Below are 57250 nucleotides of genomic sequence, written 5' to 3'. Positions count from 1 at the left end.
GCGCCGAATCGCGAGATCGGCTGTGCGGCCTGGCGGCGCCTGCTCGCGCGCGTCACCGGCGATGACGACGCATCCGGCAACCCATCGCTCGCATTGACCTTGCCGCACAGCTTGCGCGAAGGCGCGACCATCGCGGCGATTTCGAATCGCACGGACAGTACGTCGCCGCGTGCTTCGGCGGCGACCGAACAGCCGTTGGCCTGAGCCGTTGCATGAGCCGCGCTGTCGCCGTGAGTGGCGCGAGCCGCAGGCATCGCACCCACGCCTCACCTACGCGGCTTCGCAACAAGCCAGAAGCCCCAACACCCCAACACCCGTTTTGATCGGCCCAACCTCGAACCACCCGCTCTCGTCCTCTCCAGGAGACCCGCAGTGATCCGCTCACCCTCACGCTTCGCTTCGTCGCTCAACCCGCTGTGGCGCCGTCTCGCGCGCGTCATGATCGCCACCGGCGCGGCGCTCGCCGCCGTCGCCCCGCAAGCGGCCCATGCCGACGAAACCGCGATCTGCTACAACTGCCCGCCGGAATGGGCCGACTGGGCGAGCCAGATCAAGGCGATCCAGCAAAAGACCGGCATCCGGGTGCCGTTCGACAACAAGAACTCCGGCCAGTCGATCGCGCAACTGATGGCCGAGCAGAAAAGCCCGGTCGCCGACGTGGTGTACCTCGGCGTATCGTCGGCGTTCCAGGCGAAGGACAAGGGCGTGATCCAGCCGTACAAACCGGCGCACTGGAACGATATCCCCGCCAACCTGAAAGACCCGCAAGGCTACTGGTTCGCGATCCACTCGGGCACGCTCGGCTTTTTCGTCAACAAGGACGCGCTCGAAGGCAAGCCGGTGCCGCGCTCGTGGGCTGATCTGCTGAAGCCCGAATACAAAGGCATGATCGGCTACCTCGATCCGTCGAGCGCGTTCGTCGGCTATGCGGGCGCAGTCGCGGTGAACCAGGCGCTCGGCGGCACGCTCGATAACTTCGAGCCGGGCCTCGACTGGTTCCGCAAGCTGAAGGCCAACGCGCCGATCGTGCCGAAGCAGACCGCGTACGCGCGCGTGATGTCCGGTGAAATCCCGATCCTGCTCGACTATGATTTCGACGCCTATCGCGCGAAATACAAGGATCATGCGAACGTCGAGTTTGTGATTCCGAAAGAAGGCACGATCTCGGTGCCTTACGTGATGAGCCTCGTGAAAGGCGCGCCGCACGACGCCAACGGTCGCAAGGTGCTCGACTTCGTGCTTTCGGACGAAGGCCAGAAACTGTGGGCCGATGCCTATCTGCGCCCGGTCCGTGCAAACGCGATGAGCCCGGAAAGCGCCGCGAAATTCCTGCCCGCGAGCGACTATGCCCGCGCCAAAGCGGTCGACTTCGGCAAGATGGCCGAGAAGCAGGCGAGCTTCGGCGAACGTTATCTGCAGGTGATGCATTGAACGACATCACGTTCCCGCTGCGCTGGCGCATCGCGTTGATTGCGCCGGCGCTGGCGGTGTTCCTCGCGTTCTGGCTGCTGCCGATGGCCGCGCTTGCGCAGTTGAGCGGCGACGGCCACGCGTTCGCCACCTATCGCGCGATGCTGACGAATCCGCGCTACATGTCGAGCCTCGGCGCGACCGTCGTGCTGTCGGCGGCGGTCACGGCGGCGACGCTGGTGTTATCGGTGATCGCCGGGCTGCTGCTCGCGCGCCGCGAGTTCGCGTTCAAGCGCACGCTGCTCGCGCTGCTGACGTTCCCGCTCGCGTTTCCCGGCGTGGTGGTCGGCTTCATGGTCATCATGCTGGCGGGACGCCAGGGGCTGATCGGCGCGCTGTCGCTGAAACTCACCGGCGAGCGCTGGGTGTTCGCGTATTCGATGAGCGGCCTCTTTCTCGGCTACCTCTACTTCTCGATTCCGCGCGTGATCGTCACGGTGATGGCCTCGGCGACCAAGCTCGACGCCTCGCTCGAAGAAGCGGCGCGCTCGCTCGGCGCGTCGCCCTGGCGCATCACGCGCGACATCGTGCTGCCGGCACTGTCGCCGGGACTGGTCGCGGCGGGCGCTGTGTGCTTCGCCACCGCGATGGGCGCGTTCGGCACGGCCTTCACGCTCGCCACCGACATCGACGTGCTGCCGATGACCATCTACACCGAGTTCACCCTCAACGCGAACATGGTGACGGCCGCGGGTCTGTCCATCGTGCTCGGCATCGTCACGTGGGCCGTGCTGGCGTTCGCGCGCAGCGTGAGCGGCGCGGCGGTGGCGGCGAGCGCATGAGTAGCATGTCCCGACCCGGCGCTTCCCAACCCGACGACGACACGCCGATGAATTCCATCACTGCTTCAGCACGATCCGTGACCCAGCCAGGCACTGGCGCACGCTCACGGCTGCGCGCACCCAGCGCGCGGACATGGCTCGCCGCCGGTCAATGGCTCGTCACCCTGCTGCTGTGCGCGTTTCTGATCGTGCCGGTCATCATGTCGATCATGGCCGGGCTCACGGTCAATTACTTCAAAGGCGTCTCCAGCGGACTCACACTGCGCTGGCTCGTCGAAGTGTGGACGCAGTATCACGGCTCGGTGTGGCTGTCGCTCGAAGTCGCGGCGGCGACGCTCCTCATCACGTTGCTGACCGGCGTGCCCGCGGGCTACGTGCTCGCGCGCAGCAGGACGCGGCTCTCGCGCATCATCGAAGAATTTCTCGTGCTGCCGATCGCACTGCCCGGTCTCGCGTCCGCGCTCGCGCTGCTGGTCATCTACGGCGGCTTCACGCGCTTGCGCATGAGTGCCGCGTTCATCGTGATCGGGCACGTGGTGTTCACGCTGCCGTTCATGGTGCGAGCGGTCGCCGCGGTGTGCGCGAGCAGCGATCTGCGCACGCTCGAGGAAGGCGCGGCGAGCCTCGGCGCGAGCTTCTTCACACGCTTCGTGACGATCGTGCTGCCGAACGCGCGGCCGGGCATCGTCGCCGGCGCACTGGCGGTGCTGACGCTGTCGATCGGCGAATTCAACCTCACGTGGATGCTGCACACGCCCGAGACGAAGACGCTGCCTGTCGGCCTCGCCGACACCTATGCGTCGTTGCGCATCGAGATCGGCAGCGCGTACACCATTCTGTTCTTCATCATGACGATGCCCCTGCTCGTCGCGATGCAATGGCTCGGCGTCGATGCGACCGGTCAGCGCGGCGCGGCGGCGAAACGCGGCAACGCTTCTACTGCGAAGCGGGTTGCGAATGACGTCAAGACCGATGTGGCCATAAACGCTGCGAATCCCGCCACGAACACTTCCGCCAGGCCCTCTTCGAATTCCATCGACACGCCATGAACCCTGCCTCCGCGACTGTATCCATTCCGATCACGCTCACGCAATGCGCGAAAACCTTTCGCGGCACGCGCGTGCTCGAACCGCTCGATCTACGGATCGACGCAGGTGAAACGCTGGTTCTGCTTGGGCCCTCCGGCTGCGGCAAGACCACGACTCTGCGCATGATCGCGGGACTCGAAACACCGGACGCCGGTGGGCGCATCGCGTTCGGCGACGACGACGTCACCGCGTTGCCGATCGAAAAGCGCCAGGTCGGCATGGTGTTCCAGAGCTATGCGCTGTTTCCCAACCTGAGCGTGCGCGGCAACATCGGCTATGGCCTGAAGATCAGGCGCATGCCGGCCGCGGCCGCGCGGCAGCGCGTCGACGAACTGCTCGGCATGATGCGTCTCACCGCGCACGCCGACAAACCGATCGACCAGCTTTCGGGCGGTCAGCGTCAACGCGTGGCGCTGGCGCGCGCACTTGCGGTGCAGCCGCGCGTGCTGCTGCTCGACGAGCCGCTCACCGCGCTCGACGCGCGCCTGCGCGACACCTTGCGCAGCGAGATGAATACACTGCTGCGCGAGCTGGGCATCACGACCGTCTACGTGACGCACGACCAGGCGGAGGCGATGGAGCTGGGCGACCGCATCGTCGTGATGAGCGCGGGGCGCATCGAACAGATCGGCTCGCCGCGTGACATCTACTATCGGCCCGCGAACCGGAGCGTCGCGCAATTCGTCGGCACGATCAACCGGCTCGCAGGCGAAGCGCGCGACGGCATGCTGACGACGAGCGGCGGCGCGGTGCCGCTGCCGTCGATGCCCCCCCACACGAGCCTGCAACCGCATCAGCCGCACGAGATCTTCTTCCGCCCCGAAGACGCGTGGCTGGCCGACCCGGCAACCGCGCATCTGCGCGGTTGCATCGAAAGCAGCGCGTTTCTCGGCGAGCGCACGCGTCTGACGATCGGCGGCGCCGCACCGGACCCGCTGCTGATCGACGTTGCCGGGCGGGTCGAGCTGGCGCGCGGCACGCCGGTCGGCATCTCGATCTCGCAGGACGCGCTGATTGCGCTATCGTGATAACGCCGCGCCGTGCCCCGGCGCGCAATGACAAGGACTCCCCATGCTGCTGGCTCAAATCAGCGACCTGCATATCAAACGCCCCGGCGCGCTCGCTTACCGCCGGGTCGACACCGCAGCGTACCTCGCGCGCTGCGTCGCGGCGCTCAATGCGCTCGAACCGCGCCCCAACGCCGTCATCATGACCGGCGATCTCGTCGATCAGGGTGATCCGGAACAATACGAACACCTGAAGACCTTGCTCGCGCCGCTGGCCGTTCCCTACTTCCTGCTGGTCGGCAATCACGATGCGCGCACCGCGTTGCGCGCGGCGTTTCCCGAGCGCGCGGAATTGCGCAGCGGCGGCGAGTTCGTGCAATACGCGGTGGACGTCGGGCCGCTGCGCCTGATCGCACTCGATTCGATGGTGCCCGGCCAAAGCGCCGGCACGCTGTGCGACGCGCGGCTCGCATGGCTCGCGGCGCAACTCGATGCGGCCGGAAACAAGCCGACGGTGGTGGCCTTGCATCATCCGCCGTTCGCCTGCGGCATCAGCCATATGGACTCGCTGCGGCTCGACCCCGCCGCCGCCGACAAGCTCGCGGCGTTGATCGCGCGTCATCCGAACGTGGAGCGGGTGATCTGCGGGCACGTGCATCGGCCGATGTTCGTGCGCTTTGGCGGCACGATCGCGTCCGCGGTGCCGGCGCCAGGCCATCAGGTCGGGCTCGACCTGCGCGACGATGCGCCATCGGCGTTCGTGATGGAACCGCCCGCGTATGCGTTGCATCGCTACGATCCGGCCACTGGCATCGTCACGCATCACGCCTATGTGGAGCGCGCCGACGGGCCGTATCCGTTTTACGAGCCTGAAGGCGCGTTGATCGACTGAGCGTCGCCGCTCGCGCCGGGACCACCTGACATGCGGTGTCCCGAGCGCGGCGGCCTGCACGAAGGCGTCCGCGGGCATCGCGATCTCAGCGCCGATCGCGTGAGCCATGTCATCGCCGAACAGGCGGGCGCCGGTACGCATCTCGATAATCGCGAACGGCCACGTTTGCACATGTCGCGGAAAACACGCCGCTTGACGCGACACCAGCAGCGCGCACCATCCGGCAAATCGGCGGCCGGGGCTGCAAACGGCTCTTCGCCGACGCCTTTTCGCACACTTCGCCGCCGTCAGCGCAAAGCGCCCCGCTCCGGTATGATCGGCACGCTTAAGGACCGTGCATGGGCCGGTCCGCCGATCCGCCTCTCTCAATGTCCACTTCCGACGCTTCCACTCCCGCTTCCGCCGACCGGTCGTTGCGCGGCCTACTGTTTCTGCTCGCCACCATCGCCGGCGTCTCGGTCGCGAACATCTACTACAACCAGCCGCTGCTCGATAATTTCCGCCAGTCGTTTCCGGGCAGCGCGTCGTGGGTCGGCACGGTGCCGGCCGTCACGCAGCTCGGCTACGCGGCCGGCATGCTGCTGCTCGCCCCGCTCGGCGATCGCTTCGACCGCCGCCGCCTGATCCTGCTGCAGATCGCCGGCATGTGCGCCGCGCTGGTCGTGGCGGCGGCTGCGCCGACGCTCGCGGTGTTGATCGTCGCGAGTCTGGCGATCGGCGTGCTCGCCACCATCGCGCAGCAGGCGGTGCCGTTCGCGGCCGAACTCGCGCCGCCGTCCGAACGCGGCCACGCGGTCGGCACGGTGATGAGCGGTTTGCTGCTGGGCATCCTGCTGGCGCGGACCGCCTCGGGTGTGATCGCCCAGTATTTCGGCTGGCGCGCGGTGTTCGGCGCATCGGTCGTCGCCTTGCTGGCGCTGGCGGCCGTGATCATCCTGCGCTTGCCAAAGAGCCAGCCGACCTCGACGCTGCCTTACGGCAAGCTGCTGGTGTCGATGTGGCATCTGCTGGTCGAACATCGCGCGCTGCGTGAAGCGTCGCTGACCGGCGCGGCGCTGTTCGCGGCATTCAGCATTTTCTGGTCGGTGCTGGCATTGCTGCTGGCAGGCGCGCCGTTTCATCTCGGGCCGCAGGCGGCGGGGCTGTTCGGGATCGTCGGCGCGGCGGGGGCCATGGCCGCCCCGCTCGCCGGCAAGTTCGCCGACCGGCGTGGACCGCGCGCGATCATCACCGTGTCGATTGCGCTGGTGGCGCTCGCGTTCGTCGTGTTCGGCGCTTCGGCCAAGAGTATCGCCGGGTTGGTGGTGGGCGTGATCGTGCTCGACATCGGCGTGCAGGCCGCGCAGATTTCCAATCAATCGCGCATTTACGCGCTGAAGCCCGATGCGCGCAGCCGCGTGAATACGGTGTACATGGTTGCGTATTTCATCGGCGGAGCGCTCGGCTCGGGCGTCGGTGCAGTGGTCTGGCCGGTCTTGGGGTGGCTCGGCGTCAGCGTGGCGGGGCTCGTGTTTGCGGGTCTGGCGGCATGGAATCATTTGCGGCTGCCGTCGCGCGGTACATTAGGCTGAGTGGTCGGCGGGCAGGCGGAGGGGGCATTGGGTCGCGCTTGACCCGTGTTCCTCTCAGACTGATTGGCGCTTGTCTTGTGCGCGGCCCGCGCTTGCCTCACGCGCCTGCCTCACAGCACCTGCTTCACACCACTTGTCTCGCATCTGTTCACGCTGCTCGCACGCTCAGCGCCGGTTCGCATTTGCTTCGCGTCGGCGCATCCGATTAGTCCGCGCCGACTCGTCTCCCACGCAGCACGCTCACCCGCCGCTTCGCGCCGACGCATACTCGTGCAGCGCATCGATGACGCGATCGAACTCGAACGACTTGTCGTAGAAGTGGCGCACGCCGTACTGCTCGCAGCGCTCCCGATACGCGGGCAACGCGTGATTGGTCAATACGGCCGCGAACATCGAGTCAATCAACCCTTCGCGCTGCAAATAGGCGAGCACGGGCGCGCCCGAACCCTCGCGCAACTGCAGGTCGACGATCACTGCATCGAAGGCTTCGTCGCTCAGGAGCGCGATCGCCTGATCGGCGGAATCGGCATACGCGGCCACCTGCAGCGAACCCGAGGCGTCGATCGCTTCCACGAGGCTGCGGCGGATCAGCGGCGAATCCTCGATCAGCAGCACGCGCAGCGGCGCGTGACGGGCTTGCTCGGCAACTCGGTTCGATTCGCTGTTCATCGGGGTATCTCGATCGTCCATTATTCGATCAAGCCGTTCTTGATCGCGTAATAAGTCAGATCGGCATTGTTCGCCAACCGCATCTTCTCCAGCACGCGCGCGCGGTACGTGCTCACCGTCTTCACGGACAGATGCAGTTCCTCCGCGATGCCGGTGGGAATCTGCCCGGCCGCGAGCTTGCAGAAAATCTGGAACTCACGCTCGGACAGTGCTTCATGCGGCCGCCCCGCAGCCGGCTTGTCGAGATTGTCGGCGAGCGTGTCGGCCACCGCCTCCGACAGATAACGATGCCCGCGCGCCACCGCGCGAATCGCCCGCACGATTTCCTCGGGCTCGCAGTCCTTGTTCAGATAACCGTTCGCGCCCGCGCGCAGCAGGTTGATCGCATATTGACTCTCGGGGTAGCCGGACAGGATCAGCACGCCCTGTTCGGGACGCACCTGCCTGATCACGCGCAGCGTGTCGATGCCGTTCTTGTCCGGCATCGCGATGTCGAGCAGGACCACGTCGAACGCCTGCTCGCGCACGAGGCTGATGGTTTCGTCGCCGGTGGCGGCTTCGGCTGCGACGCACATATCCGGTTCGTCGGCGACGAACTGTCTGAAGCCGCCCCGGACGATCGCATGGTCGTCGGCTATCAACACTCGAATCATCGGTTTGGTGCCCCTGCGCTGGAATCGCTCCACAGCAGACATTGTAATGACCTCCAGAACGGGCTCACGCCCAGGCTCAGCCGGAAGTCCACAGAGCGGATGACGTCTGCGACGCGGCACACCTTCGGCCCCACCCGCGCGCCCCGCCGTCCGCACGTCTGCGTGAATCTTCGTGCGCTTCCTTATTCCCGGCCCGCGAGCAGGTCCGCCATATCGTCGGCATGCTCTTCTTCGACGGCGAGAATCTCTTCGAAGAGACGCCGCGTCGTCACGTCCTTCTCGCCGAGATAGCGGATCATCTCGCGGTACGTGTCGATCGCAATACGTTCGGCGATCAGATTCTCCTTGATCATGTCCGTGAGATTCTCGCCTTCCTTGTACTCGGAGTGCGCGCGCGTCTTCAAACCGTCCGGCGCGAAGTCCGGCTCGCCGCCCAGTTGCACGATGCGCTCGGCGATGCTGTCCGCGTGGCCCTGCTCTTCGGCCGCATGTGCGGCGAATTCCGCCGCCACGGCTTCCGAATTGATGCCCTTAGCCATGAAGTGGTGTCGCTTATAGCGCAGCACACAGACGATTTCGGTGGCCAGCGCGTCGTTGAGCAGCTTCAGCACCGTCTTCAGATCCGCGCCATAGGTCTGCGTGACCGCGCCATCCGACATATGCCTGCGCGCATCCTCGCGGATCTTCTTGACGTCCATCACAAAGGTGTCGCCAGATTGGTTCGCCATCGAAATTCTCCTTTCTGCGGTATTGAGGGGAAACTGCGCATCCCGCACGAATCGCGCCTGATGCGCCGGTAGAGATCATGACTACGCGCTGGTGCGCGCAGGTCTATGTCCGGAATACACCGAGCAGCAACGTGACCACGAACACGACCAGAAAAATATAGAACAGAATTTTCGCAATTTCGGCCGCGCCTGCCGCGATGCCGGTAAAACCGAACACGGCGGCAATGATCGCAATGACGAAAAAGACGACGGCATAGTGAAGCATGGCGACTCTCCTTTTCTGTGGGTATCGACGGATATCGACTGACATCGGTCTGACGCGAACCGCGCTCCCCTATCAGAGACGGTGCGCAACCGGCTCGCCGAGCGGCGCTAATCGACGATTTTCTTCGTCACCACGAAGCCCAGCACGAGGAACACCACGCACAGAATGACGAACACGACGAACAGGAACTTTGCGATCGCCGCCGCGCCGGCCGCCACGCCGGTAAAGCCTAGAAGCCCCGCGATCACCGCGATGACGGCGAAGAACAACGCCCACTTCAACATGATGGCTTCCTCCCGAAACAGTGAATGAACGATCAGGTCCATCCTATCGATCGGCGGCAGCGCGCGCATTCCGGCGCACGCCGGTTTTCGTGTGAGAATCCGCTTACATTGGATTACGGCGGCGTTACGCGGGGGATGCGCTGTGCAGGGATTAGCCGTTCGCGCCGTAATGGTGCTGCAATACGCGAGGGGCGACGAAGGAATCACGTGACAACGCCAACGCGCCGATCATGCAAAACGCGGCAGCAGTCCGTGAGCGCGAACCCTGCCGCCATCGTCGCCGGACGCCATGGACGTTACACTGATGGCCCATCCGAGGAGCCGAATGTGCCAGATGTTCAGAACATGTCGAGCGCGCCAAAGTTAGCTGACCAAAGCGCAGCAGCGCGCCTCGCCGGCTGGATGCGCACCCGCAGCTGGGCGATTGCGATGACGGTCGCGATCGTCATCACGGTGGGCGGGCTCGTGATTCTCGAAACGGCGCGCCAACGCATTACCGCCGAATACGAAACCGCGCTCGAAGCGCGCGATGTCACCGTGCAACTGAGCACGCTCGCGAGTCAGCTATCGCGTCTCTCAGCCGAGCAGAACCATTTTCTTCTGACGAAGGACGAGGCCTCCGCCCACGCTTTCTGTTCGACCGCGGCGCGTATTCGTCAGAGCACGCAGCAACTGGACCGCTTCTACCGCAGCGGCCGCGCGGACAGCGCCGAACTCGCCAGCTTCACGCAGATTCTCGCGCTGATCGAAGCACGCATCGGTGCGGGCGGCGCCGCGTTGCAGCACGCGGCGCCGCATCCACTCGATCTAGGCGCATGCGGCAACGCGAGCGACGTCAATCCCGCCGACGCCTCGCTGATCGACAGCACCCTCACGCTGTTGCGCGACAACGAGGAGCGCCGCGCGCAGCACGCGCTCGCCGCGAGCCGCGCCGATCAGCGGATCTCGACGCTGTGCGCGGCGGGCCTGTCGGCGCTGAACATCGTGCTGTTCATTCTGCTGTTCCGCAATCTCGGCATTCAGATCGACCGGCAGGCGCGCGTACAGCGCCAGCTGATCACACAACAGGAGGGGCTCGACCAGCTCGTAGCTGAACGCACGCGTCAGCTCGAAGCGCTCGGCTGGCACTTGCAGGCGGTCAGCGAAAACGAAAAGACCCAGCTCGCGCGCGAACTGCACGACGAACTCGGCGCGATCCTGACGGCGAGCAAGATGGACGTCGCGTGGGCCAACCGCAAGCTGAAGGACAGCGCGCCCGATATCTCCGACAAGCTCACGCGCGCGCTCGCCAATCTCGACCAGGGTATCGCGCTCAAGCGGCGCATCATCGAGGATATGCGGCCCACGGTGCTGGCGAACTTCGGGCTCGTCACCGCGCTGCGCACGCTCGCCGACGAAGCCGCGCAGCGCAACAACTGGACGCTCGAACTGCACCTGCCCGCCGACGACATCCAGCTCGACGAACAGACCGAGATCGCGCTCTTTCGCGTCGCGCAGGAATCGCTGACAAACGCCGCGAAGTACGCGCGGGCCTCGAAGGTATCGATCGCGTTGCAGGTCGGCGACGGCCAGGTGGCGCTGCATATCGCCGACAACGGCGTCGGCATCCAACCGGCCGATCTGAAGCGCACGCATACGCATGGGCTGCTCGGCATGCGCCAGCGAGTCGCCGCGCGTGGCGGACGCTTCGAGATCCGGCGCGGCGTGCCGAACGGCACTGACATCGACGTGGCGATGCCGAGCGTCAGCACCGCGACGCCGTCAGTCGATCTGCCGCCGGCGACGCCCTCGCGAACGGCCGTCTAGCGAGGCCGCGCGGCAGCCGCCGAGCCGCGTTGTAGGAGTACGCCGACGCAAACACCGGAGCACGCCTACAACAAAATCGCAGCGTAACTGACAGCGCCGCCCCCGCCCTTTTTTTACCATGCAATCAGACCGGATCGACTGGCGTAAGGCCCGGTCGGACGATAACTAGCGCGTGCCATGCAACCCCGGCACGTCAACCGACGCATTCTCGACAAGGAGAACTTCCATGGCTCGACTGATCGCTTTGTTTCTCATTGCTGGCTCGGTGGCCGCGCTCTCCGGCTGCAACACGGTGGCCGGCGCGGGCGAGGACATTTCGAAGGGCGGCAACGCCATCTCGAACTCGGCGGAAAAGGCCAAGTAAACCGGCTATGTGTTCGAGTAACTGAAGGGCCGGCGCTTTCGCGGCGCCGGGTCACGCAGAGATTCGACAGCCCGTCACGCGGAACCGTGGCGGGCTTTTTTTGTGGGTGTCCTGGCGGCGCTTTGGTTGGGTTCTTGCCCCGCTCTCTTGCCCGGGTTCTTGCGTGAGCCTGATGCGTGTTCTTGCGTGAAGCGCGTGTCTCGGTCCCAGGCGCGCTTTCCGGGAAGGTGCCTGCCGGCAGCAAATACGGAGTCGTCCATATCGACATGCACAAACAAAACGGCGACCCACTCGCGTGGATCGCCGCTCCGTCCTCCCCAGGACGTGTCGTCTATGGCCTTCGCCTGTCGCGTCGGGTTAGCTCACCTGCTTATTCACCCGTCAGCGTATTCGACAACTCGATGCTCGGCGTGCTGGTGTTGCCGTTCTGCGCGATCAGCAAATGGATCTGCCCCGGCACCAGCTGGCTCAGCGCGCCGCCGATCGGCACCGACGTCACCAGCCAGTCGGCGTTGTTCGACAGCGTGAACGATGGCGACTGGAAGATCGGCGTCTTGCTGCCCGCCGCGGTCGCGATCAGCACGTACTGGCCGCCGGACACGTAGATCGAATCCTGCCCGCTCGCCGGCACCGCGTTCTTGAATGCGACACCCGCCATCGTCGGCGAGACCTTGGTGATGTCCGTGGCGCTGGACTGGACCAGATACAGATCGAGGTTGGTCGCGTTCGCCGATGCGTTGAAGCTGCGCACCCGCGCGCTATTGGACAGCAGCCCCTTGTCGAACGGATCGTCGATCAGGCCGATGTCCGGCGCGGCGAGACCCGGCAGCGCCAGCACGGTGTATTCGTGGCCCTTCGCGACGTTCGGGAAGTTGCCGCTCGCGAGCGCGGTCGTCGTGCCGGTTGCCGCATAGCCGACGTTGGTGGAGCCCGTGTTGATATTGGTGAAGTTCGTCACGCCTTTGTACGCGACGTTCGTTTGCCCGGATGGTGCGCTGCCGTTCACGAGGAAGTCGACGGCCGGGCCGCTCGGAATCGCGTGAATGAAGTGGATCTGCGGATTGGTCAGGCCGAGCTCCTTGCCGACGTCGTCGGACCCGCCGCCGCATGCGCTCAGAACAGATGCAACCGCCACAACGGCCGCCATGGTTCGGATCATTTTCATTGTGTTCACCTTTTTCGATGTGGGCTCTCGACCCATTGATCTACGGGCGTTCCGCTTCGGACACCGCGCCGCCGGACACCGCATTCATCATTTGTTTGAACGGTCCCGGGCGGCTCTCCGAAGCAGCCCCCTCCTATCCCTGCTGCACATCACGCCTGTTTCTCCTGACGGCGCGGTCCGTGTCGATGGACGATCGCTTTGAGCAATGCGTGTGCCGGGGACGGCTCGATGGCCGACGGCGACTGATAAATGGCTTACGGAGCAATGGGTTGCGAGGATTAGATTTTTTCCTCGGCGAGCTGGCCCGATGCGCGGTGTATCGTTCGGGCGCATCCAATACTTACACGCTCCCTTGCCATGTCTTACCAGCACTTACTCGCCGAACTCGACCTCGGGTTCACCCGCTTGCGCAATCGCGTGGTGATGGGTTCGATGCACACCGGCATGGAGGACCGTTTCTGGAACTACCCGAAGCTGGCCGCGTATTTTCGCGAACGCGCGAAAGGCGGCGTGGGCCTGATCGTCACCGGGGGCATCTCGCCGAATCGCGCGGGCTGGCTGCTGCCGTTCGGCGGGACGCTGAATTCCGTGTTCGATCTGCGCAATCATCGGCTGCTGAGCGGGGCCGTGCATGCCGAGGGCGGCAAGATCGCGCTGCAGATCCTGCATGCGGGCCGCTATGGCTATCAGCCCTTCGTGCGAAGGGGCTGAGGTGCCGGCCGCGCTTTGAAGCGGGATGGGCTGGTCTTTTTGGCCGCTCCACACGCGCCGCTACGAACCCCACCCCAGGGCGAACTTCAAGCCAGCCCCTTCTTCCTGTAATCGAACCAGAAAGACAAGCCCACGCTAGCCAGAATCACCACGGTCGCGATCACCGTCGAGCGCGTGACCGGCTCGCCCAGCAGCAACGCGCCGAGCGCGACCGCCACCACCGGATTCACATACATGCAGCTACTCGCAATGATCGGGCTCGTGTGGCGAATCAGAAAACCATACGCGACGTACGCGGCCATCGTCCCGATCAGCATCAGGTAGATGAATGCCAGCAACGGCAGGACATGCATGTCGAGCATGCGTTCGCCGGAGACCCAGGCGACCAGTGTCGACATCGCGCCGCCCAGCCCGATCTGCAGCGCGGTCGACAGAAACAGATCCGACGGCAGCTTCAGACGCCCGGCGAGATGCGCGCCGCCGGCCCAGAAGAGTGCACCGCACAGAATCGCCAGACTGCCGGCCGCCGAGCCCGGCGTGCTGTCGCCGTGACTCAGAATGGCGATGCCGACCAGCCCCAGGCCGACCGCGAGCCACTCGCCGCGGCCGATCTTGCGACCCGCGACGGCAGCGATCACCGTCGCGAAGAGCGGAACGGTCGCGACCATCACGGCCGCCGTGCCGGTGCCGACGGTGCGCATGCCGTAGGCGAGCATGCCGCTCGACAAACCCACCAGCATCGTGCCGACGAGTCCGGCATTGCGGACCTCGGCGACGCTCGGCCAGACCGGCTTGCGGCGCACCGCGAAGACGAACAGGCCTATGCCGGCAAACAGGTTGCGCAGCCCGGAGAGCAGCAGCGGCGGAAACGAACCGAGGGCGACGTGCACGGCGAGGTACGTCGAGCCCCACACGAGATAGACGACGGCAAGCGCGAGCGCGATCTGGCCGCTGTGCGACTGCGGCAAACGGATCGGCAAACCGCGCGAAAAGAAACTGGAGCGTTGCAACGACATGCGTTCACCCCGTCCATGCCGCTCGAGGTATTGCGCCCCCGCTGAAAACCCGCTGACGGGATGGCGGACACCGCATCGAAAATGCGGTCTGACGGGCGAGGCTGGCGGACATGTCGGTGGAACGGAAAGGCGATAGATGACCAATAGGGCCACAACGCCGCGGCTTACGAAAGAAATCGGGCCGGGGCGAACACGCGCCAAGGCTGCGGCGCGCATCGCATTATGCAGTAAGCGCCCACCGCGCCGAGCGAAAGAATCGTAACTTTTTGGTGTCCTTGCAACACAAAAACCGGGGACGTATCGCTGGTGTTTTTTCAGCGTGCGCGGCAGTGGAACATGACTCCCGCCATCACCTGAAATCCGCGCACGCGAATTCGTGAAGGCACTGATAGCTCACGACCGCGGTCACGCGCGTCCCGGTGCGCGCCCCCTTCGGCGACAACGACAATGTGCCGCCGTCGCGCCCGACCTGATAGTGACCGCTGCGCGCCGCGGCGATTCGCCCGCCGCTATCGACGAAACGCGCCGCTACACGATCCCGCGCCGGCACGCCGTCGTTCACCTGCAACGCGACCTCCACGCCGCTCGTCACGCCCGGAGGCACATTGAGAACGTCAGCGTGAGCGCGCAGCCGGCACGCGCCGCCAGCAGCGTCATGGCCCCCGCCACTGCACCGAGCGTCCGCAACCGCGATGGGTTCGTTTTCATGCGCACTCACCCGTAGGCCGACTCGATTCGTTTCGCATCAGCGATGCCGTCCGGCGCGATGTCACCGAACCGGGCAGCCGCCTCTGCTGCAGACTCAATGAACAACGGGCACTTCACAAAGCCCGACAGAACCAGTAACGACATTTTTACGATGTGCTTGAATGCATCCCAAGTGCTACCGCGCCGCCCGTTGCCCGAGCACAAGGCCGACGCGGATCGAATCGGGCGACGCTCGGCCGCGTGCTAACATGGACCTTTCTATGGCGCTGCTTTCCGTTTTCAGGCGACGCCTTCACCCCCTTCTGTCGACACCTGCCGGCTACTTCGATGCGCTTCCCGACTTCCCGTGCCCTCATCCGCTTGCGCCCCCGCCGCGCAACCGGTGACGCGCGCGCGGACTTCGCGCCGTGTCCGGCCGGCGAGCCGTCCCGAACGCTCCCGCTCTCCGCCGCCCGGCTCCCGATCTAACGCTGCTAGCTCCACTGTTCAGGCCGCGTCGTCCCCAAGGGGACTTTCTTCGGGCGCCGGGCTGAACGCTTCCGCACGCCGTTCTCTTTTATGCAGATCGAATTGGAGTACCCGTCATGAAAAAGACGAAACCCTGTTATCTGACCGAACTCGATGTCGCCCGCCTCGAGAAGCACGCATCCGCGCCCGGCGCGAGCGCGAAACTGCAGGACATGCTCGACGACGTCCTCGAGCGCGCCGTGATCGTTGATTCGCGCGAAATTCCGGCCAACGTGGTGACGATGAATTCGCAAGCCACCCTGACCGACGAAGCCAGCGGCGAACAGATGACCTGGACCGTCGTCTATCCGCCCAACGCGGACTTCGCGCACGGGCGCCTGAACGTGTTCTCGCCGGCCGGCCTCGCGCTGCTCGGCGCGAAGCGCGGCGAGCGCATCCGCTTCACGCCGCCGAGCGGCACGGAGAAAGTGCTGAAGCTCGACAAGATCCTGTATCAGCCCGAAGCCGGCGACAATTTCTCGCTCTGATCTCGTTGTAACTCAAGCACGCCGCAGCTCGCCCGCCTGCCCGTCACAATCAGCACAGGACACGGTGGGCCGCGCCGCGATGCGCGGTTCGGTTCAACCGGACGGGTTGCCAAGTCGCGGGTGGCCGGTGTATCGTGTGCGCTGCTAACGCGGGGGTCCTGCGTCGCATGGAGCTTGGAGGTCCGTGCCGCGCGGGTGAGAAATACCCTTTGAACCTGATCTGGATAATGCCAGCGCAGGGAAGCGTACGGATTTCGCACTCCAGCTCCATCGCCTCACCTCTCGCGCGATTTCCGACTACTTCCGTCTCGTCTCCTGCTTAGCTGCCCACATTGCTTTGCATGGAGATACGATGAACGCCAATCCAAAATTCCTGTCCGCCGACGCTCACGTCGATGAAGCCGCTGTCGCGCCGCTGCCGAATTCCCGCAAGGTCTACGTGAGCGGTTCGCGTCCCGACATCCGCGTGCCGATGCGAGAAATCTCGCAGGCCGATACGCCCGACAGCTTCGGCGGCGAAAAGAATCCGCCGGTCTATGTCTACGATACGTCGGGCCCCTACTCCGACCCGGACGCGAAGATCGATATTCGCGAGGGCCTGCCGGCGCTACGTCAGGCGTGGATCGAAGAGCGCGGCGACACCGAAGCGCTGACGGGTCTGTCCAGCGACTTCAGCCGCGAGCGCGCCGCCGACACCGCCACCGCCGGCCTGCGTTTCCAAGGCCTGCATCGCACGCCGCGCCGCGCGATCGCCGGCAAGAACGTGTCGCAGATGCACTACGCGAAGAAGGGCATCATCACGCCGGAGATGGAATACATCGCGATTCGCGAGAACCAGCGCCGCGCCGAGTATCTGGAGAGCCTGAAGACGAGCGGTCCGAACGGCGAGAAGCTCGCCGCGATGATGGGCCGTCAGCATCCGGGCCAGGCGTTCGGCGCGAGCGCGTTCGGTGCGAACGGCCTCACGGCGATCACGCCGGAATTCGTGCGCGAGGAAGTGGCGCGCGGCCGCGCGATCATCCCCAACAACATCAACCACCCGGAAAGCGAGCCGATGATCATCGGCCGCAACTTCCTCGTGAAGGTGAATGCCAACATCGGCAACTCGGCGGTGACGTCGTCGATCGGCGAGGAAGTCGACAAGATGACGTGGGCGATCCGCTGGGGCGGCGACACGGTGATGGATCTGTCGACCGGCAAGCACATTCACGAGACGCGCGAGTGGATCATCCGCAATAGCCCGGTGCCGATCGGCACGGTGCCGATCTATCAGGCGCTCGAAAAGGTCAACGGCAAGGCGGAGGACCTGACGTGGGAAATCTTCCGCGACACGCTCATCGAACAGGCCGAGCAAGGCGTCGACTACTTCACGATTCACGCGGGCGTGCGCCTGCAGTATGTGCCGTTGACGGCCAAGCGCATGACCGGCATCGTCTCGCGCGGCGGCTCAATCATGGCGAAGTGGTGTCTCGCGCATCACAAGGAAAGCTTCCTGTACGAGCACTTCGAAGACATCTGCGAAATCATGAAGGCGTATGACGTGGCCTTCTCGCTCGGCGACGGCCTGCGTCCCGGCTCGATCTACGATGCGAACGACGAAGCGCAGCTCGGCGAGTTGAAGACCTTGGGCGAACTCACGCAGATCGCGTGGAAGCACGACGTGCAGACGATGATCGAAGGCCCCGGCCACGTGCCGATGCAGTTGATCAAGGAGAACATGGACCTGCAACTGGAATGGTGCGACGAAGCGCCGTTCTACACGCTCGGGCCCCTCACCACCGACATCGCGCCGGGCTACGACCACATCACGTCGGGCATCGGCGCGGCGATGATCGGCTGGTTCGGCACGGCGATGCTTTGCTACGTCACGCCGAAGGAACACCTGGGCCTGCCGAACAAGGACGACGTGAAGACCGGCATCATCACGTACAAGCTCGCCGCGCACGCCGCCGATCTGGCGAAGGGTCATCCGGGCGCGCAGGTGCGTGACAACGCACTGAGCAAGGCGCGTTTCGAATTCCGTTGGGAAGACCAGTTCAATCTCGGCCTCGACCCGGACAAGGCGCGCGAATTCCACGACGAAACGCTGCCGAAGGATTCGGCCAAGGTCGCGCATTTCTGCTCGATGTGCGGCCCGCACTTCTGCTCGATGAAGATCACCCAGGACGTGCGCGAATTCGCGGCGCAACAAGGCGTCACCGACGACGAAGCGCTGAAGAAAGGCATGGAAGTGAAGTCGATCGAGTTCATGAAGAAAGGCGCCGAGATCTATCAGCGGCAGTAAGGTTCGATAGGCAGATCGGGCAGCGCTTTAGCGCCGCCCGATTCCGCCACGAACCTGCATCGCAGCATCACAGCCCGCCACTGGCGGGCTTTTTCGTCTGTGCGAGGGTATGCGGCGCCGGGCACGCCGCATGCTGGACGAAGGGAAACATTTGATTACGAAACCGTCAATCCGCTGACAAGCTCACACATCTGGATACGCGACGCACGGCTAACATCGAATGCATGAACCGGGGGCTTTTGTCTCTCTTACGTTTCGGCGGTTACGACCAACAAACCCAATTAACCAACCGGGAGTCAGCATCATGAGAAAGATTCGGCAAATCGGCACGCTCGCAACCATCGTTGCTCTCATTGGGGGACTTTCGGCGTGTGAAGGCATGAGCCGGCAAGGGCGTGATACGGCAATCGGCGCGGGTCTGGGCGGCGCCGCGGGCGCGGCGATCGGCGGCAATGCACTGTCGACGATCGGCGGTGCGGCGGCGGGTGGCATCATCGGTAATCAGGTCGGCAAGTAAGCGGCATGCAGGCGCATACTGCGCGGTAAGTCACGGTATTTCGAAAGCGAACACGACGCTTAGCGTAAGCGTCAAACGATGCGGTGCAACGTCGTGAAATGCGCCGTTACGTTTTGCAATCGTGTTCGTGCCGCGGGAGCGTAAGCTCATCTCGTTACGCCGACGATGATGGTGTACGGTACAACGAGGAGCGCGTCATGAGGTCCCGCGTCATCAACAGTTTTCGCGCGAGGGGCTCATGGCTGCCGCGCGCTTTTTTGCGGCTATCCCGTAGAGGCGTTGCTGCCTGCGGCGTCCTCTGCGTCGTGACGTTGTCGGGCTGCTATTACCCATACGGTTACTTTCCGGCCGGCTATTACCCTGCTTACTATTCAACGTATCCAACGGCGCCCGCGACGGCGGTGCAGCAGGGCGTCCCGGCGGGGCAAACCGGTTCGACCGATGCGCAGCAACAGCAGCAACAAGACGCGCCGCCCACTTATGCGGTAGCGGCGCCGCCCCTCTATGCGGCGCCGGCTTATCCCGCCTACTATCCGCCTCCGGTCTATCCCGCTTACCCGGCGTATTACGGCTATCCAGGCTACTACGGACCATCGGTGTCGATCGGCATCGGCGGCTATTGGGGTGGAGGGTGGGGACATCATCATTGGCACCACTGAACGCGTGTCGCATGCAGGCTTCGGTGCACGCCGCTCACTGCAATACGGGCGCACTCGCCATGGCGCGATCACGCGCCCGCTTCGTTTCATGCACCGTGCTCCACATCGTGCAGACGACCCGCCTGCGCCACTTCTTTTCGTGCGCCCGTAGTTTCCCTTCTTGACGTGCCCGCGCGGGGTTCTATGCTTGGGAAGCACATGCAGTAGCCGTTTAATAAGGAATGCGGTTCGACTCTTACGTTCCGCTGACGCTCGTCCGTCCTGCCACAAAGACGCGCCTCTCATTCGTGATCCCCCGCGTCGCGCCGAACAATACCAAGGAGACGTGATGTTTCACCAACTACTCACCCCGGTCGGCAATGCGCTATTGCCTTCGTTCCTTGTCGCCGCGTTGCCGATCATCGTCGTGCTGCTGCTGCTCGGCTGGGCGCGCAGGCCAGCCTGGCAGGCATCGCTCGCGGGGCTGATCGTCGGTCTGATCGTCGCGATTACAGTGTGGCGGTTTCCGGTCGGGCTCGCGTTCAACTCGGTGTTCGCGGGCGCGGTGTTCGCCTGCTGGCCGGTCATGTGGATCGTGGTCACGGCGATCCTGCTGTACAACGTCGCGCAACGCTCGGGCCGCTTCGCGGCCTTTCGCATGTGGATGATCGACAACCTGCCCAATGACCGGCGGGTCGTGCTGGTCGTGGTCGGCTTTTCATTCGGCGCGTTGCTCGAAGGGATTTCCGGCTTCGGCACTCCCGTTGCCATTACCAGTTCGCTGCTGATCCTGCTCGGCTTTCCCACCCTCGAAGCGCTCACCTTTACGCTGATCTTCAACACGGCGCCGGTCGCGTTCGGCGCGCTCGGCGTACCGATCACCGTGCTCGGCGCGGTGACGCATCTGCCGTCCGATCTGCTCGCGAAGATGGTCGGCCGCCAGTTGCCGTTCTTCGCACTGCTGCTGCCCTTCTATGTGATCGCGGTGTATGCGGGCTTTCGCAACATGCTGCGCGTGTGGCCGGTGCTGCTGGTGTCGGGCGCGAGCTTCGCGCTGACGCAGTTCATCGCGTCGAACTACGTGAACTACAGCCTGACCGACGTGTTGTCGTCGATGGTGTCGCTGATTCTGACGATCGCATTCCTGCGCATCTGGAAGCCTGCTGCCGATCCCGAATTCGCGATCAGCGTCGACCGTATCGGCGAGGTGCGCGGCAAGATCAGCGGCGCCCAGGGCTGGTATCCGTGGATTATCGTGTCAGTCGTGGTGATCGTGTGGACCATCGCGAGAGTCTTCACGATCGGCGACGTCAAAATACCGTGGCCGGGGCTCGACAAGGCCGTGTTCATCACGCTGTACAACACGCCGTATGCCGCAGTGTGGGACTTCCAGCCGCTCGCCACCGGCACGGCGATTCTGGTCGCGGCGCTCATCACGACGTTCGTGGTCGGCCTGAGCGCGCGCGAATTCGGCAAGGCGGTCGCCGACACGTGGGTGCAGACGCGCATCGCCATTCTGACGGTGGCGACCATCGTCGGGCTCGCCTATCTGATGAACTACTCGGGGCTCACCTATACGCTCGGTCTCGGCGTCGCGTCGGTGGGTCCGTTCTTTCCGCTGGTGTCGGCCTTCCTCGGCTGGGTCGCGGTGTTCCTGTCGGGTAGCGATACGTCGGGCAATGCGCTGTTCGGCAATCTGCAGGTGGTGGCGGCCAACCAGTTGAATCTGAGTCCGGTGCTGATGGCGGCGACCAATTCGTCGGGCGGTGTGATGGGCAAGATGATCTCGCCGCAAAACATCTCGACCGGCGTGGCGACCACCGAACTCAAAGGCAAGGAAGGTGTGGTGTTCGCGAAGACCTTCAAGCATTCGATTCTGTTGACGGTGCTGCTCGGTTTGCTGGTGTGGGCGCAGCAGAATTTCTTGCAGTGGATGATTCCGCATTGATCGTTGATCTGGTTTGATTTGCGTGTGCTCTGCTTGTCGACGTGGCGGGAAGCAGAGCGCGGGTTTTGTGCGCGTCGCCAGAGGGGGCTGCTTTGTTGAGCTGCTTTGTTGAGCCGCTTTGTTGGCCTGGGCTTGAGTCGTTGGCTTGAGTCGTTGGCGCGGTTCGTTGGTCTGCTTCGTTGCCCTCGGGCATTGAACGCGCGCAGCGCGTCCTACGATCAAGAAGCGCCTGCTTTCCAACCAGGCATCCCCCTCGCTCCGAACCGACCGACAACGGCTGCCCTCCCGCCCTGCCGCAAAATAATTCACACTTTGCAATAAACACCCCACCCTCGGCAGGCGCGCCCAATCCCCACAGCCGCCATATCGCAATTTTTCTCACAACAGCGTGAGAAATGCTCGTTTTGCTCACGGCCCGACAACGCTTACGATCGTGGGCACCGGACGCCTCGATCTCCCGAATCTTGCCGTTTCATCTCAACCTGAAACGTTTCGCGTGATCGCGCTGCTACGATGCGCAGGCGTCCCGACTCAACTGCGCGCGGCGCCATCCCGATGAAACCTCAAAACCTGCTGCAACTGTTGATCCTCGCTGCCCTGTGGGGCGCGTCGTTTCTGTTTATCCGCGTCGGCGTCACCGACTTCGGCGTGGCTCCGTTGATGGCGCTGCGCGTCGGCATCGGCGCGGCCTTTCTGCTGATCGTGCTGCTCGCGCGACGGCCGCTGCAGCAATCGGCGACGATCCTGCGCACGCGCGCCTTTCCTCTGCTGGTGGTCGGCATCCTGAATTCGGCGGCGCCGTTCTGCCTGTTCGCCTACGCCGAATTGACGCTGTCGGCGGGCGTCACCTCGGTGATCAACGCGACCACACCGCTGTGGGGCGCGCTGGTCGGCTTTCTCTGGCTGCGCGACCGGCTGAGCGCGCTGCGCACGCTCGGTCTCGTGATCGGCTTTCTCGGCGTATTGATGCTGGTATGGGATCAGATCGCCACGCCGAACGGTGCGGCCGCGACGCCGCTGACCACCGCGCTCGCGGCCGGCGCGGCGCTCGGCGCGACGCTGCTGTATGGCATCGCGGCGAACTACACCAAGCGCCACCTGACCGGCGTCGATGCGCTAACCGTCGCCGCCGGCACGATGACCGGCGCGACCATCGTCTTGCTGCCGCTCGCCGTGATGTTCTGGCCGGCCGCGCCGATCTCGCTGCACGCGTGGGGCGCGGTGATCGCCCTCGGCGTCGCGTGCACCGGCGTCGCGTACATGCTGTTCTTCCACCTGATCGCGGTGGCCGGGCCGGCGCGTGCCATCACCGTCACGTTCGTGATTCCGATCTTCGGCATTCTGTGGGGCGCACTGTTTCTCGGGGAAGGCGTGTCGCCCGGCATGATGGAAGGTTGCGCCGTGATTCTGGTCGGGACCGCGCTCGCCACCGGCGTAATCAAGCGTTTGCCGTGGATCGGCACGCGCCGGGCCGATACCTGAAAACCGTTTCGCGCGACGCCGCCAGCCTCGAAGCGGCCCCGCAGATGAGCGCCAAATGAGCAGGCTGCTGCCCACGCCTGCCGAGCTCAGGTTGATAACGCTCACAGGAGAGGCGCTAAAGACGCACGCATCGCCGGGAGGCGACCGTCGGCATCAAGTCGCGTTGCGCCTACGCGCTCGACGAACAACGGGACACCAGTGCCTGCGCATAGTCCCGTGGCCATAAAAAAACCGCCCGGGACATCCATTGCCGGGCGGTTTCTCAAACATCAGTTGCGTCTGTTATCTGCTCAGGCTTTGCCCGCTCAGTGCAGCTGCTCGACCATCAGACTCATGATCTGTTTGGCCTGCGAGCTTTCGTCGATCGCACCCTTGTCGTCGACCACGGCCACACGCGTCTGGTCCGGCGTCACCGCGCGCACGTTCACGCGATACTCCTTGGCCACCTTCTCCTTCTTGCCGTGGAACACCTGGCTCCAGAAACCCTGTTCCGCCGACGACATATCCTTCGGATCGACGTAACGGACGAAGTACAGGCCGCGGCTCAGATCGCGGTCGTCGACGGTGAAGTTGCTGCGGTCGAGCGCGAGGCCCACGCGCAACCACGCGCGGTCATACGGTTCGCCGAGCGTGAGTTCGGTCGACGAGAGCTGCGCCGAAGCATTCGCCGAACCCGCATCCGGCATCGGCTGTTGCGCCGACAGCGCGACGTTCTGCGCCGCCGTGGCCGCCGCGGCCGACTTCGCACCTGCGCCCGCCGCGTTCGGCGCCGCTTGGGTGCCGGCCGGCGACAGTTCAGCGGTTTGGCCACCACCCGACTTCGAGCGCGAATCGGCCAGCGCAAGCGCCGCCATCAGGCGCTTCAGATATTCCTGTTCGAGAGCCGGATCGTTCGGCTTCGGCTGCCACTGGCTCGAATCGTTGTTCGTGCCGGTGAGCGCCTCGCGCATGCCCTTCTGGCTGATGAACACGTAGGTGCCGCCGTTCGGCGCCGCTTCGAGACGCGTGCGGTACTTGTTGCGCTCCGAGGTCACATAGCTGTTGCCCATTGCCTTGGACAGCGTGTTGCGGATCAGGCCGTCGCTGATCTGCGCGTGCGACTCGTTCCAGTCGGTTTCCATCACGCCCTTGTCGCGCTGGTCGAGCACCAGCAGGAAGCCCTGTTCCTGCCAGAAGCGGCGGATCTGCTCCCACGCCTGTGCGGGCGCCTTGTTGTCGATCACGAGCCAGCTTTCCGTGCCGTCGCGCTGGATATGCATGCCGCTGACCTGCGGCACGACCGCCACGTTATTGCTCGCCGACGGCGCTTGCGCCTGAACCTGCTTGAGCGCGGACAGCGAGGTTTCGCCGCCTTGCGGGGGCAACGAACGCTGATCGGCCGTCTCGTCGATCATGTTCGGCGGGACGGCAAGTGACACCTGCTTTGATTTGGAGTCGCTCTTGTAGTCGATTTTGGTCGGCGACGAAGTGCCGCAGCCGGCGACCAGCCCGCCTGCCATCAGCATTACTGCAAACCGCTTGGTAAGACGAAGATCAGTCATGTTCGGGGAATCCTTCCGCTACGCCACGGCAAGTTTCCGTGGATCAACCCAACATTTTACCGGTCCCGGCGAGCCGTGTGCAAAAACTGGGGTTTGCCCGCCCAATTGAACGGCATGTGGCGTGCGCAGAACGCGTCGCAGGGCCCCTTGCACAGAGTCCACGCGCTTATCGTCGGCACACCTTCGCCAAGGAAAAAAACGCGTTGCGCTCACGGCGGAAAATCGCTCGCGCGCCGCACATTTAACATTTGCCAACATTTCCTACTGCCGCGTAGGTTCACCTCTATAACCTTGTCAGATCTTTGTTTCAAAAGCCTTTTCCTCTGCCGGCCCGACACGCATTTTGACCAGGCATCGAGCGGCGACGACATGCTCCGTGATGGTCAACAAACCCCGGATGTTACCGTCACCTCCGTATCTCAATAAAACTGGAACAAGCCGGCTCGCGAGGCAGACCGCCATGTCAAAGTCCCGTTTCTCCCCCTCTCTGGCCGCCTTCGCGCTTGCGCTAGGCGCGCTGTGTACGAGCGCTGGCGCGCAGGCCGAATTGGGCGGCACGATGCCGGGTCAGCCGAACCCGACCGCGACCGCGCCGCGCATGCTGCTGAACGGTGCGCTGCGCGTGCGCACCCTGACCGATGCCGGCAACACCAGCATTAACGAGTACGCGACGAGCACCGGCCAGATCATCGGCTACGCGTGGGAAGGCCCGACCATGCCGGATCTGCGCACGCTGCTCGGCAAGTACGCCGACTCGTACCTTGCGGGGGCCGCCACGCCGGCGGCGGGCGCCAATCTGCACAGTTCGCGAATCGCGCGGCCGGACGTGATCGTCGAATCCGGCGGGCCGATGCGCGGCTATGTGGGACGCGCGTGGCTGCCTGCGGCGCTACCGCCCGGCGTGACCGCGGACGACCTGCAGTAAGCGCACACCCAATAGAACAACCCTTCGACGATCGACACCCCACCATGAAACCCTCCGTCCGACTTTGCGCCCTCTTCCTCGCCTGTGCGGCCTTGACAGGTTGCGGCGGCGGAGGCGGCGGCTCGCCAGAGAGTTCGTCGCAGGCGGGCGCAGCCGGCAGTCCGGGCGCCGCCAGCACACCGGCAAGCGGCGGCTCGCCTGGCGCGGGCAACACCAGCGCGAACCTGAATGTGCCGCAGTCGAACACGCCGAACGTCCAGCCGATCGCGGTCAATGTCGCGCCCGGACTGACACGCAACATGCTGACGACCAGCGTCACCCTCTGCCAGTCCGGCACCGACAATTGCGCGACGGTCGACGACATTCAGGTTGACACCGGCTCGAATGGCTTGCGGATTCTCGCCTCCGCGCTGCCGGCGAGCCTGGCGCTTGCGGCCGTGCCGTCGGGTAGCGGCGTCACCGGCGAATGCGCGGTGTTCGGCAGCGGCTACGCATGGGGCGCGGTGCGTAGCGCGGACGTCCGCATGGCCGGCCAGGTAGCCGCGTCGATCCCGGTCCATCTGATCGCGGACACGGCGCTGCCCAGCGTGCCCGCCGATTGCGCCAGCTCCGGCCCGGCGATGCTGACGGTTGCCGGCCTGCGCGGCAACGGCATTCTCGGCATCGGCCTGTTCACGGCCGACTGCGGCAGCGGCTGCGCAAACGCTGCACTGCCTCGCTGGTACTACCGTTGCGACGTCAACGGCGCCTGCGTGGCGAGCGCGCAGGCGCTCGCCCAGCAGGTCGCCAATCCCGTGAGCCACTTTGCGCTCGACAACAACGGCGTGGTGATCGACCTGCCCGCGATCCCCGATACGGGTGCGCTCAGCGTGTCCGGCTCGCTGATCTTCGGCATCGGCACCCAGGCGGACAACACGCTCGGCGGCGCCAGCATAGTCAAGGCGAATGCGACGAACGGCTACCTGGTTACCAACGCCGCCGGCCAAACCTACCCGCAAAGCTATATCGACAGCGGCTCGAACGGACTCTTCTTTCGCAACACCCAGTTCCCACAGTGCGGCTTCTGGTACTGCCCAAGCTCGATGCAAACGGTCAGCGCTGCGATCGTCGGTGTTGACGGCGCCTCGAGCGCGGTGTCGTTCCCGGTGGGCAATTCGACCGCGTTGTTCGCCTCGCCGAACAACGCGTTCAACAGTCTTGCCGGCCCTACCGCCCGTGGCTTCGGCTGGGGCTTGCCGTTCTTCTACGGCCGGCGCGTTTATACGGCGATCGCCTCGCGCAATACGTCGGCCGGCCAAGGTCCTTACTACGCGTTCTGAATGATGCTCGGTCACGGCACGCTGCCAGTATAGGTCCGAGTCCGCGCGGAAATTTCCCAAATTGGTCGAGGGAGAGAATTTGATATGGGGTGGCGGTGATAATTCGAGAACCCGGCTAGCTTTTCGCGTCAAGTTACGCTTCGCGATAGTTAGTCATGCCTATCTTCGAACACCACCCGATGGAAGAACCCACCTTTTCGCTCGACAACTTCGAACAACTCGTCTACACGCGGCAGTACGTCAAGGCGTCGGTTCAACTCATCGCCGCGCTGGCGCTCCTGCAACAGAAGCATGGCAAGCTCGACGAGCGCTTTCTCGCGTCGGGCATGCTCGACCTGCCGGCGGCCGAGCAGCATCGGCGCTTCTGCACGCGCCTCGCGAGCGCGGCCTCCACGCTGTTCGCCGACCCGCAATTCGACCTGCCGCCTGCGTGCTTCAGGCTGTTTCTGACGCTGCACGAATGGACCGGGCTGGTGTTCTCCACCACGGCGTTCGGCAACGCGGACCACGTCGTGCGTTATCTGAATCCGCGTGGCCCGGAGAATGCGCAGTTTGTGGCCGGAGACCGATTCGTCGAAAAGCTCTGCGCGCTCTATTCGACCGAGTCGGAACTGGAGCTCGACTTCGCCGCGCTGTGGGCCTACGACAAAACGCTCGCCGCCAGTCTCGCGCTCGTCCTGCTGGCGCCGACGTTCAAGGGCTCGGCGAACGCACACCTGAAACGCGAGGCGCTGATCGAATGGCTGCCTGGCAAACTGCGGCAGATCGACGACCTCGACGACCTGCCGACAGCGTTGCTGCACAACGCCTACATGTTCTGCAGTTACGCGGATACGCCGCGCCGCCATGAAATCAAGCGCGACATCAACGCGCTCGTGCGACACAAGCTCGTGCAATTGGGGCTGACCGATCTGCCCGCGCCAAAGCCGGCGCACGCGAGACGCGCACGCGCCCCGTCGCGCGGCAAGAAGCCGCTGATGATCGTCGTGTTGGAGTGGTTCAGCGGCGCCCATTCAATTTATCGCACCCACTCGCGCACGCTCGAAGCCGCGCGCGAACATTTCGAACTGGTGGGTTTTGGCTTCGGCTACGCGGTCGACGACCTCGGGCGGGCCGTGTTCGACCGCTTCATCGAACTGGACAAGCCGGAATACATCGGCGAATGCCTCGCGACGATCCGCGCGTTCGCCGCCGCCGAACAGCCTGACGTGCTGTATATGCCGAGCGTCGGCATGTTCGTGCTGACCGTGTTCCTGTCGAACCTGCGCGTCGCGCCGCTGCAGATCGCCGGTCTCGGCCACCCGGCCACCACGCATTCCGACAAGATCGACCGCGTCAGCGTCGAGGAAGACTATATCGGCAACCCCGCCTGCTTCAGCGAGCGGCTGATGAAACTACCGAAAGACGGACAGCCGTATCGGCCGTCGGTGGCGCTACCTGAGATCGTCGCGCACCTTCCGTCCCCGCGCGAGCGGCTTGAGATCGTCATCACGGCAAGCGCGATGAAGCTCAATCCCGGCTTTCTCGACACGTGCCGCGAGATTGCCGCGCGTGCGCAGACACCCGTCGAATTTCACTTCATGAGCGGCGTGCTGCCTGGACTGCCCCTCGACCGGATGCGCGCGGTGATCGGCCACGCGTTGCCGGGTGCGCGCGTACACGGCTTTCACGACTACGCGGGCTATCTGGCGCGCGTCAATCGGGCGGACCTGTTTCTCAGTCCGTTTCCGTTCGGCAATACCAATGGCATCGTCGATGCGTTGACGCTGGGGCTGCCCGGCGTCTGCAAGCGCGGAGCGGAAGTGTTCGAACGGATCGATAGCGCGTTGTTCGAGCGCGTGGCCATGCCGTCGTGGACCGTGGCGGACAGCGTCAACGAGTACGTCGTCGCCGCCGTGCGGATGATCGACGCGCACGCCGAGCGCACGGCGTTGCGGCAGAGGTTGATCGACACGCGCGCGGTGCAGCGGTGTTTCGAGGGACGAGCTCAGGCGTTCGGTGAATGCGTGTTGAGGCTCGTGCGGGATAAGACATAGCAACGGCTGGAGGCGATCGCAGAGCAATAAGCCGTATGGCGGAACTGGCAACGGACTCGAAGCGTGCATTCGCCGAGGCCGCAAACAGGCAGCCCCCGCGCGTCACCCCGCGGTGTCGCTAGCCGCTTGAGCGGGCGGCGCTGCGAGCTTGGCCGGCGCGAGCCAGCGGAACGCGTCGAGATCCTCGCCGTGGAATGTGCACTCGGCGGCGGCCGGCAGTCTCACGGTCTTCGGTTCAGCCGACTTCTTCGAGGACGCTTCCACACCCGAAGCTGCCGTCGCGCCCACAGCCGCGGAGTTTGCCTTCGCAGCCCCGCGCGCGGCGGACGCGGCCCGTGCGGCCGAAGCCTGCATGGCGGCCGCTACTTCCGAAGCCGTCATCACATGCTCGATCGTTCCTTCGACCACCACGCGCGAGCCGCGGATGGCGGCGGCCCGATGCGCGACCTTGAGCGAATCAGACGACGTGGCGGCCAGCTTGCTTCGCATCAACTGCTCGCATGCACCCGAGTTCCTGGAGACGGTCGTGCAGGCCGCCAGCAGCGCGGCTGCGGTCGTGACGCAGGCGATAGAGAGAATCCGAATCTTCATTGATGTTCCGTTTTTGAAGCCGTCGGGAATTGTAGCTTACGGACCCGTCGGTCGGCATCGGAACCGCATGCCGGTTGTCTCTCGCGACAGACTGGTTCATCGCGCCTCCCAGCGACGCACGTGACGGAGCGACGGCCTGACTGCGGTGGCTCGCCGGCGCCGTGTCGGCCAGATGCGCCGATCCGGCATTAGGGCATCGCGCTCTTGCAGTTGATCCTCCGGGCGACGGAGTACGTCGATCATCATGCAGAACGTGACGTTGCGGATCGTGTTCGACATTCGAGCGATGGTGGGTGCGGGCAGCGTCAGACCAGCAAAACCCGACTTCAACCGACACGGCCCGCGCTGAAATGCCCCGCTATCCAGCACCCGATGCGGCGCGGACCCTCGTATGCACGAGCCGTCAGTTCGACGGCACAGGCGGCTGCACAGGCGGCTGCACAGGCGGCTGCGGCTGCACATAAGCACGCACGCCAGCGAGCGGCGAGCCATAACCACCCGAACTGGTGTGATTCGGCAACCCGTTGACCAGTTGCGCCCGCGGATCGGTCGGATTCAGATTCAGTTCGCCAGCCTGCTGGTTGCCATGCGTCGGATATTCGCTGCCGAGCGCGGCATTTGGCGTCAAACGCGTGCTGTTCTGCGGCGCGTTCATATCGTTCTGCGCGCTCAGACCCTGCGCCCTCGCGTGCACAGCGAACCCGCATGCGCTCGCGCAGAGCAGAACACGCACGGCTCTCGATGCCCTCGATATTCGTTTCATGCTTGCCTCCGGCAAAGTGAAATGAAGGGAATCATGTCCGCGCTGTCGACAAATCAAGGTGCGGCGGGCGCTGACCCCATCATTTATACGCGCTAACCGGTCCTCCGGATTCGGCCGTCGCCGCGATCCGTTGCGCTCGACGCCGCCGCAAATCCCGCCACGCCCTATCCTTATGCCGATTGTCGATTTCCTTCCGCGCCGATCGAGCCCGATAATGACGGTCATGAACGCTCAACCCCACCCCCTTACACGCCTGTGCCGCGGCCCGCTCGCGGCATTGGGCCTGGCGTTGCTGCTGGCGGCCTGCGCCAGTCCGTCGGCGTCGAATCCATCGACAGCGACAGCAACGCCAGCCTCTGCCCCCACCTTCGCCCCTCCCACCTCGCTCGACGCCGCCGTCTCCAACCCCCAACGCAGCGCCCAGGCCCGCGCGCGCGACATCTACCGCCATCCGAAGGAAACGCTGCAATTCTTCGAACTCACGCCCTCGCAAAGCGTGCTCGAAATCGCGCCGGGCGGCGGCTGGTACACCGACATCCTTGCGCCTTATCTGCACGACCACGGCAAGCTGTACGAGGCGCAGTACGACGGTCCGCAAGGGTCGCCGTCGGCGCAAGCACAGGCTGGCCGCGCGGCGTTCGCGCGCAAGCTGGCGGCCGCGCCCGCCGTCTATGGCAACGTCGTGGTCGGCACGCTGCACGCCGGCGAGTTCAGCGGCTTTCCCGCCGACGCCAGCGTCGACCGCGTGCTCACCTTCCGCAACATCCACAACTGGATCAAGGACGGCGAGATCGACGCGAACCTGCGCGCGTTCTATGCGGCGCTCAAGCCGGGCGGCATCCTCGGCGTCGCGGAACACCGCGCGGCGCCGGGCACGTCGCTGCAACAGACCATCGACAGCGGCTACGTCACGGAAGACTACGTGATCGCCCACGCGCGGGCCGCCGGCTTCGAACTGGCCGGCCGCAGCGAAGTGAACAGCAATCCGCGCGACACGAAAAACTACCCGCACGGGGTGTGGTCGCTGCCGCCGAGCTACGAGGGCGGCGACGCCGACCGGGCCCGCTACGCGGCGATCGGCGAGTCCGACCGCATGACCTTGCGCTTCGTGAAACCCCGCCATTGAGCGCACCGGCGCGAACGCGGTGCGAGTGCGGCGCTTGACTCCGTTTCGATAATATGTTCCTATTGCGCACTATGTACCGCGCCCAGACCACCCTATCGCTACTACTAGCCCGCTCTACCGGGCTAGGTCTGCTGCTGCGCGCTTCCATCTGATACTCCGAAGCACCGCTTGATTCCCCAGTAACTGACCCAGCCCCGGTTTTCGACCGGCGGCCCTGTATCGTTTTCGTCGTCCGGTCGACTCCCAGCCTTCTGGTCTCACCCACGGATGACGACAATGTTGAAAAACCCTGCTACCAAATACCGTTCGTTCAAGCCCATCAATTTGACGGACCGCCAGTGGCCGTCGCGTACCATCACGCGCGCGCCGATCTGGATGAGCACCGACCTGCGTGACGGCAATCAGGCGCTGTTCGAGCCGATGAACGCAGAACGCAAGATGCGCATGTTCAAGACGCTGGTGCAGATCGGCTTCAAGGAAATCGAAGTCGCGTTCCCGTCGGCGTCGCAAACCGATTTCAACTTCGTGCGTGAGCTGATCGAAGGCGGCCACATCCCCGACGACGTCACGATCGAAGTGTTGACGCAGGCCCGCGACGATCTGATCGAGCGCACGTTCGAATCGTTGCGTGGCGCACCGCGCGCGATCGTCCACCTGTACAACGCGACCGCGCCGGAATTCCGCAAGATCGTCTTCGGTCTGGAAAAGAGCGGCGTGAAGGAACTCGCGCAAAAAGCCGCGCGCACGATGAAGCGTCTCGCCGACGCGTCGCCGGAAACGCACTTCACGCTGCAATACAGCCCGGAAGTATTCAGCGGCACCGAACTCGAATTCGCGAAGGAAGTGTGCGACGCGGTGTTCGACATCTGGGAACCGACGCCCGGACACAAGGCGATCGTCAACCTGCCGGCCACCGTCGAAATGGCCACGCCGAACGTCTACGCGGACCAGATCGAATGGATGCACCGCAATCTCGCGCGCCGCGATTCGCTGATCGTCTCGGTCCACCCGCATAACGACCGCGGCACTGCGGTCGCCGCGGCGGAACTCGCGGTGATGGCGGGCGCCGATCGCGTCGAGGGTTGTCTGTTCGGCAACGGCGAGCGCACCGGCAACGTCGATCTCGTCACGCTCGCGTTGAATCTGTACACGCAGGGCGTCGACCCGGAGCTCGACTTCTCCAACATCAACGAAGTCGCACGCACCGCCGAGGAATGCACACAGTTGCCGGTGCATCCGCGTCACCCGTATGTCGGCGATCTGGTGTTCACCGCGTTCTCCGGCTCGCATCAGGACGCGATCAAGAAGGGCCTCGCCGTGCAGAAGCCGGACGCGATCTGGGAAGTGCCGTATATGCCGATCGATCCGAGCGATCTCGGCCGCACCTACGACTCCGTGATTCGCGTGAACAGCCAGTCGGGCAAAGGCGGCATCGCCTATCTGCTCGAACAGAGCTACGGCGTGGTGTTGCCGCGGCGCCTGCAGGTCGATTTCAGCTCGGCCGTGCAGCACTTTACCGACGAGAGCGGTCAGGAAGTCACGCCCGCGCAGATCTGGGAATTGTTCCAGCAGGAATACGTGCGGACCGCCGACCCGGTGCGCTACATCGGACACAGCCTCACCGAGCGTGACGGCCGCGAACATATCAAGCTCACGGTCGACATCAACGGCACGCCGCGTGTGCTGCGCGGCGAAGGCAATGGTCCGCTCGACGCGTTGATGCACGCGATCGGCGCACCGGTGCGAATCCAGCACTACGAAGAACGCGCGCTGACCCAGGGCGCCGATGCGCGCGCGGTCGCGATCGCAGAAATGGCCGGCGCCGATGTGGCTGGCAGCGCCTTCGGCGTGGGCATCGATGCGAACCTGGTGACGGCTTCGATTCGCGCGGTGATCAGCGGCGTGAATCGCGCTTACACGCGCGCCAATGCGCAAGCGCAAGCGCGCTTCTTCGACGCGGCGTCGATCGACGCCGTGGAGGACGTGGCGGTTTGAGGCTTCGGTCCGCGTTGACTGTCTAGTATGGTCGAGGGGGCGTCCGTTGCGACGCCCCTTCTTTTTTGCGCGCCCTATTCTTCAAACGCGCACGCTGTATTTACTGAAATACGTCCCTGCCGAAGTACTTGCGCGAAATTTTCGCGTACGTGCCGTCTTTCCTGATGTCGGCAAGCGCCTTGTTGATCGCCGCACGCAACTTCGGGCTGCCCTTGCGGATCAGCACCGCCGATTTGTCGCTGCTGTTCGGCGACGTATCGACCGCGACCATCTTCACCTTCACGTCCGGCGAGCGCCTCGCGAAGTCAAGAAACGTCAGTGAATCGTTGACCGTTGCATCGACCCGGCCGGCGGTCAGCAGCTCGATCGATTCGTCGAAGCCCTGCGCCGGGATCACCTGCGCGCCGTGCGCCGCCGCGATCTTGCCGAGGTTGCTGGTCAGCGTGTTGGCGGACTTTCTGCCCTTCAGGTCATCGAAACTTTTGATGGATGTGTTGTCCGACGCGACAATCAGCACCGCGTGCGACGTGATGTACGGATCGGAGTAATCGTATTTGACTTTGCGCGCGTCGGTGACGGCCACTTCATTGATCACCGCGTCGTAGCGGTTCACGTCGAGTCCGGCGATCAGCCCCTCCCATCGGCTTTCGATGAATTGCGGCTTGACGCCCAGCCGCCGTGCGATCTCCTCGCCAAGCTCCACATCGAAGCCGCTCAGGTTGCCCGCCTCGTCGTGATACGTGAACGGCGCATAGGTGCCTTCCGTGCCGATCCGGAACACGCCCGTGGAACGGATTTGCGCGAGTTCGTCGGCGGCGAAGACCCGGCTCGCCACCGCCACCGCCACCGCCTGCCACAGGGCGATCAGCACAATGGAACGAATCGGCTTCATCGGGAGGCTCCATCAGGTTTGCTACAGCAGTGGCTGAGTCTTACGTTCCGTTGTCCCCGCCGGCGCTCGCGGCCGGCAGACTCGGCGGACTGTAGCAAACCATCTGTCTTTTTCAAAGCCTCTCGCGCGATGAGCGCCTAGCGCTCGACCGGATGCGGCTCCTTGCGCTTATTGGCGACGCGCACCGCATCGAAATACGCTGAATTCGGCGGCCGCTTCAGATAGCGCCCCGCGCCGCGCACCGCGCGCAACTCGCCGTCGGTCCACGCGAGCGCCCCGCGCGTGAGCGTATGCATCGCGACGCCTTGTACCGTCATCCCTTCGAACACGTTGAAGTCGACTTTCTGATGATGCGTGTTCACCGAAATCGTCTTGCTCGCGTCCGGGTCCCACACCACGAGGTCCGCGTCCGCGCCGACGCGCACCGCGCCTTTGCGTGGATACAGATTGAAAATCTGTGCGGCGTTGGTCGACGTGATGCGCACGAATTCGTTCGGCGTGAGACGCCCCGAATTCACGCCGTGATGCCAGAGCACCGCCATACGATCCTCCACGCCGCCGCAACCGTTCGGGATCTTCGTGAAGTCCTCGCGGCCCATCGCCTTCTGCGACGCGCAAAACACGCAGTGATCGGTCGCGGTAGTGTGCAACTGACCCGCCTGCAAGCCACGCCATAATGCTTCGCGATGCTCGGCGGAGCGGAACGGCGGGCTCATCACGTGCGCGGCCGCGCGGGTCCAGTCAGGATCGCGATACACCGCTTCGTCGATCACGAGATGGCCCGGCAATACTTCGCCGAACACGCGCAAGCCGTCGCTGCGCGCGCGCGCAATCGCATCGACCGCGTCTTTCGCGGACACATGCACGATGTACACGGGCACGCCCAGCACCTGCGCGATACGGATCGCGCGATTGGCTGCTTCGCCCTCCACTTCCGGCGGCCGCGACAACGGATGCGCTTCCGGTCCCGTGAAGCCTTTTGCCAGCAACTGGCGTTGCAACTGGAACACCAGTTCGCCGTTTTCCGCGTGCACCGTGGGCAGCGCGCCGAGTTCGAGCGAACGCGAGAAGCTGTTCACGAGCACTTCGTCGTCGGCCATGATCGCGTTCTTGTAGGCCATGAAGTGCTTGAAGCTCGACACACCATGTTCATGTACGAGCGTACCCATGTCGCGATAGACCGACTCGTCCCACCACGTGACCGCCACGTGAAAGCCGTAGTCCGCCGACGCCTTCGCGGCCCAGCCGCGCCACTCGTTGAACGCCTGCATCAGCGGTTGCTTCGGACTGGGAATCACGAAGTCGATGATGCTGGTCGTGCCGCCTGATAAACCCGCCGCCGTGCCGGTATAGAAATCGTCGCTCGCGGTAGTGCCCATGAACGGCAATTCCATGTGCGTGTGCGGATCGATGCCGCCGGGCATCACATACTGCCCGCCCGCATCGACGATCGTGGCGCCCGCCGGCGCCTCCAGGTCCGCGCCGATCTGCAGGATCGTGCCGCCGTCCTGCGGGTCCGCACACAACACGTCCGCACGATACGTGTTCTCCGCGTCGATAATCGTGCCGCCGCGAATCAGGGTCGTCATTTTGCCGCCTCCTTATGAACTGCTGGTTTCGATGTTGCGTACTTCAGCTGCGTATTTCATCTGCACTCATGCTCGCGCCACTCGCGCACTCGGTCCCTTGCTCAGTTTCATCCACGCGCTGTATACGATCGAAGCCAACGCGAGTCCCACGAACCAGGCGTACGTATAGAGCGTATTGAAGATCGCCGGCACGTTCGGAAACGACGCCGGGAACGCGGTGTGCAAAAAGCCCGGCAGATTCGGCAGGACGCCGACGATCAGCGCGACCACCGCGCCGATGTTCCAGCCGCCCGTGTAGCTGTACTCACCCTGCTCGTCGAACAGTTCGCGCGTGTCGAGCCGCGTGCCGCGAATCAGGAAGTAGTCGACCATCAGAATGCCGGCCACCGGACCGAGTAATGCCGAATAACCGACCAGCCACGTGAAGATATAGCCCTGCGTAGTGGCGAGAATCTTCCACGGCATCATCACGATCGCGATGGTCGCCGTGATCATGCCGCCCACGCGATACGAAATGCCCTTTGGCCAGAGGCTCGAAAAATCGTAGGCCGGCCCGACCAGATTCGCCGCGAGATTGCACGACATCGTGTCGAGCGTGAGGATGATCAGCGCGACGCCGACGCCGATGCCGGTCATGCGGCTCGTCAGATCGATAGGATCCCAGATCGCCTTGCCGTAGATCACCACGGTCGCCGAGGTCACCACCACCGAAATCACCGAGAGCAATGCCATTGGCACTGGCAGGCCGATCGACTGGCCGATGATCTGATCGCGCTGCGTCTTCGCGAAGCGCGTGAAGTCGGGAATGTTCAGGGCGAGCGTCGCCCAGAAGCCGACCATGGCCGTGAGACTCGGCCAGAAGGTCACCCAGAACATGCCCTCCTTCTTGCCGCCCGGCACGAATTGCGACGGCGCCGACAGCATCGAACCGAGACCGCCCGCCTTCGAGGTCGCCCACCACACGAGCGCGATGCACATCACGATCTTGATCGGCGCGGACCAGCTTTCCAGCCGGCGGATCGCTTCCGTGCCGTGCACGATGAAGTAGATTTGCAGGGCCCAGAACACGAGGAAACACGCGAGCTGCGCGAGCGAGATGTCGAGGAACGGCAGCGCCTCGCCGTGCAGCGCGTTGCCGGTGAGAATGTTCAGCAGCACATAGATCGCGCTGCCGCCGAGCCACGTCTGAATCCCATACCAGCCGCACGCGACGATCGCCCGCAGCAACGCCGGCAGTTTTGCGCCGCTCGTGCCAAACGACGAGCGCACCAGCACCGCATACGGAATGCCGTGCTTCGCGCCCGCATGGCCGATCAGCAGCATCGGCACCAGCACGATCAGATTGCCGAGCAGCACGGTGACAACCGCTTGCCATGGCGACATGCCCTGCTCCGTCAAACCGGCGGCGAGCATGTACGACGCGATGTTCATCACCATGCCGACCCACAACGCGGCGAAGTGATACCACCGCCAGGTGCGCTGCGCGGGACCGGTCGGCGCAAGGTCGTCGTTGTAGAGGACGCTGCTTTGCGCGCCGGCCGCGAACTGCGGATCGACGCCATGCGCTGTCTGCTTCATCGAAAGATCTCCACTTGATCGTTGAGGCCCGCGCGGCTTCTGCTGGCGCGTCGGGCCTTTGGGGAAAGACAGGTTCAGTACGAGCGCTACGTTACGTTGCGTGGCAAACGGTGCCGCATGCGTCAGGCAGCTTTCGCCGGCTGCGCGTGAGCGTGCACCTGTGTTGCGGTTTCAGCGGTTTCAGCGGTTTCTGCTGGCGCGCGTTCGGCCACGTCCACGCGCGCCGGATTGTTCGGATGCGTGGTCCAGTTCGCATATTCGCTGCTATCCACGCGTTCCATCGAGATGCACTGCTCGACCGGGCATACATGCATGCACAGATTGCAGCCGACACATTCGGAGTCCATCACTTCAAAATGCCGGACGCCATCTTTTTCTTTCATGATCGCCTGATGCGCCGTGTCTTCGCAGGCGATGTGGCACAGCCCGCATTGAATGCACTTGTCCTGATCGATGCGCGCCTTGATCTCGTAGTTGAGGTTCAGGTACTTCCAGTCGGTGACGTTGGGCACGGCACGGCCGCGAATGTCGTCGAGCGTCGCGTAGCCTTTTTCGTCCATCCAGTTCGAGAGGCCGTCGGCGAGATCGGCAACGATGCGAAAACCATAGTGCATCGCGGCCGTGCAAACCTGCACGCTGCCCGCGCCGAGCACGATGAACTCGGCCGCGTCGCGCCACGTCGAAATGCCGCCGATGCCGGAAATCGGCAGATTCGGCGTCTGCTCATCGCGCGCGATTTCCGCGACCATGTTGAGCGCGATCGGCTTCACCGCCGGCCCGCAGTAGCCCCCATGCGTGCCTTTGCCGTCGACCATCGGCAGCGGCGACATGGCGTCGAGATCGACCGCGACAATCGAGTTGATCGTGTTGATCAGCGACACGCCATCCGCGCCGCCTTTGTATGCCGCACGCGAGCCGAGCCGGATATCGCTGATGTTCGGCGTGAGCTTGACGAGGCACGGCAGCTTCGTGCCTTCCTTGACCCAGCGCGTGACCATCTCGACGTACTCGGGCACCTGGCCCACCGCCGCGCCCATGCCTCGCTCGCTCATTCCATGCGGACAGCCGAAATTCAATTCGACCGCATCGGCACCGGTGTCTTCGACGAGCGGCAAGATCCATTTCCAGTCGCGCTCATTGCACGGCACCATCAGCGACACGATCATCGCGCGCTCGGGCCAGTCGCGTTTGACCTGCGCGATTTCGCGCAGATTGACGTCGAGCGGACGGTCGGTGATCAGTTCGATATTGTTCAGGCCAGCCATGCGCTGGCCGTTCCATTGCACCGCGCCGTAGCGCGAGCTGACGTTCACCACATGCGGATCGAGGCCGAGCGTCTTCCACACCACGCCGCCCCAGCCCGCTTCGAACGCGCGGTTCACGTTGTAGGCCTTGTCGGTGGGCGGCGCGGAAGCGAGCCAGAAAGGATTCGGCGAAGTGATGCCGGCAATCGTACAGCGCAGATCGGCCATGTTCGGCTCCTTGGGGACTGCTGTTTTTTGTCTGGATGCTGATGCGGGTTCGAGCGGTTTTATATGAGCCTAGGCGGCCTTGACGGCGGCGCGCGCGAAGTGCGCGTCGATCGCCGCAGCGGCCACCTTGCCGTCCTGCACCGCTTGCACGGTCAGATCGATGCCGCCGGTGGCCGCGCAATCGCCGCCGGCCCATACGCCGGGCAGCGAGGTTTGCCCGTTCGCATCGACTTCGATACGGCTGCCGTCGAGTGTCAGCAGCTCGCGCGCGATGCCGACCGTCACCAGCGTTTGCCCGATCGCCTTGAGCACCATGTCGGCGTCGACCACGAAGCGCTCCTCGCCACCATCGCTCGACGTGCGTTCGAATTCGACACCCGTGACCACGCCGCCTTTGCCAAGCAAACGCATCGGCGTTGCATGCGTGACGAGCGTGACGCCGCAGGTCTGCGCGAAATCACGCTCGGCCCAGGTCGCGCTCATCGATTCGACGCCGCGCCGGTACGCCATCGTCACCGAGGTCGCGCCGAGCTTGCGGCTTTGCACCGCCGCGTCCACCGCCGTATTGCCGCCGCCGATCACGACGACGCGGCGGCCCACCGGCACCGTACCCAGATCGCTCGCGCTGCGAACCTGTTCGATGAAGTCCACAGCGTTCATCACGCCGCTCAGGTCCTCGCCGGCCAGCTCGAGTGCGCGCACGCCGGTGAGACCGATCGCGAGAAACACGGCGTCGTGCTGCTGGCGCAATGTATCGAGCTGAATATCACGCCCGAGTACGACGCCGTGCTCGATCCCGATACCGCCGACCGCACACAGCCACGCCACTTCACGCTGCGCAAAATCGTCGACGGTTTTATACGCGGCGATGCCATACTCGTTGAGGCCACCGGCCTTTTCATGCGCGTCGTAAATCGTCACGCGATGACCTGCGAGCGCGAGACGATGCGCGCACGCAAGCCCCGCCGGCCCCGCGCCGACCACGGCGACGTGCCGGCCGGTTTCGGCGGCGCGTTTGAAGAGCGGCTCGCCGCGCGCCATCGCGTGATCGGTTGCATGCCGTTGCAACGCGCCGATCGCCACCGGCTTCGCGTCCTGGTGGTTACGCACGCATGCGCCTTCACACAGGATTTCGGTCGGACACACACGCGCACACATACCGCCCAGCGGATTGGCCGACAGGATGTCCACCGCCGCGCCCTTCAGATTGCCGTTACTGATCTTGCGGATGAAGCTGGGAATGTCGATCTGCGTCGGGCACGCATTCACGCAAGGCGCGTCGTAGCAGTAGTGGCAGCGGCTCGCCGCCGCGGCCGCTGCGCTTGCGTCGAGCAAAGGCGCGATATCGGCGAATTCGCACGAGAGCTGCTCGGACGACAGGCGCTGCGCCGCCACGTCGCCGGTTTGCTTGATGGCCATACACGTTCCTTCTTCGATGTGAGGACGTAGCCGTACCTGCCGGCTGCGCCGAAGCGCAGCCGGGACGGCGTGTTTTATGGGCACTGCGTTACGACTTGACGCGGTTTGACGCGCGTTAAAAGCGACCGCTAAAACGTTATGAAACCGGCTCGCATGCGCGCTCGAGCATCGCGTGCAGCAGCACGTTGGCGCCTGCTTCGATCCATTCGAAGGTGGCGTCTTCGATCTCGTTGTGACTGATCCCGTCGACGCACGGCACGAACACCATCGAGGTCGGCGCGACTTGCGACAGATAACACGCGTCGTGCCCCGCACCGGACACCATGTTCCGATGCGCGTAACCGAAGCGCTCCGCCGCCGCACGCACCGACTTCACGCACGCTTCGTCGAACGCGACCGGCGCGTAGTAAAAGATCTGCTCGAGTTCGGTTTCGAGGCCGATGCCGCTCGCGATCTCGGCGACACCCTTGCGCAACGCGGCGTCCATCTTCGCGAGCACCGCGTCGTCGGGATGACGGAAATCGACGGTGAAGAACACGCGGCCTGGAATCACGTTGCGCGAGTTCGGATGGACCTGCAACATGCCGACCGTCGCGCAGCCGAACGGCGCATTGTCGAGTCCGATGCGATTGACCAGATCGACCACGCGCGCGGCGCCAAGCAGCGCGTCGCGGCGGCGCGGCATCGGCGTGGGCCCCGCATGCGCTTCCTGACCGGTCAGCGTGATCTCGTACCAGCGCTGACCTTGCGCATCGGTCACGACGCCGATGGTTTTCTGTTCGGCTTCGAGAATCGGCCCCTGTTCGATGTGCAATTCGAAAGCCGCATGCAAGGGCCGGCCGCCGCACGGCACGTCGCCCGCATAGCCGATGCGCCTGAGTTCCTCGCCGATAGTCTTGCCGTCCACGTCCTTGCGCGACAGGCCGTAGTCCAGCGTAAACACGCCGGCGAACACACCCGAGGCGACCATCGCCGGTGCGAAACGCGAGCCCTCCTCGTTGGTCCAGATCACGACTTCGACCGGATGCTCGGTCTCGATGCCGTGATCGTTCAGACTCCGAATCACTTCGAGACCGCCCAGCACGCCGTAGATGCCGTCAAAGCGCCCACCTGTCGGCTGCGAGTCCGCGTGCGAGCCGGTCATCACCGGCAACGCGTCGGGATTGCGCCCGGCGCGGCGCATGAACACATTGCCCATCTGATCGACACTGACCGTGCAGCCAGCTTCCTTCGCCCAACTGACGATCAGATCGCGCCCTTCCTTGTCGAGATCGGTGAGCGCAAGGCGGCACACGCCGCCTTTGGGCGTCGCACCGATCTTCGCCATCGTCATGAGACTTGCCCACAGCCGCTTGCCGTCGATCCTGATCGACGTCGACGGCTCGGCGTGCTGCTTCAGCGCTTCGGATACCGCGTTCATTCGTCTCGCTCCTTTCGGTGAACCGACATGAAACTGGTGCATCGGCGGCGGGCTTTGGGGCGTGTCCGCACGGTCGCGGTGCACGTTCGACGCGCTCGTTCGCCTCTCAAAGAGAGGGCAAACCCTGGGGCATCGCCCGCTCTCTCAATCCTGTCCAGTTGGACAGGTTGTAGACGATTAGCTCCGCCAAATCAATGCCTTTCGTTCGCCAGACAACGGAGAAGATACAGAGCGAGAAGCGTGCCATTGCATTGCAGCACGAACGGACGGCACGCGACGAATCCGCGTGTGGACCCCGCATCAAACGACTAGAATGAAGCGCGACGCGGCACCGATGCCGCCAAAGGCGAACATGCGAGACGACGACGTGGCGGCCGCTATGACGGAAAACGACGAAACACGCGCGCCTTTGCGGCGGCGCAAGGCGCACATTCGCGAGTCGAATGAAGCGCATCTGCTGGCGTGCGCCGAGGCCGTTTTCGCCGAACGGGGACTCGATGGCGCGAGCACCGCGATGATCGCGGAGCGTGCCGGCTTACCAAAAGCCAACGTGCACTACTACTTCCCGACCAAGCTCGCGCTCTACCGCCGCGTGCTGGAAGATCTGTTCGAAGACTGGCACAAGGCCGCCGACACGTTCGAGTGCAGCGACGACCCGGTCGAAGCGATCGGCGGTTACGTGCGCGCGAAAATGGCACTGTCGCGCCGCCGGCCGCTCGGTTCGAAGGTGTGGGCGAGCGAGATCATCCACGGCGCGGAGCATATGGAGGACATCCTCACGGGACGCGTGAAGCCATGGCTCGAGAGCCGCGTGAAAGTGATCGACGACTGGATCGCGCGCGGCCTGCTCGCGCCGGTGAATGCGCAAACGCTGATGTACATGATCTGGGCCACCACCCAGCACTACGCCGACTTCGACGCGCAGGTTCGCGCGCTCAAGGGCAAGCGTGCATTGACGCAGAAAGCGTTCGACGCAACCACCGAGGAAGTCGTGCAACTGGTGATTCGCGCGTGCGGTGCGGTGTCGCCTTCGCGGCGCGAGGACGGGGCCGATCCTTCGCGGTGAGACACGAACACGAAGGCCCCGCATACGCTCATGATGCATGGACGTATGCGAGGCCTTCGTTGATTCACGGCATCAGTGGCTTCGGCGTCAGCGTCAGCGTCAGTAAGTCTCCAGATGCAGCCGACCTTCGCGCTTCAACTTCGCCCACAGCGCGTCCCAATCCAGTTGATGCTGCTCGCCGATCTCCTTCAACACCTGCAGCACACCGTCTTCCATGCCCTTCAGTCCGCACACGTAGATGTGCGTGTTGTCGTCCCTGAGCAGGTTCGCGACGTCGACCGCGCGTTCACGCATCGCGTCCTGAACGTAGCGCTTCGCTTGCCCCGGCGTACGCGAAAAAGCCAGATTCGTATCGATGAAATCCTTTGGCAGATTCGTCAGCGGCCCGAAGTACGGCAGTTCCTCCTTGGTGCGCGCGCCGAAGAACAGCATCAGCCTGCCCGTCGCGCCTTTCAGACGGCGCCGCCGGCGATACTCGGTCATCGCGCGCATCGGCGCGGAGCCGGTGCCTGTGCAGATCATCAGCAGATGCGAGTTCGGATGGTTCGGCATCAGAAAGGTGCCACCGAACGGGCCAATCACGTTGACCACATCGCCCTTCTTCAGATCGCACAGGTAGTTCGAACACACGCCGTCGACCGCATCGCCGTGTTGCTGCGAGACCCGTTTGACCGTCAGCGATACGTTGTTGTAGCCGGGCCGTTCGCCATCGCGCGGGCTCGCCACGGAATACTGGCGCGCGTGATGCGTGCGGCCATCGGCGCTCGCGCCCGGCGGCAGAATGCCGATCGACTGCCCTTCCAGAACCGGAAACGGCATCGAACCGAAATCCAGCACGATGTGATGAATATCGCTCCCGGTCGTGCTGTCGGTGAGCCGGTAGTTGCCGACCACCGTCGCGTTAGTCGGCGCCTTGTGCGTGTAGAGATTCACGTACGGCTTCGCGGCCGACCACGGCGGCACGACCGAGCCGCGCGCGGTGTCCACTTCGATGCCGCTTGCGTCCACGGACGTATCGCCCGACGCATTCGCGCCCGACGGTTCGTCCGCGGCGGGCACCGCCATCGTGTTCTGTTCCGGCAGCACGTCCCACGTGAATTGCTCTTCGACCGGATAGGCGTCGGCCTTCAGCACCGTGCGCCAGTTGTCGATCGCACCGGTCGGACACGGCGGCACGCACGCCATGCAGCCATTGCAGATATCCGCCTTGACCACATAGTTGTTGTCGTCGTGGGTGATCGCATCGATCGGGCAAGTCTCTTCGCAGGTATTGCAGCGAATACAGATTTCCGGATCGATCAGATGTTGCCTGAGCACTTCGACCGATACTGGGCCGTTCATGACTTCCTCCACCAGGGTGTGCTGCGCGTGCGCTCGCTTCAGTTAAAGCGCACGTATTCGAAATCGATCGGCTGACGGTTCACGCCCATCGCGGGCGGTGCAATCCAGTTCGCGAACTTGCCCGCGTCCGTGACGCGGCCCATCAGCGACGCGACGAACGCACGGTCCTCCGGCGAGGCCAGCCACTTCGCTTGGTTCGCGGCCCATTCGGTTTCGCTGATCACGCGGCCATCTGGCGATACGCGCGTACCTGCAAACGTGCCGATCTGCCGGTTGAACGCTTTATGCGGCACCGTCATGCGGAAATCGATACCGGCCTTTTCCAGCACCTTGTTCCAGCGCCCCACGCCCGCCACCGAATCCTTGATGTAGTCGTCGCGCAGCACTTCGTTCATCGCATTGAGCATCGGCACTTCGCGCTCCACCAGCTTGCCGTCCTGCACGTCGAGCAGCTTGTAGCTTTGACCGTTCAACTGATGATCGTCGTCGCGCTTGTTCTCTTCATAGCGTCCCTTCAGGCCCGAGCTATAGAACGTCGCCGCATTCGACGAATGATCGGCGCCGAACAGGTCGATCGTTACCGAGTAGTGGAAGTTCAGATAGCGCTGGATGGTCGGCAGATCGATCACGCCGGCCGCGCGAATCTTCGCGACGTCGTCGGTACCGAGTTCGTTCATCACCTGTGCGGTGCGCTGGATCACGCGCGACACGCCCGATTCGCCGACGAACATGTGATGCGCTTCCTCGGTCAGCATGAACTTCGTGGTGCGTGCGAGCGGGTCGAAACCCGACTCCGCGAGCGCCGACAACTGGAACTTGCCGTCACGATCGGTGAAGTAGGTGAACATGTAGAACGCGAGCCAGTCCGGCGTTTTCTCGTTGAACGCGCCGAGAATGCGCGGATTGTCGTCGTCGCCCGAGCGGCGGGCGAGCAATGCTTCGGCTTCCTCACGTCCGTCGCGGCCGAAATAGCGATGCAGCAGATACACCATCGCCCACAGGTGGCGGCCTTCTTCCACGTTGACCTGGAACAGGTTGCGCAGATCGTACATGGACGGCGCCGTGAGCCCCAGATGTCGCTGCTGCTCGACCGACGCCGGCTCCGTATCCCCCTGGGTGACGATAATGCGACGCAGATTCGCGCGATGCTCGCCGGGCACATCCTGCCAGGCCGCCTCGCCCTTGTGTTCGCCGAAGTGGATCTTGCGATCCTGCTCGCCCGGCGTGAGGAAAATACCCCAGCGGTAGTCCGGCATCTTCACGTGATCGAAGTGCGCCCAGCCGCCCGCATCCACACTCACCGCCGTGCGCAGGTAGACGTCGTAGCCGTGCGAGCCTTCCGGTCCCATATCGCCCCACCACGACAGAAAATTCGGCTGCCATTGTTCGAGCGCGCGTTGCAACGCGCGGTCGTCGGCGAGATTGACGTTGTTCGGAATCTTTTCGCTGTAGTTGATCGTTGACATGGTCGGTTCCCTGTGCGGAAGCTGCAGTGCTGACGGTGAGAGGCGCGTATCGGGGCAGGTGGCGTTGCGTCGGTGCGCGGTGCCGGGGTTCAGGTGGGCATCACACGCGCGAGACGTCGAATTGCGCCTTGCCGCCCTTGCCGTACACCTTGAGCGCACCCTTCTCGCCCACTGCGTTCGGCCGGTTGAAAATCCAGTTCTGCCAGGCAGTGAGACGGCCAAAGATGCGCGTCTCCATCGTTTCCGGCCCGTTGAAGCGCAGATTCGCTTCGAGGCCGGTCAACGCATCCGGCGACATCGCCGCGCGTTCTTCGAGCGCGATGCGGATTTCGTCGGCCCAGTCGATATCGTCCGGCGAGGCGGTCACGAGGCCGAGGCGCTCGGCTTCGACGGGCTTGATTGCATCACCGATGCGCGAGCGCACCGCATCGAGCGGCTCAGCCTCTTCGTAGAAGCGGCGCGCAAGCCGTGACTGATGCGTGACAAGCGGATAAAGACCGAAGTTGACTTCCGTGAGCGTGATGCCCGGCTCCTCGTCTTCATTGCCCGGCAACGCGGCCATGTAAGTGCGGTCGGCGGCGAACGCGAGTTCCGCGAACGTGCCGGCAAAACAGGAGCCCGGTTCGATCAGCGCGAACAGGGAACGCGACGAAACGTCGATGCGCGCGAGCGTGCGCCGCAGCAGGCCGATCGTCTCGCGCACGAACCAGTGATCCTTGTGCTGCATCAGCGTGGCGTCGGCGGCGAGCAGGTTGCGCGCATCGCCTTCGGTCTTGAAGACCCAGGTGCCGACTTCGAGTTCGTTGGTGCGCATTGACAGGATCGCGTCGTCGAGTTCGCGGGCGAACTGCAGCGGCCACCAGTTTGCGCCGGCTGCGACGATCGCGCCGATGCTGGTCGGCGGCTCGGTTTGCGGGGCTCTGGCTGTGAACGTCGCGATGCGCTTCGCGCGATCGATCGTGACGTCGAGCGTGGTGTAGGTCAGGCCGTCGTCGCGCTCGGTGCGGTCGATACGCGTGAGCATCACGCCTTGCGCATCGTCCGGGCGGTCGCTTTGCGCGGCGAGTTCGAGCGCGCGCGCCTGGATCGCCTGATCGAACTGGTTCGGCTTCACGACTTCATCGACGAGACGCCAGGCTTTCGCGCGTTCGCCGCGCACGCCTTCGACCACCGTGCAGAAGATGTCGGCACGATCGTGGCGCACGCGCCGCTTGTCGGTGACACGCGTCAGGCCGCCGGTGCCCGGCAGCACGCCCAGCAGCGGCACTTCGGGCAGCGACACCGACGACGAGCGGTCGTCAACCAGATAGATCTCGTCGCAAGCGAGCGCGAGTTCGTAGCCGCCGCCGGCGCAGGCGCCATTCACCGCGGCAAGAAACTTCAGACCCGAATACCGCGACGAATCTTCCAGGCCGTTGCGCGTTTCGTTGGTGAACTTGCAGAAGTTGACCTTCCACGCATGCGTGGACAGCCCCAGCATGAAGATGTTGGCGCCCGAGCAGAACACGCGGTCCTTGAGGCTCGTCAGCACCACGGTCCTGACTTCGGGATGCTCAAAACGGATGCGCTGTATCGCGTCGTGCAGTTCGATGTCGACGCCCAGATCGTACGAATTCAGCTTCAGCTTGTAGCCCTCGCGGATGCCGCCGTCTTCCGCGATATCGATGCCGAGCGTTGCGACCGGACCGTTGAAGCTCAGCTTCCAGTGCTTGTACTGCGAAGGATCGGTGCGGTAGTCGACCGGCGCAATGGCGGTGTCTGCGGTGTACATGGGGCGTCTCCTGACTGGACGATGCAAAATCTGTTTTTTGAACAATAGTGCACCGTCAACCCCATGTAAAGCACTTTAGTGCATGTTTGCTAGTAAACCCTGGCGCTCCACTGCAGCTCAGCCCACCCGGGCCTCATCCGGCGATTCCGCGGCGAGCCGCGCGGCAAGACGGTCACGCAACTGCAGATAGGCGTCGGCGAGGGTTTTCTCGCTGGTGTCGAAAGTCATGTCGGCGCGGCCGTACAGTTCGCCGCGTCCGGCCAGGATGCGCTTCAGATCGTCCATCGCCTCCTTGTTGCCCGACATCGGCCGCAAGTCGCCTTGCGCGACGACCCGGCGCATATGCTCTTCCGGCGTCGCTTGCAGCCATACCGTGAAGCAATGCGACAGCAGCGCGTTGAAGGTACCCGCCTCCGACACCAGCCCGCCCGGCGACGCGATCACCGCGCGCTCATGCTCCTGGATCACGGCCTCGAGTGCGCGATGCTCATAGCGCCGGTAAGCGCTCGCTCCGTACAACGAATGAATCTCCGACGGCGGGCAGCCGGCCATCTGCTCGATCACGCGCGTCAACTCGACGAACGGCACCTTGCGCTCCTGCGCCAGCATCCGCCCGAGCGTCGACTTGCCGGCGCCGCGCAGACCGATCAGCGCGATCCGGTCCTTGCGGTGCGGGTCGCGCGGGGCCTGCGCGAACATCTCGGCGAGCGCGACACGTGCGCGTTGCAACGCCGCCTGATCACGGCCGTGCAGCAGTTCGCGGATCAACAGCCACTCGGCGGATGCGGTGGTTTCGTCGCCGATCACTTCGGCGAGCGGGCAGTTCAAGGTGGCCGCAAGCTGCCGCAATACCAGCACCGATGCATTACCGACGCCCGATTCCAGATTCGCCAGATGCCGCTCCGACAAGCCGGTTTCGGTCGCGAGCGTCTTGCGGGTCATGCCGCGGCGCGCGCGCAGCAGCCGCACGCGCTCGCCCATTGCCGTGAGAAACGGATCGCGCTCCTCGCGCTCGGCGCCACGCTCGATTCGCTCGCGGTGGCTCGCGTCGTCGGCGGCCTCATCCGGCAATGCGTGAGAGTACTTTTGATTCATGTTTTACCACCTCATGATCACAATATATGTACTATAGTGCTTGACAGGCACTGGGTGAACGGTTAATTTTCGCCAAATAACGAGGCAACAACAAACGCTGTTGCACGCTTGCGGCAGCGTCATGGAGACGGCGCGGCAATACGCCTGCATTAAGGTGCCTCAGGGCGCCGCCGATGTGCGAACGCGTTATCTGGAGGTCGTATGTCCCCACATGAATTCCAGCGCCTGATTGCGGGCGTCACCGGGCAACTCGCCGGCCGGCCGCTCGACGGCCGACTCGCCGCGTGGCTGAACGACACCTACCCGGTCGACGGCGCGACCTTCCGCGATCTCGCGAACGCGTGCCGCACCGGTGTCGCCGAAGGCTGGCTGTGCAACCGCGAAGGCGGCGGCATTCGCTACGGCCGCATCTTCAAGCCCTTGCCCGAGACCCACGGCTTTTCCGTCGACGTGGTCGATATGCGGGACATCGCCGGTCCGCATCACGTTCATCCGCATGGCGAGATCGATCTGATCATGCCACTCACCGAAGGCGCGACCTTCGACGGCCACCCGGCCGGCTGGTGCGTATACGGCCCCGGCTCCGCGCATCGGCCGACCGTCGCGAATGGTGAGGCGCTGGTGCTGTATCTGTTGCCGCAAGGCGCGATCGAATTCACTCCCGCGTGAGAACGTCATGACCGAACTATTGAAGAATTACGTAGCCGGCCAGTGGATCGCTGGCAGCGGCGCGGGCGTGACGCTAACCGATCCGGTGACGGGCGCTGGGCTCGTGCGCGTATCGAGCGCGGGGCTCGACCTCGCGCAGGCATTCAGCTTTGCGCGCGATGAGGGCGGCGCCGCGCTGCGCGCGCTGAGCTATGCGCAGCGCGCGGGCCGCCTCGTCGACATCGTCAAGCTGCTGCAGGCGAAGCGCGACGACTACTACGCGATCGCCACTGCGAACTCGGGCACCACACGCAACGACTCGGCCGTCGATATCGACGGCGGCATGTTTACTTTGTCGTACTACGCGAAGCTCGGCGCGTCACTCGGCGACGTGCGTGCGCTGCGCGATGGCCAAAGCATCGCGCTGAGCAAGGATCAATCGTTCAGCGTGCAGCATGTGCTGACACCGACGCGCGGCGTCGCGCTCTTCATCAACGCATTCAACTTTCCGTCCTGGGGCTTGTGGGAGAAAGCCGCGCCAGCGCTGCTGTCGGGCGTGCCGGTGATCGTCAAGCCCGCCACGGCCACCGCGTGGCTCACCCAGCGCATGGTCGCCGATGTGATCGAAGCGGGCATCCTGCCGCCCGGCGCGCTCTCGGTGATCTGCGGCGGCTCGGCGGGTCTGCTCGATCAGATTCGGGCCTTCGATGTGGTGTCGTTCACCGGCTCAGCCGACACTGCGGCGACGCTGCGCGAGCATCCCGCTTTCGTGCAGCACGGCGCGCGTCTGAACGTGGAGGCCGACAGCCTGAACAGCGCGATCCTGTGCGCCGACGCGACGCCTGACACGCCCGCCTTCGATCTGTTCATCAAGGAAGTGGTGCGGGAAATGACCGTCAAGTCCGGGCAGAAATGCACGGCGATCCGGCGTGCGTTCGTACCGGAAGCCGCGCTCGAAGCCGTGCTCGATGCGCTCAAAGCGAAGCTCGCGACAGTCAGCGTCGGCAATCCGCGTAACGACACCGTGCGGATGGGCTCGCTCGTGAGCCGCGAGCAATACGAGAACGTGCTCGCCGGCATCGCCGCATTGCGCGCGGAAGCAGTGCTCGCGTACGACGGTTCGGCTGCGCCGCTGATCGACGCGGACCCGGCAATTGCGTCATGCGTCGCGCCGCATCTGTTCGTGGTCAACGATCCGGACAACGCGACGCTGCTGCATGACCTCGAAGTATTCGGACCGGTGGCCACGGTCGCGCCCTATCGCGTGACGGCAAACGGCAGCGAACTACCCGAGGCGCACGCCGTCGCGCTCGCGCGACGAGCTCAGGGCTCGCTCGTCGCATCGATCTATTCGAACGACGATGCGCATCTCGGCCGGCTCTCACTCGATCTCGCCGATTCGCACGGACGCGTGCATGCGATCTCGCCGTCGGTTCAGCAGAGCCAGACGGGCCACGGCAATGTGATGCCGATGTCGCTGCATGGCGGTCCAGGCCGCGCGGGCGGTGGAGAAGAACTCGGCGGCTTGCGCGCGCTGGGGTTCTATCACCGGCGCTGCGCGGTCCAGGCGCCAGCAGCAGCCATCGACATCCTCATGCAAACAACGCACTTGCCGCCAGCCTAGCGGTGCAGGACGTATTGCAGGCATTACGCGGATCAAGAGCACACAACGGCCAGACCGCCCCCACAGATGGAGGAGACATATGGAAGCCCTGCTGGAAACAGCCGCCAGTCATTCCCCCGCGACGGTCGCCCCGCCGCCCGCGCTATTCAACTTCGCCGCGTACCTGTTTCAGTTGAACGAAGCACGCGCCGGCAAGATCGCCTACATCGACGACACGGGCCCCACCACCTACGGCGAACTCGAAGAACGCGCGCGGCGTTTCGCGAGCGCGTTGCGCACGCTCGGCGTGCATCCGGAGGAGCGCGTGCTGCTCGTGATGCTCGACACCGTCGCGCTGCCGATCGCGTTTCTCGGCGCGCTGTATGCGGGCGTCGTGCCGGTCGTCGCGAACACGCTGCTCACCGCCGCCGACTATGTGTACATGCTCACGCACAGTCACGCGCGTGCCGTGATCGCATCGGGTGCATTGCTGCCGGGCGTCACGCAGGCGTTGGATCAGTTGAATAGCGCCGAACATGACAGTTGCCCGTTGATCGTTTCGCAGCCGCTCGACGGCGAGCCTCTGGATGTTCCCCGGCTCGACGAGCTGATCGACGCCGCCGCGCCCGCCGTCAAGGGCTGCGCGAGCGGTGGCGACGATATCGCGTTCTGGCTGTATTCGTCGGGCTCGACCGGCAAACCGAAGGGCACGGTCCACACGCACGCGAATCTGTATTGGACCGCCGAACTGTACGCGAAGGCGGTGCTCGGGATCGTCGAGAGCGACGTGGTGTTTTCCGCGGCCAAGCTGTTCTTCGCGTACGGCCTCGGCAACGCGCTGACCTTTCCGCTCTCGGTCGGCGCGACCGCCGTGCTGATGGCCGAGCGCCCTACCGCCGAGGCGATTTTCGCGCGCCTCGTGCGGCATCGCCCGACGGTTTTCTACGGCGTGCCGACGCTGTACGCGAGCATGCTCGTGTCGCCCAACCTGCCCGCGCGCGCCGACGTGGCGATGCGCGTGTGCACGTCGGCGGGCGAAGCATTGCCGCGTGAGATCGGCGAGCGATTCACCGCGCACTTCGGCGCTGAGATTCTCGACGGCATCGGCTCGACCGAAATGCTGCATATCTTCCTGTCGAATCGCGCGGGCGCGGTCGAATACGGCACGACCGGCCGCCCGGTGCCGGGCTACGAAGTGGAACTGCGCGACGAAGCCGGCCGGCCGGTGCCCGATGGCGAAGTGGGCGATCTGTATATCAAGGGGCCGAGTGCCGCGCTGATGTACTGGAGCAATCGCGAGAAAACGCGCGCGACGTTTCTCGGCGAATGGATTCGCAGCGGCGACAAGTACAGCCGGCTGCCGAACGGCTGCTATGTCTATGCGGGCCGCAGCGACGACATGCTGAAGGTCAGCGGGCAGTATGTCTCGCCGGTCGAAGTGGAGATGGTGCTCGTTCAGCACGACGCGGTGCTCGAAGCGGCCGTGGTCGGTATCGATCACGGTGGGCTCGTGAAGACTCGAGCGTTCGTCGTGTTGAAGCGCGAGTTTGCACCGTCTGAGATACTCGCGGATCAGTTGAAGGCCTTCGTCAAGGAACGGCTTGCTCCGCATAAGTATCCGCGCGATATCGTATTCGTCGATGATCTGCCGAAAACCGCTACCGGCAAGATTCAACGCTTCAAACTGCGGGAACTGTCATAAGGTGATCCATGGAGAAACCCGCTCTCGCCACCGTTGCCGCCGCGTCTGCTGTCACCACGGCGGGAGACTTCGCCGAATTGCCCGCTGCCGTATCGCATGGGCCGCTGCGCATCGAATATCGTTGGGTCAACGAAACGTCGCTCGACGCGCCGATCGCCGTGTTCCTGCACGAAGGACTCGGCTCGGTCGCCATGTGGCGTGACTGGCCGCAAGTATTGTGCGAGCGGCTCGGCATGCGCGGGCTGGTCTACTCGCGTCCGGGTTACGGGCTATCGACGCCGCGTGCGCATGACATGAAATGGCCCGTCGACTTCATGACCGCTCAGGCGCGTGACATCCTTCCGGCTTTGCTCGACGCACTGAGTATCGAGATGCAGGAGCGCAAACGGATGTGGGTGATCGGCCATAGCGACGGCGGGTCGATCGCGCTGCTGTACGCGGCGCTGCATCCCGAGGCACTGGCTGGCGCAGTGGTGATTGCACCGCATGTGTTCGTCGAAGATATTTCGGTGGAAAGCATCGCGCAGACGAAGCGGCTCTATGAAACCAACAATCTGCGAGACAAGCTCGCCCGCTATCACGCTGACGTCGATTCCGCGTTCTATGGCTGGAACGATATCTGGTTGAACCCCGCGTTCAGGCAATGGACCATTGCGACAGAACTCGCGTCGATTCGCCAGCCGCTGCTCGCGGTGCAAGGGCATGACGACAACTACGGCACGATGGCGCAGATCGATACGATTGCAGCACGCGTGCCGCATGCGCGGCTCGTCAAGCTCGATGCTTGCGGACATTCTCCGCATCGGGATGCACCGGAAAAGTTGAATGAAGCGATCGAGGCGTTTGTTTTGGGAAGCGTTGGCCGGTAGGGAAAGAGAGAACCTCAGCTCACTGCATCGCAGGCGACATATAAGCGCGAATACGCCGCCGCCATGAGCGGCATCCCAACTCCGCACGTTCTCTTCACAAAAATTACACAGGTAAGCGATTATGCTGCGGCATCGCTGACCTCGGCACATGGATGCCCTGGCGCCCCTTCCCCGTGCCGGAGACATTCTCATGTCCGTCGAGTCGAAGCCCGCTCCTGCTTTGCTGCGCAAACGTTTGACGAGCGCATTGATCATCACGTCGCTAAGCGTGCTGCTCGGCGCCTGCGGCAACGACGACGACACAGCCCGCACGAACACGCTGGGCTCGACCAATAGCACCGCCGACGGCAGCAACAGCAACCCATCCGCATTCGCGGCTCTGCCCGGCAATTCGTCGTCAGCCGCGCCCGCACCGCCCTCGCTCACGATTCAAACCCCGGCACTACCCGCATCCGACGCTGGCGCAACGCTATCCGCCGTCGCGCCGGCACCGCTCGCCACGCCTGTCATCCACACTGTGGATTGAGTTTCGCGCCGCACACGACGCGCGGCTCAGCCTCACGCGCGCCGTGTGCATCGTTCGTCAACCGAAGATCGAAAGCCAAAACCATGACTTCAAAAAATCGCCGTGATTTTCTACGCTCCGCCGCGCAAGCCGCCGGTTCCGTCACCGCATTGAGCATGCTGCCGCTGGGCATTCGCAATGCGCTCGCCATTCCTGCGAACAACCGCACCGGGTCGATCCACGACGTCGAACATATCGTCGTGCTGATGCAGGAAAACCGCTCGTTCGACCACTACTTCGGCACGCTCAAGGGCGTGCGCGGTTTCGGCGACACCCGCGCGATCAACCTGCCCAATGGCAAACCGGTCTGGTATCAACCGCTCGCGGCGGATGACGCCAATGCAGGTTACGTGCTGCCGTTCCACCCCACTGCGCCGAACCTGGGTCTGCAATTCCTGCAGGATCTCGCGCACGACTGGGGCAGCACGCACGCCGCATGGAACGGCGGCCGCAACGACCAATGGGTGCCCGCCAAAAGCGCGACGACGATGGCCTACCTGACCCGTGACGACATCCCGTTTCACTATCAACTCGCCGACGCGTTCACGATCTGCGACGCGTACCACTGTTCGCTGATGGGACCGACGGACCCGAACCGCTACTACATGTGGAGCGGCTGGGTCGGCAACGACGGCAGCGGCGGCGGCCCGGTGATCGACAACTCCGAACTCGGCTACGGCTGGTCCACCTATCCGGAAGTGCTGCAGAATGCGGGCATCTCGTGGAAGATCTATCAGGATGTCGGTAACGGTCTCGACGCGAACGGCTCGTGGGGCTGGACGCAGAACCCGTACATCGGCAATTACGGCGACAACTCGCTGCTCTACTTCAACCAGTACCGTAACGCGCAGCCCGGCAATCCGCTCTACGATAACGCCCGCACCGGCACCAACGCGGCGAAAGGCGACGGCTACTTCGACATTCTCAAGCGCGACGTGCAGAACAACGCGCTGCCGCAAGTCTCGTGGATCGTCGCGCCCGAAGCGTATTCCGAGCATCCGAACTGGCCGACTAACTACGGCGCGTGGTACATCGATCAGGTGCTGCAGATTCTCACCTCGAATCCCGAGGTGTGGAGCAAGACGGTGCTGCTGATCAATTACGACGAAAACGACGGCTTCTTCGATCACATTGCGCCGCCGTTCGCGGCGTCGTCGGACGCCAGCGGTCTGTCCACCGTCAACACTACTTACGAAATCTACCCAGGCGATTCCAAAACGCCCGCGGCACCGTACGGACTCGGGCCGCGCGTGCCAATGCTGGTGGTGTCACCGTGGTCGAAAGGCGGCTATGTCTGCTCGGAACTGTTCGATCATACGTCGGTGATCCGCTTCATCGAAAAGCGTTTCGGCCAGCACCACAACCTCGGCGAATCGAATATCACGCCATGGCGCCGCGCAGTATGCGGCGATCTGATGTCGGCGTTCAACTTCGAGAACCCGAACGCCCTGCCGCCCTCGCTGCCGAGCACGAGCGCCTATATGCCGGCCGATCAGGAGCGTCACCCGGATTACGTGCCGCAACCGCCGGCCGTTCAGACGGTGCCGAAGCAGGAGCCTGGCGTGCGCCCCGCCCGCGCATTGCCGTACGAGTTGTTCGTGCGCGTGCAGAGCGAAGGTTCGAGCGGCAAGCTGGCGATGCGCTTCGTCAACACGGGACGCACGGGCGCGGTGTTCCTCGTGTATGCCGCACAGAGCGCCGATGCACCGCGCAGCTATACGGTCGAATCAGGCAAGCGACTGGAGGATCAGTTGCCGTTGAACGCGGACGGCAGCTACGATTTCACGGTACACGGTCCGAACGGTTTTCTGCGCCGCTTCGCGGGCAAGCCGGCATCGCACAAAAGTTGGCACGGCTCGGACATCGCGCGGCCTGAAGTCGCCGAGGGCTACGACGTGTCGAATGGCAATCTGCAACTGCGGCTCGCGAACGTGGGCAGCGCGCGTTGCCAGTTCACGATCGTCAACGCGTACGATGCGAACCACGTGATCAAACATTCGGCACGCGGCGGCGATACCGATCAGCTCTACCTCGATCTGCGCAACGCGCACGGCTGGTACGACCTGACCATCACGGTCGATACGGACACGGCGTTCGTGCGCCGCTTCGCGGGGCACGTCGAGACCGGCAAGAGCAGCATGAGCGATCCGGCGTTGGGGCGCTGAGCACCTGTCGAACGCATCGACAGCAACGGCCGCTGCGGTGGACATGCAGCGGCCGTTTTTTCATGCCGCGCCTGTTTTCAGCGTATTCGTCATGTCACGATAGACGCGTTGCGCGCACCGCTCACGACTCGAAATCGAGCCCGCCGATCAACGCCACGGGTTCGCCCTGCGTATGCGACAGAAAATCCAGTTCGCGCGCGTGAGTCCAGGCGCTTAGCTTGCGCGGCAGCGCTGCGAGATAGTTGACGAAGTGCGCCTCTCCTCGCGCGTCCATCAGTCGTTCGATTTCGTCGCTGTCCCAGGTCAGATACAGATTCAACGGATGCGCGTAATGGCCCAGCTCCGCGAGCGGCGCGGCATGAATCCGCACGCGGGTGGGATGCCCAGCCCCGCCATACGGCAGCACTTCGGTATGCACAGTGGTGACAAAGCAGGCGGCAATGGCCTCGGCGATGCGAGGCGCGAACTGTTCGTCGAAACGGGCGGCACTCTCCGGACGCATCTATGTCTCCGATCTTATGCATGCGTATTGAGCAGAGCATCGTAGCATGCGAGCGGATCCGCGCCCGTAGTCTGCGACAGCGAGATGAAGTTGTTGGGAGAAGACGTCGCCGAACAGCTTGAGTATGTGCCGGCAAGCTTCCGGGTCGTCTGTCATGCGCACTCGAAGTTTGCGTGCGCGTGTTGCGACCACATCTCGCAGGCGTCTGGATCGGGCCGTCCCATTGAACGCGGACTCGTCGGTCCTGGCCCTCCGGTACAGTTCGCAGATCACATGCCGCTTTACCGACGGTCGGTCATGTACGCGCGAAGGCGTCGAGCTTGATCGCTCGCTGCTCGCGAAATGGGCTGTTCGCACTGCTGCGGCCACTTGTTGAGGTGCTGCGCCGTCAAGTGATGGCGGCGATGAGATTGCACTCTGACGACACGCCGGTTCCGACGCGTGCACCAGGTAACGGCAGGCGAATATCGGATTCCTATGGGCGTACGTGCGCGATGATCGCCCCTCTGCCGACATGACACCGCCAGCGGTATAGTTTGCCTATACGTCGAATCGGCAGGGCATGCATCCGCATGCATCACGTTGGCTCATTCACCGGTACGCTGGACGCTGACGCGTACGCTCCTCACTACCAGGCCATCTGCGAAACCGGGCGTGTCACGGAGGCTGCCTTTTGGGCAAATTCGTGACGGCAGTTCTATGAATTGCACGTAGCGCGCGAATGCGTTGGACACTGAGGCGCTCGAGC

49 protein-coding genes, 2 pseudogenes and 1 riboswitch (2 of these 52 cut by a window edge) are annotated in these 57250 nt (G+C 64.1%); of the genes and pseudogenes, 29 read left to right on the top strand and 22 right to left on the bottom strand.

The window, feature by feature from the left end; all coding sequences use genetic code 11:
* The 7 genes from B0G69_RS12100 to B0G69_RS12070 all read left to right on the top strand — a co-directional run.
* Window positions 1–204 carry the 3' portion of a LacI family DNA-binding transcriptional regulator gene (locus tag B0G69_RS12100; RefSeq protein WP_121317227.1) on the top strand. It extends 867 nt beyond the left edge of the window, so 204 of the gene's 1071 nt are visible here — the last part of the coding sequence; the start codon falls outside the window, past its left edge; it ends in the stop codon at window positions 202–204.
* Between the two features lie 234 nt (window positions 205–438).
* A complete protein-coding gene (locus tag B0G69_RS12095) occupies window positions 439–1431 on the top strand; it encodes an ABC transporter substrate-binding protein (protein ID WP_241991362.1) in 993 nt (330 codons plus the stop codon).
* Window positions 1428–2252, top strand: coding sequence for an ABC transporter permease (locus tag B0G69_RS12090; protein ID WP_121317223.1), 825 nt, complete (start codon window positions 1428–1430; stop codon window positions 2250–2252). The genes B0G69_RS12095 and B0G69_RS12090 overlap by 4 nt, the downstream gene beginning before the upstream one ends.
* Window positions 2249–3301: an ABC transporter permease gene (locus B0G69_RS12085; protein ID WP_241991308.1), complete on the top strand. Its 1053-nt coding sequence runs from the start codon at window positions 2249–2251 to the stop codon at window positions 3299–3301. Before B0G69_RS12090 ends, B0G69_RS12085 begins: the two co-directional genes overlap by 4 nt.
* Window positions 3298–4368: an ABC transporter ATP-binding protein gene (locus B0G69_RS12080; RefSeq protein ID WP_121317221.1), complete on the top strand. Its 1071-nt coding sequence runs from the start codon at window positions 3298–3300 to the stop codon at window positions 4366–4368. Before B0G69_RS12085 ends, B0G69_RS12080 begins: the two co-directional genes overlap by 4 nt.
* 43 nt (window positions 4369–4411) lie before the next feature.
* Window positions 4412–5239, top strand: a complete 828-nt coding sequence (locus tag B0G69_RS12075) for a phosphodiesterase (protein ID WP_121317219.1) — start codon at window positions 4412–4414, stop codon at window positions 5237–5239.
* A gap of 368 nt (window positions 5240–5607) precedes the next feature.
* The gene (locus tag B0G69_RS12070; RefSeq protein WP_121319334.1) at window positions 5608–6810 is read left to right on the top strand and encodes an MFS transporter; all 1203 of its coding nucleotides are present in this window, start codon (window positions 5608–5610) and stop codon (window positions 6808–6810) included.
* 240 nt (window positions 6811–7050) lie between these two features.
* On the opposite strand, the gene B0G69_RS12065 is transcribed toward B0G69_RS12070, so the two are convergent.
* From B0G69_RS12065 to B0G69_RS12045, 5 genes are all read right to left on the bottom strand, one after another.
* The gene (locus B0G69_RS12065) at window positions 7051–7479 is read right to left on the bottom strand and encodes a response regulator (RefSeq protein ID WP_121317217.1); all 429 of its coding nucleotides are present in this window, start codon (window positions 7477–7479) and stop codon (window positions 7051–7053) included.
* 20 nt (window positions 7480–7499) lie between these two features.
* A complete protein-coding gene (locus tag B0G69_RS12060) occupies window positions 7500–8132 on the bottom strand; it encodes a response regulator transcription factor (protein ID WP_121317215.1) in 633 nt (210 codons plus the stop codon).
* 182 nt (window positions 8133–8314) lie between these two features.
* A complete protein-coding gene (locus tag B0G69_RS12055; protein ID WP_121317213.1) occupies window positions 8315–8860 on the bottom strand; it encodes a ferritin-like domain-containing protein in 546 nt (181 codons plus the stop codon).
* 103 nt (window positions 8861–8963) lie between these two features.
* Window positions 8964–9125 carry a DUF1328 family protein gene (locus B0G69_RS12050; protein ID WP_075643714.1) on the bottom strand — a complete coding sequence of 54 codons (162 nt, stop codon included), beginning with the start codon at window positions 9123–9125 and terminating at the stop codon, window positions 8964–8966.
* 107 nt (window positions 9126–9232) lie between these two features.
* Window positions 9233–9409 carry a DUF1328 domain-containing protein gene (locus B0G69_RS12045; protein ID WP_012433645.1) on the bottom strand — a complete coding sequence of 59 codons (177 nt, stop codon included), beginning with the start codon at window positions 9407–9409 and terminating at the stop codon, window positions 9233–9235.
* A gap of 345 nt (window positions 9410–9754) precedes the next feature.
* Here B0G69_RS12045 and B0G69_RS12040 point away from each other — a divergent pair, with 345 nt between their 5' ends.
* Together B0G69_RS12040 and B0G69_RS12035 are read left to right on the top strand one after the other, a co-directional pair.
* Complete coding sequence (locus B0G69_RS12040) at window positions 9755–11215, top strand: sensor histidine kinase (RefSeq protein WP_241991361.1); 1461 nt, start codon at window positions 9755–9757, stop codon at window positions 11213–11215.
* A 226-nt stretch (window positions 11216–11441) separates the two neighbouring features.
* Complete coding sequence (locus tag B0G69_RS12035; protein WP_121317209.1) at window positions 11442–11579, top strand: entericidin A/B family lipoprotein; 138 nt, start codon at window positions 11442–11444, stop codon at window positions 11577–11579.
* Window positions 11580–11949: 370 nt separating this feature from the next.
* Here the strand turns inward: B0G69_RS12035 and B0G69_RS12030 are convergent, their stop codons facing one another.
* On the bottom strand, window positions 11950–12744 hold the full coding sequence (locus B0G69_RS12030; protein ID WP_121317207.1) for a DUF4397 domain-containing protein: 795 nt from the start codon (window positions 12742–12744) through the stop codon (window positions 11950–11952).
* A gap of 357 nt (window positions 12745–13101) precedes the next feature.
* Between B0G69_RS12030 and fadH the strand changes: the two are divergent.
* Window positions 13102–13443: pseudogene (fadH, locus tag B0G69_RS12025) on the top strand (NADPH-dependent 2,4-dienoyl-CoA reductase); the annotation flags it as partial.
* A gap of 98 nt (window positions 13444–13541) precedes the next feature.
* Here the strand turns inward: fadH and B0G69_RS12020 are convergent.
* Both B0G69_RS12020 and B0G69_RS12015 read right to left on the bottom strand, forming a co-directional pair.
* On the bottom strand, window positions 13542–14471 hold the full coding sequence (locus tag B0G69_RS12020; protein ID WP_121317205.1) for an EamA family transporter: 930 nt from the start codon (window positions 14469–14471) through the stop codon (window positions 13542–13544).
* A 349-nt stretch (window positions 14472–14820) separates the two neighbouring features.
* Window positions 14821–15063 carry a hypothetical protein gene (locus B0G69_RS12015; RefSeq protein ID WP_147440723.1) on the bottom strand — a complete coding sequence of 81 codons (243 nt, stop codon included), beginning with the start codon at window positions 15061–15063 and terminating at the stop codon, window positions 14821–14823.
* Window positions 15064–15763: 700 nt separating this feature from the next.
* Between B0G69_RS12015 and B0G69_RS12010 the strand changes: the two genes are divergently transcribed.
* The 6 genes from B0G69_RS12010 to B0G69_RS11985 all read left to right on the top strand — a co-directional run bounded on the left by B0G69_RS12010 (window position 15764) and on the right by B0G69_RS11985 (window position 23043).
* Window positions 15764–16174, top strand: a complete 411-nt coding sequence (locus B0G69_RS12010) for a GreA/GreB family elongation factor (protein WP_121317201.1) — start codon at window positions 15764–15766, stop codon at window positions 16172–16174.
* Window positions 16175–16315: 141 nt separating this feature from the next.
* A riboswitch (TPP riboswitch) is annotated at window positions 16316–16434 on the top strand.
* 92 nt (window positions 16435–16526) lie between these two features.
* Window positions 16527–18458 carry a phosphomethylpyrimidine synthase ThiC gene (gene thiC, locus B0G69_RS12005; RefSeq protein WP_121317199.1) on the top strand — a complete coding sequence of 644 codons (1932 nt, stop codon included), beginning with the start codon at window positions 16527–16529 and terminating at the stop codon, window positions 18456–18458.
* Window positions 18459–18762: 304 nt separating this feature from the next.
* Window positions 18763–18975 (top strand): glycine zipper 2TM domain-containing protein, encoded by a 213-nt coding sequence (locus tag B0G69_RS12000; protein ID WP_121317197.1) that lies wholly within the window; start codon window positions 18763–18765, stop codon window positions 18973–18975.
* A 197-nt stretch (window positions 18976–19172) separates the two neighbouring features.
* Window positions 19173–19634 carry a hypothetical protein gene (locus B0G69_RS11995; protein WP_121317195.1) on the top strand — a complete coding sequence of 154 codons (462 nt, stop codon included), beginning with the start codon at window positions 19173–19175 and terminating at the stop codon, window positions 19632–19634.
* A 328-nt stretch (window positions 19635–19962) separates the two neighbouring features.
* Window positions 19963–21561 carry an L-lactate permease gene (locus tag B0G69_RS11990; protein WP_121317193.1) on the top strand — a complete coding sequence of 533 codons (1599 nt, stop codon included), beginning with the start codon at window positions 19963–19965 and terminating at the stop codon, window positions 21559–21561.
* Between the two features lie 555 nt (window positions 21562–22116).
* Window positions 22117–23043 (top strand): DMT family transporter, encoded by a 927-nt coding sequence (locus tag B0G69_RS11985; protein WP_121317191.1) that lies wholly within the window; start codon window positions 22117–22119, stop codon window positions 23041–23043.
* Window positions 23044–23348: 305 nt separating this feature from the next.
* Here the strand turns inward: B0G69_RS11985 and bamC are convergent, their stop codons facing one another.
* A complete protein-coding gene (gene bamC / locus B0G69_RS11980) occupies window positions 23349–24584 on the bottom strand; it encodes an outer membrane protein assembly factor BamC (protein WP_121317189.1) in 1236 nt (411 codons plus the stop codon).
* Window positions 24585–25044: 460 nt separating this feature from the next.
* Between bamC and B0G69_RS11975 the strand changes: the two genes are divergently transcribed.
* The 3 genes from B0G69_RS11975 (at window position 25045) to B0G69_RS11965 (ending at window position 28864) form a co-directional block, all read left to right on the top strand.
* The gene (locus B0G69_RS11975) at window positions 25045–25509 is read left to right on the top strand and encodes a DUF2844 domain-containing protein (protein ID WP_121317187.1); all 465 of its coding nucleotides are present in this window, start codon (window positions 25045–25047) and stop codon (window positions 25507–25509) included.
* Between the two features lie 44 nt (window positions 25510–25553).
* Window positions 25554–26828, top strand: coding sequence for a DUF3443 domain-containing protein (locus B0G69_RS11970; protein ID WP_121317185.1), 1275 nt, complete (start codon window positions 25554–25556; stop codon window positions 26826–26828).
* 179 nt (window positions 26829–27007) lie between these two features.
* Window positions 27008–28864: a glycosyl transferase family 1 gene (locus B0G69_RS11965; protein ID WP_121317183.1), complete on the top strand. Its 1857-nt coding sequence runs from the start codon at window positions 27008–27010 to the stop codon at window positions 28862–28864.
* A 102-nt stretch (window positions 28865–28966) separates the two neighbouring features.
* On the opposite strand, the gene B0G69_RS11960 is transcribed toward B0G69_RS11965, so the two are convergent.
* Together B0G69_RS11960 and B0G69_RS11955 are read right to left on the bottom strand one after the other, a co-directional pair.
* Window positions 28967–29455, bottom strand: a complete 489-nt coding sequence (locus B0G69_RS11960; RefSeq protein ID WP_121317182.1) for a hypothetical protein — start codon at window positions 29453–29455, stop codon at window positions 28967–28969.
* 403 nt (window positions 29456–29858) lie between these two features.
* Entirely contained in the window at window positions 29859–30218 is a 360-nt protein-coding gene (locus B0G69_RS11955) for a hypothetical protein (RefSeq protein WP_121317180.1), read from the bottom strand.
* Between the two features lie 214 nt (window positions 30219–30432).
* Between B0G69_RS11955 and B0G69_RS11950 the strand changes: the two genes are divergently transcribed.
* Together B0G69_RS11950 and leuA are read left to right on the top strand one after the other, a co-directional pair.
* Window positions 30433–31344: a class I SAM-dependent methyltransferase gene (locus tag B0G69_RS11950; protein ID WP_121317178.1), complete on the top strand. Its 912-nt coding sequence runs from the start codon at window positions 30433–30435 to the stop codon at window positions 31342–31344.
* A 276-nt stretch (window positions 31345–31620) separates the two neighbouring features.
* Entirely contained in the window at window positions 31621–33339 is a 1719-nt protein-coding gene (leuA, locus tag B0G69_RS11945) for a 2-isopropylmalate synthase (RefSeq protein ID WP_121317174.1), read from the top strand.
* A gap of 100 nt (window positions 33340–33439) precedes the next feature.
* On the opposite strand, the gene B0G69_RS11940 is transcribed toward leuA, so the two are convergent.
* The 6 genes from B0G69_RS11940 to B0G69_RS11915 all read right to left on the bottom strand — a co-directional run bounded on the left by B0G69_RS11940 (window position 33440) and on the right by B0G69_RS11915 (window position 41709).
* Window positions 33440–34231 carry an amino acid ABC transporter substrate-binding protein gene (locus B0G69_RS11940; RefSeq protein WP_121317172.1) on the bottom strand — a complete coding sequence of 264 codons (792 nt, stop codon included), beginning with the start codon at window positions 34229–34231 and terminating at the stop codon, window positions 33440–33442.
* Window positions 34232–34368: 137 nt separating this feature from the next.
* Complete coding sequence (hydA, locus tag B0G69_RS11935) at window positions 34369–35820, bottom strand: dihydropyrimidinase (protein WP_121317170.1); 1452 nt, start codon at window positions 35818–35820, stop codon at window positions 34369–34371.
* A 66-nt stretch (window positions 35821–35886) separates the two neighbouring features.
* Complete coding sequence (locus tag B0G69_RS11930; protein ID WP_121317168.1) at window positions 35887–37398, bottom strand: NCS1 family nucleobase:cation symporter-1; 1512 nt, start codon at window positions 37396–37398, stop codon at window positions 35887–35889.
* Between the two features lie 122 nt (window positions 37399–37520).
* Complete coding sequence (gene preA, locus B0G69_RS11925) at window positions 37521–38870, bottom strand: NAD-dependent dihydropyrimidine dehydrogenase subunit PreA (protein ID WP_121317166.1); 1350 nt, start codon at window positions 38868–38870, stop codon at window positions 37521–37523.
* Between the two features lie 69 nt (window positions 38871–38939).
* A complete protein-coding gene (locus tag B0G69_RS11920) occupies window positions 38940–40289 on the bottom strand; it encodes an NAD(P)-dependent oxidoreductase (RefSeq protein WP_121317164.1) in 1350 nt (449 codons plus the stop codon).
* 136 nt (window positions 40290–40425) lie between these two features.
* The gene (locus B0G69_RS11915; protein WP_121317162.1) at window positions 40426–41709 is read right to left on the bottom strand and encodes a Zn-dependent hydrolase; all 1284 of its coding nucleotides are present in this window, start codon (window positions 41707–41709) and stop codon (window positions 40426–40428) included.
* A 313-nt stretch (window positions 41710–42022) separates the two neighbouring features.
* Here B0G69_RS11915 and B0G69_RS11910 point away from each other — a divergent pair, with 313 nt between their 5' ends.
* Complete coding sequence (locus tag B0G69_RS11910; protein ID WP_199731186.1) at window positions 42023–42775, top strand: TetR/AcrR family transcriptional regulator; 753 nt, start codon at window positions 42023–42025, stop codon at window positions 42773–42775.
* Between the two features lie 99 nt (window positions 42776–42874).
* Here B0G69_RS11910 and boxA read toward each other — a convergent pair whose 3' ends face one another.
* The 4 genes from boxA to B0G69_RS11890 all read right to left on the bottom strand — a co-directional run bounded on the left by boxA (window position 42875) and on the right by B0G69_RS11890 (window position 48448).
* Window positions 42875–44116, bottom strand: a complete 1242-nt coding sequence (boxA, locus tag B0G69_RS11905) for a benzoyl-CoA 2,3-epoxidase subunit BoxA (protein WP_121317160.1) — start codon at window positions 44114–44116, stop codon at window positions 42875–42877.
* Window positions 44117–44154: 38 nt separating this feature from the next.
* Window positions 44155–45582 (bottom strand): benzoyl-CoA 2,3-epoxidase subunit BoxB, encoded by a 1428-nt coding sequence (boxB, locus tag B0G69_RS11900; RefSeq protein ID WP_121317158.1) that lies wholly within the window; start codon window positions 45580–45582, stop codon window positions 44155–44157.
* 100 nt (window positions 45583–45682) lie between these two features.
* Window positions 45683–47353: a 2,3-epoxybenzoyl-CoA dihydrolase gene (gene boxC / locus B0G69_RS11895; protein WP_121317156.1), complete on the bottom strand. Its 1671-nt coding sequence runs from the start codon at window positions 47351–47353 to the stop codon at window positions 45683–45685.
* A 117-nt stretch (window positions 47354–47470) separates the two neighbouring features.
* Window positions 47471–48448: a helix-turn-helix transcriptional regulator gene (locus B0G69_RS11890; protein WP_121317154.1), complete on the bottom strand. Its 978-nt coding sequence runs from the start codon at window positions 48446–48448 to the stop codon at window positions 47471–47473.
* Between the two features lie 201 nt (window positions 48449–48649).
* Between B0G69_RS11890 and B0G69_RS11885 the strand changes: the two genes are divergently transcribed.
* The 6 genes from B0G69_RS11885 (at window position 48650) to B0G69_RS11860 (ending at window position 56000) form a co-directional block, all read left to right on the top strand.
* Window positions 48650–49117 carry a DUF4863 family protein gene (locus B0G69_RS11885; RefSeq protein WP_121317152.1) on the top strand — a complete coding sequence of 156 codons (468 nt, stop codon included), beginning with the start codon at window positions 48650–48652 and terminating at the stop codon, window positions 49115–49117.
* Window positions 49118–49124: 7 nt separating this feature from the next.
* A complete protein-coding gene (locus tag B0G69_RS11880) occupies window positions 49125–50720 on the top strand; it encodes a 3,4-dehydroadipyl-CoA semialdehyde dehydrogenase (RefSeq protein ID WP_121317150.1) in 1596 nt (531 codons plus the stop codon).
* A gap of 79 nt (window positions 50721–50799) precedes the next feature.
* Window positions 50800–52401, top strand: a complete 1602-nt coding sequence (locus B0G69_RS11875) for a benzoate-CoA ligase family protein (RefSeq protein ID WP_121317148.1) — start codon at window positions 50800–50802, stop codon at window positions 52399–52401.
* An 8-nt stretch (window positions 52402–52409) separates the two neighbouring features.
* A complete protein-coding gene (locus B0G69_RS11870; protein ID WP_121317146.1) occupies window positions 52410–53270 on the top strand; it encodes an alpha/beta hydrolase in 861 nt (286 codons plus the stop codon).
* Window positions 53271–53460: 190 nt separating this feature from the next.
* The gene (locus B0G69_RS11865) at window positions 53461–53796 is read left to right on the top strand and encodes a hypothetical protein (RefSeq protein WP_121317144.1); all 336 of its coding nucleotides are present in this window, start codon (window positions 53461–53463) and stop codon (window positions 53794–53796) included.
* An 83-nt stretch (window positions 53797–53879) separates the two neighbouring features.
* A complete protein-coding gene (locus B0G69_RS11860; protein WP_121317142.1) occupies window positions 53880–56000 on the top strand; it encodes a phospholipase C, phosphocholine-specific in 2121 nt (706 codons plus the stop codon).
* A gap of 121 nt (window positions 56001–56121) precedes the next feature.
* On the opposite strand, the gene B0G69_RS11855 is transcribed toward B0G69_RS11860, so the two are convergent.
* A complete protein-coding gene (locus tag B0G69_RS11855) occupies window positions 56122–56502 on the bottom strand; it encodes a DUF5594 family protein (protein WP_121317140.1) in 381 nt (126 codons plus the stop codon).
* A gap of 72 nt (window positions 56503–56574) precedes the next feature.
* Between B0G69_RS11855 and B0G69_RS41770 the strand changes: the two are divergent.
* Window positions 56575–57250, top strand: a pseudogene (locus tag B0G69_RS41770) (IS66 family transposase) (its annotated part continues 401 nt past the right edge of the window); the annotation flags it as partial.

The organism is Paraburkholderia sp. RAU2J (assembly GCF_003634845.1).
Taxonomy (GTDB): Bacteria; Pseudomonadota; Gammaproteobacteria; order Burkholderiales; family Burkholderiaceae; genus Paraburkholderia; species Paraburkholderia fynbosensis.
Note: the sequence above shows the minus strand (reverse complement) of the source record. Positions and strands in the feature narration are given on the sequence as shown.

Bases quoted from the DNA above. Each gene is read 5' to 3' on its own strand.
- B0G69_RS11990 (WP_121317193.1), top strand. From the start codon at position 19,963: ATGTTTCACCAACTACTCACCCCGGTCGGCAATGCGCTATTGCCTTCG.
- B0G69_RS11955 (WP_121317180.1), bottom strand. From the start codon at position 30,218: ATGAAACGAATATCGAGGGCATCGAGAGCCGTGCGTGTTCTGCTCTGC.
- B0G69_RS11950 (WP_121317178.1), top strand. From the start codon at position 30,433: ATGACGGTCATGAACGCTCAACCCCACCCCCTTACACGCCTGTGCCGC.
- B0G69_RS11965 (WP_121317183.1), top strand. From the start codon at position 27,008: ATGGAAGAACCCACCTTTTCGCTCGACAACTTCGAACAACTCGTCTAC.
- B0G69_RS12030 (WP_121317207.1), bottom strand. From the start codon at position 12,744: ATGAAAATGATCCGAACCATGGCGGCCGTTGTGGCGGTTGCATCTGTT.
- B0G69_RS12050 (WP_075643714.1), bottom strand. From the start codon at position 9,125: ATGCTTCACTATGCCGTCGTCTTTTTCGTCATTGCGATCATTGCCGCC.
- B0G69_RS12035 (WP_121317209.1), top strand. From the start codon at position 11,442: ATGGCTCGACTGATCGCTTTGTTTCTCATTGCTGGCTCGGTGGCCGCG.
- B0G69_RS11975 (WP_121317187.1), top strand. From the start codon at position 25,045: ATGTCAAAGTCCCGTTTCTCCCCCTCTCTGGCCGCCTTCGCGCTTGCG.
- B0G69_RS12095 (WP_241991362.1), top strand. From the start codon at position 439: ATGATCGCCACCGGCGCGGCGCTCGCCGCCGTCGCCCCGCAAGCGGCC.
- B0G69_RS11920 (WP_121317164.1), bottom strand. From the start codon at position 40,289: ATGGCCATCAAGCAAACCGGCGACGTGGCGGCGCAGCGCCTGTCGTCC.
- B0G69_RS12020 (WP_121317205.1), bottom strand. From the start codon at position 14,471: ATGTCGTTGCAACGCTCCAGTTTCTTTTCGCGCGGTTTGCCGATCCGT.
- B0G69_RS11995 (WP_121317195.1), top strand. From the start codon at position 19,173: ATGAGGTCCCGCGTCATCAACAGTTTTCGCGCGAGGGGCTCATGGCTG.
- B0G69_RS12055 (WP_121317213.1), bottom strand. From the start codon at position 8,860: ATGGCGAACCAATCTGGCGACACCTTTGTGATGGACGTCAAGAAGATC.
- B0G69_RS11860 (WP_121317142.1), top strand. From the start codon at position 53,880: ATGACTTCAAAAAATCGCCGTGATTTTCTACGCTCCGCCGCGCAAGCC.
- B0G69_RS12085 (WP_241991308.1), top strand. From the start codon at position 2,249: ATGAGTAGCATGTCCCGACCCGGCGCTTCCCAACCCGACGACGACACG.
- B0G69_RS12065 (WP_121317217.1), bottom strand. From the start codon at position 7,479: ATGAACAGCGAATCGAACCGAGTTGCCGAGCAAGCCCGTCACGCGCCG.
- B0G69_RS12075 (WP_121317219.1), top strand. From the start codon at position 4,412: ATGCTGCTGGCTCAAATCAGCGACCTGCATATCAAACGCCCCGGCGCG.
- B0G69_RS12045 (WP_012433645.1), bottom strand. From the start codon at position 9,409: ATGTTGAAGTGGGCGTTGTTCTTCGCCGTCATCGCGGTGATCGCGGGG.
- B0G69_RS11930 (WP_121317168.1), bottom strand. From the start codon at position 37,398: ATGAAGCAGACAGCGCATGGCGTCGATCCGCAGTTCGCGGCCGGCGCG.
- preA (WP_121317166.1), bottom strand. From the start codon at position 38,870: ATGGCCGATCTGCGCTGTACGATTGCCGGCATCACTTCGCCGAATCCT.
- B0G69_RS12070 (WP_121319334.1), top strand. From the start codon at position 5,608: ATGTCCACTTCCGACGCTTCCACTCCCGCTTCCGCCGACCGGTCGTTG.
- thiC (WP_121317199.1), top strand. From the start codon at position 16,527: ATGAACGCCAATCCAAAATTCCTGTCCGCCGACGCTCACGTCGATGAA.
- boxC (WP_121317156.1), bottom strand. From the start codon at position 47,353: ATGTACACCGCAGACACCGCCATTGCGCCGGTCGACTACCGCACCGAT.
- B0G69_RS11985 (WP_121317191.1), top strand. From the start codon at position 22,117: ATGAAACCTCAAAACCTGCTGCAACTGTTGATCCTCGCTGCCCTGTGG.
- B0G69_RS11915 (WP_121317162.1), bottom strand. From the start codon at position 41,709: ATGAACGCGGTATCCGAAGCGCTGAAGCAGCACGCCGAGCCGTCGACG.
- bamC (WP_121317189.1), bottom strand. From the start codon at position 24,584: ATGACTGATCTTCGTCTTACCAAGCGGTTTGCAGTAATGCTGATGGCA.
- B0G69_RS11855 (WP_121317140.1), bottom strand. From the start codon at position 56,502: ATGCGTCCGGAGAGTGCCGCCCGTTTCGACGAACAGTTCGCGCCTCGC.
- B0G69_RS11940 (WP_121317172.1), bottom strand. From the start codon at position 34,231: ATGAAGCCGATTCGTTCCATTGTGCTGATCGCCCTGTGGCAGGCGGTG.
- B0G69_RS11870 (WP_121317146.1), top strand. From the start codon at position 52,410: ATGGAGAAACCCGCTCTCGCCACCGTTGCCGCCGCGTCTGCTGTCACC.
- B0G69_RS12010 (WP_121317201.1), top strand. From the start codon at position 15,764: ATGAAAAAGACGAAACCCTGTTATCTGACCGAACTCGATGTCGCCCGC.
- boxA (WP_121317160.1), bottom strand. From the start codon at position 44,116: ATGAACGGCCCAGTATCGGTCGAAGTGCTCAGGCAACATCTGATCGAT.
- B0G69_RS11875 (WP_121317148.1), top strand. From the start codon at position 50,800: ATGGAAGCCCTGCTGGAAACAGCCGCCAGTCATTCCCCCGCGACGGTC.
- B0G69_RS11960 (WP_121317182.1), bottom strand. From the start codon at position 29,455: ATGAAGATTCGGATTCTCTCTATCGCCTGCGTCACGACCGCAGCCGCG.
- B0G69_RS11910 (WP_199731186.1), top strand. From the start codon at position 42,023: ATGAAGCGCGACGCGGCACCGATGCCGCCAAAGGCGAACATGCGAGAC.
- B0G69_RS11880 (WP_121317150.1), top strand. From the start codon at position 49,125: ATGACCGAACTATTGAAGAATTACGTAGCCGGCCAGTGGATCGCTGGC.
- B0G69_RS12040 (WP_241991361.1), top strand. From the start codon at position 9,755: ATGTCGAGCGCGCCAAAGTTAGCTGACCAAAGCGCAGCAGCGCGCCTC.
- B0G69_RS11970 (WP_121317185.1), top strand. From the start codon at position 25,554: ATGAAACCCTCCGTCCGACTTTGCGCCCTCTTCCTCGCCTGTGCGGCC.
- hydA (WP_121317170.1), bottom strand. From the start codon at position 35,820: ATGACGACCCTGATTCGCGGCGGCACGATTATCGACGCGGAGAACACG.
- B0G69_RS12000 (WP_121317197.1), top strand. From the start codon at position 18,763: ATGAGAAAGATTCGGCAAATCGGCACGCTCGCAACCATCGTTGCTCTC.
- B0G69_RS12060 (WP_121317215.1), bottom strand. From the start codon at position 8,132: ATGATTCGAGTGTTGATAGCCGACGACCATGCGATCGTCCGGGGCGGC.
- B0G69_RS12080 (WP_121317221.1), top strand. From the start codon at position 3,298: ATGAACCCTGCCTCCGCGACTGTATCCATTCCGATCACGCTCACGCAA.
- B0G69_RS11865 (WP_121317144.1), top strand. From the start codon at position 53,461: ATGTCCGTCGAGTCGAAGCCCGCTCCTGCTTTGCTGCGCAAACGTTTG.
- B0G69_RS11890 (WP_121317154.1), bottom strand. From the start codon at position 48,448: ATGAATCAAAAGTACTCTCACGCATTGCCGGATGAGGCCGCCGACGAC.
- B0G69_RS11885 (WP_121317152.1), top strand. From the start codon at position 48,650: ATGTCCCCACATGAATTCCAGCGCCTGATTGCGGGCGTCACCGGGCAA.
- leuA (WP_121317174.1), top strand. From the start codon at position 31,621: ATGTTGAAAAACCCTGCTACCAAATACCGTTCGTTCAAGCCCATCAAT.
- boxB (WP_121317158.1), bottom strand. From the start codon at position 45,582: ATGTCAACGATCAACTACAGCGAAAAGATTCCGAACAACGTCAATCTC.